The organism is Saccharococcus thermophilus (assembly GCF_011761475.1).
In the GTDB taxonomy this organism is placed as follows: Bacteria; Bacillota; Bacilli; order Bacillales; family Anoxybacillaceae; genus Saccharococcus; species Saccharococcus thermophilus.
In genome coordinates this window covers 1,497,815-1,555,485 of record NZ_JAASRS010000001.1, presented here as the reverse complement: position 1 = coordinate 1,555,485, position 57,671 = coordinate 1,497,815, and the positions used below count along the sequence as shown (strand labels likewise).

Below are 57,671 nucleotides of genomic sequence, written 5' to 3'. Positions count from 1 at the left end.
CCCCATTGTGCTTGCTTATACAACCAGCTCACCTATTCGTTCTATTAGGACTAGTGGAATAATGTTCCTGTTTATCTTAAACGAAACGATCTTACTATAAAAAAGCCTATCGAACTGAAAAGGACGATAAGAAATAGAGCTAAATCCCAAGTCCCGAAAGCTATATCGTGTCCATATGCTACTTCTATATCTTTCCAAATACTGTAAGATATATAAATTAGAAATTCATTTTTTACAACGTTAATCATGATACGTCCATTTTTATATTGCTGTTCTATATTTTCTTCCGTTAAACCGACGATATAATTATAAACGTGAGGGAATTTTTCAAGAATAGTAAGACCAATCCATAAAACAGCTCCTATAATCGGATGTAAAAAAATTATTCCTTTGCCTCCCCATTTATCTACTTCTCCGAAAAAGTTATAATGCATTGGTACTCGATTCGGCAAGGAAGGCCATTCCATCAATAAGTACAAGACACTTCCAATGAAAAGTAGTAATGAAATGATATTTAGAGCAATTTCTAATGGTGTCTTTTTTACATTCAATACTGGCCGGTTTTGAATTTCGATTTTTTTCACCCCCTATTTTTTCTCATTATAAAATACGGGGTATGACTGTTATAGTGTGAACCTCCCCGACTAAATCGAAGATTCTAGTCGGAGCATCCGTTGTCTTAAGTACAGCTATGCTCACGCTATGTAACACTTTCGATGTTTAATGCCTGACGCAAGCTAATTAATGAAGACAACGTTTGCCGAGTTCTAGCTGCAATGGAAGGAACTTTTGCCTCCCATTGCAACCTTTTCTTTTCAGAAAAGGATTTAAGGAATTCTCGTATAAAGTATCGTGCTCCTATATTGTAAGAAGCATTTAGATCTGCGTGATAGACTTTACCATTCGGAAAAGTGGCCAAGTCTTTTTTATTGTTGCGTTTCACTTCTCCTGATCCGTCAAACGCAAGTGCAGAAGTGTTTTTCGCATTCACCCGGCGAATACGCATCCCACGGTAATGAGCCATTTGCTCTACTTTATTTTGGATCCCGATTCTGCACCAATGGTGCAATTTGTGACGCAACTTTTTGGCACCATAATAGTCTTTTGGCATTTTCATTTTGCCTAAGTATTCGAATACAATCACATCTGCATTATGTTTTTCAGCGAATTTAATAATTTCACTTGCTGTGTTAAAAATGATATGTTTTTGCAATCCATTGATTCTACGCCAATAGTTTGGCGCAGAAATCCATCCGGATTGTTGCTGCGCCTTTTTCAGTTTGTTGATTTTGCTTTTCATCCGGTCTTTTTCTATCGGCTGGTTGATAAATTTCCGGCCGATGACAGTTCCATCCGAAAGCATCACCGAACAAACGGCGGAATTCGTTAACCCCAGGTCAACAGCAACAATCACTTGATTCTCTAACTTTGTATTTTTTAGTTTTATTTTTTTCGAGAAAGAAAAATGAATGAAGTACTTTTTCCCCTTCTTTACAATAGTAGGGTTGCTTTCTTTCCAACCTGTAATTCCCCGGTTTTTCAAGTTTTTCGTTTGAAACGTAATCGTCTCCCAAACCCAGTCACCGTTTTTATACACTTTGATCTGTGCCTGGTTTTCGGACAAACGCTTAAACATATTCCCTTTATAGAAAACAGGAAACGCTTTGTGATCGATTCTTAAAGCCGGAGGTTTTTTCTTAAACCTCTTGCCCTCGGCAAGTGCTTGATCACGTTCTTTTTCCCAATTTTTGAGGTTAGAACGATGGCTTTTTACGATTCCTAAAGCTTTTGATATTGCTGAACGTCTAAAATAAGACGGGAACTTATAAAACTTTAAACTAAAATCATACTTTGGATGAGGGTTCGTTTTGGTCCGATGGATCAATCTTTCTACGGCAGGAACTGCTTCTTTCGTAGAAAGATGCTCCAAAGCATCGAACTCTCGATCTACAACATCTACAATAAAAGTTAACGCATCTCGAAAGATAATAAGCGTATTCTCGAATGTCTTTTTTCCGTGAGAGATGATTTTATTTTGAATGGTTTTTATTTTTTCTGCTTTCGGAGCTTTTGCCATCAAACGAACCCTCCTTTCCAAATGTTTGTTTTATTGGTAATATTGTATTAAAGAATTTATTTAGTCGTAAAGAGGGAAGATCAATATGAGTTAATCGAGATGAATGGGAAAAGGATCACGTACATATTTTATTCGACGCACCTCCTCAAATTCAGTTGTTGAAGCTAATAAACAATTTTAAAACGATATCTTCTCGATATATTCGTAAAGAATATAAAGAAGAAATATCGAAGCATTATTGGAAACCTTATTTTTCGAGCAATAGTTATATGATTTTTTCTACCGGAGGAGTACCTTTAGAAGTGATAAAAAATACATCTAAAACCAAGAAAATAGATAATTCGCGACTAACCCCTCCCAAATGTTTCGCATTCTAGAAGGGGTTAGTCTCGTTTTTTGTTCAAAAGAAAATCAAGAAACAATCCTGCCAGTTTGGATAAGCTTATTAATGGTAAATCCTAACAATACAAGTTTTTTCATAAGTGGCATTGGTTGAGAAGAAGCAACCGCCGACAATCATCTTGTTAACCGTTATGTTACCGCTGCGATGATGAATAATGTCTAAGGAGTGAAGAAAAAGGTTATTCTTTTATTTGTTCCATTACACTTATGTAAATATGAATTAAAGATAACTTTTCTTGCTCAGATAGATCAGCGTTTATAATTCTTTTGATTGCATAATAAAATTTTATTTCAGGAGACTGGCGTGTGCGCGGATGGGTCATTTCATCTCGCAATTCCTTTTCGATCGCCTCATACAGGAGCGATTTACAGCATTCCTCAGTGAGTTCCTCGTCCTTTATGAACGAACGATTCGACCATAACGACCGGTACGCCTCAAACAGCTGAACAAATGTGTTCACGAAACAATCCTCCTTTGCTGGTCTCTTCCATGCACGCATATCATTATAAACGATATGGAAAAGGGAAGAAAACTTCAATCGTCTTGATGCCGGAATGAACAATTTTTCATCAATAATCGTAGGAGCTTGTTTTTTGGTGTAATAAAGATGAAAAATTTTTTATCTTTTTTTACCTTCTTCCTTCATGAGGATGATGTATAAAAGTTTGTGTAAAGCATTTTGCTAGAACAAAAGAAAAAAGGTAGGGTATTCTCTGATTGGACCAAAAATCTTAGAGAAAGGAGTACCCTACCTATGTCTAAAAGAAGTATACCGAATGTCGACTGGGCAAATCAACTGGAAAGTGTCATTCGTCAGTTTGTGAAGGAAAAATTAGAGCTGATTATGCGGGAAGAAATCAAACATTTCCTCGAAATCGAACAGGCTGGAACGCCGAATATGAGAAACGGCTACTATCAGCGAAATCTAGATACGCAATATGGCCGGATTGAGGGTCTTTTGGTTCCAAGAGACCGAAACGGGGAATTTCAAACACAGTTGTTTGCCCCTTATCAACGCCACACCGGCTGGCTGGAGGAAGCCATCATTAGGATGTATCAAAGTGGCATGAGTACACGGGAAATTGGCAAGTTTATCGAACGAATTCTAGGAAATGCTTATTCTCCAGCGACGATCAGCCGTATTACCGATGTCGTGAAAGAAGACATCGAGAAATGGCACCATCGTCCACTATCCAAACGTTATTCTGTCTTATATTTGGACGGCTTGTACGTGAAACTTCGCCGCGATACGGTAGAGAAAGAAGTCATTTATGTGGTGTTAGGAGTGAATGAAGAAGGGTATCGAGAAATTCTGGATTTCTTCGTGGGAGGACAAGAAAGCGCCTATGGATGGCAGGAAATTCTTCAACACCTCTACCAAAGAGGCGTCAAGGAAGTGCTTCTTGGCGTCTTCGATGGCCTTCCGGGGCTGGAGGAAGCCTTTAAGGCGGTGTATCCGAAAGCCGATGTGCAGCGCTGTGTCGTGCACAAAGTCCGCAACACCCTCAGCCGTGTTCGGAAAAAAGACCAATTCGAAGTGGCCGAGGATCTCAAGCTGATTTATCGCGCGCCGAATAAGGAGATGGCGTTACAAATGTTTCAACAGTTTGAGTCGAAATGGTCCAGCAAATATCCAAGAGAAGTTCAATCTTGGGCCAATGAGTTGGATGTCCTCCTTACATTTATGGATTATCCAAGCAGTATTCGAAGTGTGATTTACACGACGAATGTCATCGAACGAACGATCAAAGAGATTCGGAAACGTCTAAAGCCGATGAACAGTTTGAGCAGTTTAGAAGCCGCGGAAAAAGTCGTGTATTTGACCATCCAAGATTTTAATGAGAAATGGGCAGGGCGAAAGTTAAGAGGATTTGCCGAAGCGCAGGAAGCCCTTCAACGAATGTTTGAAGAACGTTATTGTTAACCAAATATTGTAAATAAACAAAATAAGGGGATTCTCCCTTTCCACACAAGAGACTGAATATTCAGTCTCCTGTGTGGAGAAAATCAGTCCCCTATCAATTCAAATCCATTTCAGAGAAACCCTACCCCATTTACATTACACAAAATTCTTGACGGTACCTTCATGAGGAGACGGTATGATAAACATAAAAAAACTTTTTTGTAACTAGCCATGGTAGCTATTTTTTATTAGTCATGTTGATAAAATGGAAAGAGTGTATAGCGAGGAGCGTTTTTCAGTTTTATACTAGCAATCGCTGCAGGATACGTATTGCATGTTTGGCAAAGGAAAAAATATAAAAAGTTATAAAAAAGTTCACCAAATAATGGCTCTATTGTTTGGTTAGATTTAGTTATTCATTTATTGATGTAAGGCAGGGGTGTGTATGTATCGCATTTTAATCATTGAGGATGAAGAAGGATTAGTGGAGTTTTTGGAACTTGAACTGCAATATGAAGGGTACGAAGTGGATGTAGCATACGATGGGAGACAAGGACTTGAGCTTGCGACGAAGCAAGACTATCATGTCATTTTGCTTGATTTGATGTTACCTGGCCTCAATGGAATCGAAGTTTGCCGGCGTTTAAGAATGGTCAAAGATACGCCGATTATTATGCTAACAGCAAGAGACAGCGTCATGGATCGGGTAATGGGATTAGATAGTGGAGCGGATGATTACGTTGTCAAACCGTTTGCGATCGAAGAGTTATTGGCGCGGATTCGTGTCATTCTTCGTAGAGAAGAAAAAAAGAAGCAAGACCGCTCGTTCTTACGTTTAAAGATCTTGAATTAGACTTAGAATCTAGAATGTTAAAACGTGGAGAGCATTTCATTGAACTTACGAATAAAGAATTCGAGCTTCTTTCTGTTTTTATGAAAAACATTAATCGTGTTTTAACTCGTGAGGTTTTATTAGATCAAGTATGGGGATACGATTCTGTTGTAGAGACAAACGTAGTGGACGTGTATGTTCGGCATTTACGGAATAAATTAAATGCGGAAGATAAAGAGCAATATATCCAGACCGTCCGAGGAGCCGGGTATGTGATGAGAGAATGAAGTGGTCATCGCTGACCAGAAAATTGCCGATCAAATGGAAGTTAACCATTTGGTCTTCCGCCCTGTTATGTATTTTGTTTGTGTCCTATAATATTTTGCAGTATGTTGTGATGGAGAAATGGAGCATCAATTATGAAAAACAAAATAGTAAGCATCAATTAATTGAACTGGAAGCATTTTTTAAAGAAAAATCAATACGTACTCCCTCCGAATTAAAAAGTTATGCCCAATATTTCGCGACAATTAATGAAAAAAACCAATTGATTCGAATTTTAGACGATAAAGGGAAACCAGTTTTAATAGTATCTCATTCGGTTCCTAGCAGTTGGGTAAAACCGAAGCGAGTGGTATCCTTACAATATGAAATAACGTATCATCAACAAGAACGGTTGTTGATTCTTCGCTCTCCGATGACAACGTTTGCGGGAACTATTGAAATTGTTCGTAACATGGAAATGTTTGATGATTTTCAGGAAGCGTTTTTTTTCGTCATGGTAGCAACCGGGATTGGAGCTATTATTTTAAGTTTTTTAGGTGGAGCGATTATTGCGAAACAACTTCTTGTCAATGTTCAAGCCATGACAAATACGGTGAAGAGAATTAAGAAAAATGGACTGAATGAACGAGTACCTGTAAACGATACGAACGATGAACTAGCACAGCTAGGGAAACTTTTTAATGACTTAATGGACGACCTAGAACAGTCGTTTTTGCAGCAAAAGCAATTTGTCGAAGATGCCTCTCATGAATTAAGAACGCCGCTAACGATTATTAAAGGACATTTAACAATGTTAAACCGATGGGGCAAAAATGACCCGAATGTTTTAAACAAGTCCCTACAGTCCAGTCTAAAGGAAGTGGAAAGATTAAATCAATTAGTACACGAACTGTTAGAATTATCACGTGCCGAGTCCGAATCGCCCGATACGACAGAATGGGAGACTGTTGATGTTAGCATGGTCATTGATCAAGTCATTCGAAATTTTGAAAACGTTTATACAGATTATAAGTTTCGTAAAATACGTAGCGAATCATTATATATAAATATGGTCGCTAGGCATTTAGAACAAGTTTTGGTTATTTTATTAGATAATGCCGTGAAATACGGTCAAGAAAACCAGAAGGAGGTTCATGTTTCAACGTATCGAATGCAAAACGTTGCAAAGATCGAAGTAAAAGATTTTGGAATAGGAATTCCTCAAGAAGAAATCCCTTATGTATTTCACCGATTTTATCGAGTGGACAAAGCTAGAAGCAGAAAACAGGGTGGAAATGGTCTAGGGCTTGCGATTGCGAAACGTTTAGTAGAAAAATACGGTGGCACTATTTCGATTGAAAGCAAAGAAGGTCAAGGAACAACCGTTATATTAACGTTTCCGGTTGTTAGATAGCCATTTTTTAGGGTGTTCTTTCATAACGAAAGAGCACCCGTTTTTTGTGGAACAAAGATTTTTAGGTGGCAGTTTAAAGTTGGTAGCTGACTCAGTATTGACAAAATGTAAGTGTGTTAATAAAATAGATTACGCTGTCTGGAAACGAAAAGCTACTTTAGTTTAGATGAACTAAAAAATTATTGCTAGAAAATTATTGACGAATAACAAAAAATAAGTATAATAAATAGATGTCACAACGATATGTTGTAATGTTGATTAAAAGTAAATGATTATTGACAATCTTGAATTTTTGACTATAATATGAATGTTAGACGGAGTAATTTTTTATCTTTATGTTCCTTGAAAACTGAACAAAACGAAGCGTCCACATAGAAAAGCTGAAGCGCCGCGATCAGCTCTCGAAGCCAAATGTTCTTCACCCGCAGAAATGCTTGCACTTCGAGGGGGAAGGTTATTTGGCAGAAGAGAGCTAGGCGCTGAAGCTAGACAGTATGAAACCGAAGGCGCAGGGCACCTTACGGTGCAGGCGCTGAAGCTTATGAAAATAAGCCAATCAACTTTCTATGGAGAGTTTGATCCTGGCTCAGGACGAACGCTGGCGGCGTGCCTAATACATGCAAGTCGAGCGGACCGAATAGGAGCTTGCTCTTGTTCGGTTAGCGGCGGACGGGTGAGTAACACGTGGGCAACCTACCCGTAAGACCGGGATAACTCCGGGAAACCGGAGCTAATACCGGATAACACCGAAGACCGCATGGTCTTCGGTTGAAAGGCGGCTTTGGCTGTCACTTACGGATGGGCCCGCGGCGCATTAGCTAGTTGGTGAGGTAACGGCTCACCAAGGCGACGATGCGTAGCCGGCCTGAGAGGGTGACCGGCCACACTGGGACTGAGACACGGCCCAGACTCCTACGGGAGGCAGCAGTAGGGAATCTTCCGCAATGGACGAAAGTCTGACGGAGCGACGCCGCGTGAGCGAAGAAGGTCTTCGGATCGTAAAGCTCTGTTGTTAGGGAAGAAGAAGTACCGTTCGAATAGGGCGGTACGGTGACGGTACCTAACGAGAAAGCCCCGGCTAACTACGTGCCAGCAGCCGCGGTAATACGTAGGGGGCGAGCGTTGTCCGGAATTATTGGGCGTAAAGCGCGCGCAGGCGGTCCCTTAAGTCTGATGTGAAAGCCCACGGCTCAACCGTGGAGGGTCATTGGAAACTGGGGGACTTGAGTGCAGAAGAGGAGAGCGGAATTCCACGTGTAGCGGTGAAATGCGTAGAGATGTGGAGGAACACCAGTGGCGAAGGCGGCTCTCTGGTCTGTAACTGACGCTGAGGCGCGAAAGCGTGGGGAGCAAACAGGATTAGATACCCTGGTAGTCCACGCCGTAAACGATGAGTGCTAAGTGTTAGAGGGGTCAAACCCTTTAGTGCTGCAGCTAACGCGTTAAGCACTCCGCCTGGGGAGTACGGCCGCAAGGCTGAAACTCAAAGGAATTGACGGGGGCCCGCACAAGCGGTGGAGCATGTGGTTTAATTCGAAGCAACGCGAAGAACCTTACCAGGTCTTGACATCCCCTGACAACCCTAGAGATAGGGCGTTCCCCCCTTCGGGGGGACAGGGTGACAGGTGGTGCATGGTTGTCGTCAGCTCGTGTCGTGAGATGTTGGGTTAAGTCCCGCAACGAGCGCAACCCTCGACCTTAGTTGCCAGCATTCAGTTGGGCACTCTAAGGTGACTGCCGGTGACAAACCGGAGGAAGGTGGGGATGACGTCAAATCATCATGCCCCTTATGACCTGGGCTACACACGTGCTACAATGGGCGGTACAAAGGGCTGCGAACCCGCGAGGGGGAGCCAATCCCAAAAAGCCGCTCTCAGTTCGGATTGCAGGCTGCAACTCGCCTGCATGAAGCCGGAATCGCTAGTAATCGCGGATCAGCATGCCGCGGTGAATACGTTCCCGGGCCTTGTACACACCGCCCGTCACACCACGAGAGCTTGCAACACCCGAAGTCGGTGAGGTAACCCTTTTGGGAGCCAGCCGCCGAAGGTGGGGCAAGTGATTGGGGTGAAGTCGTAACAAGGTAGCCGTACCGGAAGGTGCGGCTGGATCACCTCCTTTCTAAGGATGATATGTGTGTGAAATAAGAGGGACGCTTACGTTTTGTTCGGTTTTGAGGGAACATATTTATGTTCTCTTCAATTAATCCGTTTTACGTCTGCGTCTTCTAGTGAATTCAGAGAAGCTGGATTCCTCGACGCAAAGCTGCAAAGAAGCGAATGCAATGAAGCAGCTTCGTTCCTTGAAAACTAGATAACCGAAAAGAAAAGCGGAGGCGCCGCGGTTAGGCGCCGAAGCTAGACAAAGGAAGAAGCCGAGAAGCGCTGTTGGTTAAGTTAGAAAGGGCGCACGGTGGATGCCTTGGCACTAGGAGCCGATGAAGGACGGGGCAAACGCCGAAACGCTTCGGGGAGCTGTAAGCAAGCGTTGATCCGGAGATGTCCGAATGGGGGAACCCACTGTCCGTAATGGGACAGTATCCATACCTGAATCCATAGGGTATGGAGGGCACACCCGGGGAACTGAAACATCTTAGTACCCGGAGGAGAAGAAAGCAATAGCGATTCCCTGAGTAGCGGCGAGCGAAACGGGAACAGCCCAAACCAAGAGGCTTGCCTCTTGGGGTTGTAGGACCACTCATATGGGAGTGACAAAGGAACGGGGTAGACGAAGCGGTCTGGAAAGGCCCGCCAGAGAAGGTGACAGCCCTGTAGTCGAAACTTCGTTCCCTCCCGAGTGGCTCCTGAGTACGGCGGGACACGGGGAATCCCGTCGGAAGCAGGGAGGACCATCTCCCAAGGCTAAATACTCCCTAGTGACCGATAGTGAACCAGTACCGTGAGGGAAAGGTGAAAAGCACCCCGGAAGGGGAGTGAAAGAGAACCTGAAACCGTGTGCCTACAAGTAGTCAGAGCCCGTTGATGGGTGATGGCGTGCCTTTTGTAGAATGAACCGGCGAGTTACGATGACGTGCGAGGTTAAGTCGAAGAGACGGAGCCGCAGCGAAAGCGAGTCTGAATAGGGCGTTCAGTACGTCGTCGTAGACCCGAAACCAGGTGATCTACCCATGTCTAGGGTGAAGGTAGGGTAACACCTACTGGAGGCCCGAACCCACGCACGTTGAAAAGTGCGGGGATGAGGTGTGGGTAGGGGTGAAATGCCAATCGAACTTGGAGATAGCTGGTTCTCCCCGAAATAGCTTTAGGGCTAGCCTCAAGGGAAGAGTCTTGGAGGTAGAGCACTGATTGAGCTAGGGGCCCTCATCGGGTTACCGAACTCAGTCAAACTCCGAATGCCAATGACTTATCCTTGGGAGTCAGACTACGAGTGATAAGATCCGTGGTCGAGAGGGAAACAGCCCAGATCACCAGCTAAGGTCCCTAAGTGCACGTTAAGTGGAAAAGGATGTGGAGTTGCCCAGACAACCAGGATGTTGGCTTAGAAGCAGCCATCATTTAAAGAGTGCGTAATAGCTCACTGGTCGAGTGACTCTGCGCCGAAAATGTACCGGGGCTAAACGTGCCACCGAAGCTGTGGGATGACCGTTGGTCATCGGTAGGGGAGCGTTCTAAGGGCGTCGAAGCGAGACCGAAAGGACTCGTGGAGCGCTTAGAAGTGAGAATGCCGGTATGAGTAGCGAAAACAGAGGTGAGAATCCTCTGCACCGAAAGCCTAAGGGTTCCTGAGGAAGGTTCGTCCGCTCAGGGTTAGTCGGGACCTAAGCCGAGGCCGAAAGGCGTAGGTGATGGGCAACAGGTAGAGATTCCTGTACCACCTCCTCACCGTTTGAGCGATGGGGGGACGCAGGAAGGTAGGGCGAGCAGGCTGCTGGAATAGCCTGTCCAAGCGGTTAGGCTGCCAGATAGGCAAATCCGTCTGGCGCAAAGGCGGAGCCGTGATGGCGAAGGGACCATCGGTCCCGAAGTCCCCGATCCTACACTGCCAAGAAAAGCCTCTAGCGAGGTGAGAGGTGCCCGTACCGCAAACCGACACAGGTAGGCGAGGAGAGAATCCTAAGGTGCGCGGGAGAACTCTCGTTAAGGAACTCGGCAAAATGACCCCGTAACTTCGGGAGAAGGGGTGCTCTCTTGGGTGAATAGCCCGAGGGAGCCGCAGTGAAAAGGCCCAAGCGACTGTTTATCAAAAACACAGGTCTCTGCGAAGCCGAAAGGCGAAGTATAGGGGCTGACACCTGCCCGGTGCTGGAAGGTTAAGGGGAGCGCTTAGCGCAAGCGAAGGTGCGAACCGAAGCCCCAGTAAACGGCGGCCGTAACTATAACGGTCCTAAGGTAGCGAAATTCCTTGTCGGGTAAGTTCCGACCCGCACGAAAGGTGTAACGACTTGGGCACTGTCTCAACGAGAGACCCGGTGAAATTATACTACCTGTGAAGATGCAGGTTACCCGCGACAGGACGGAAAGACCCCGTGGAGCTTTACTGCAGCCTGATATGGAATTTTGGTATCGCTTGTACAGGATAGGTGGGAGCCTGGGAAGCCGGAGCGCCAGCTTCGGTGGAGGCGCCGGTGGGATACCACCCTGGCGGTATTGAAATTCTAACCCGCACCCCTGATCGGGGTGGGAGACAGTGTCAGGTGGGCAGTTTGACTGGGGCGGTCGCCTCCCAAAAGGTAACGGAGGCGCCCAAAGGTTCCCTCAGAATGGTTGGAAATCATTCGTAGAGTGCAAAGGCACAAGGGAGCTTGACTGCGAGACGGACAGGTCGAGCAGGGACGAAAGTCGGGCTTAGTGATCCGGTGGTTCCGTATGGAAGGGCCATCGCTCAACGGATAAAAGCTACCCCGGGGATAACAGGCTGATCTCCCCCAAGAGTCCACATCGACGGGGAGGTTTGGCACCTCGATGTCGGCTCATCGCATCCTGGGGCTGTAGTCGGTCCCAAGGGTTGGGCTGTTCGCCCATTAAAGCGGTACGCGAGCTGGGTTCAGAACGTCGTGAGACAGTTCGGTCCCTATCCGTCGCGGGCGCAGGAAATCTGAGAGGAGCTGTCCTTAGTACGAGAGGACCGGGATGGACGCACCGCTGGTGTACCAGTTGTCCCGCCAGGGGCACCGCTGGGTAGCTATGTGCGGAAGGGATAAGCGCTGAAAGCATCTAAGCGTGAAGCCCCCCTCAAGATGAGATTTCCCATCGCGTTAAGCGAGTAAGATCCCTCGAAGATGACGAGGTCGATAGGTCCGAGGTGGAAGCGTGGCGACACGTGCAGCTGACGGATACTAATCGATCGAGGACTTAACCAATTCGAAAAGCGGAGGCGACTGCTTAGCCCCGATGGGCGCTGGAAGACCTGCGAGGAGGCTGTCGCCGCCACAGCAGGTCTGAAGCGACCCAAGGGGCTAGGAGCCGGAGCTAGACACCACGAAAAGCGGAGGACGCCCGCCTATCGGCGACACGCGCTGGAGGGCCCGTGAGGAGGCTGTTGCCGCCGCAACGGGACCGAAGCGTCGCGAGCCGATGGCGTCCGGAGCTAGACAGCGAAGGCGCCCGGCTTCTTCCAAACAAACGGTTATCTAGTTTTGAAGGAATGAACCAAATATCACTTATGTTATCATGCGGAAGTAGTTCAGTGGTAGAACACCACCTTGCCAAGGTGGGGGTCGCGGGTTCGAGTCCCGTCTTCCGCTTCATCATATTTTGCGCTCGTAGCTCAATTGGATAGAGCATCTGACTACGGATCAGAAGGTTAGGGGTTCGAATCCTCTCGAGCGCGTTTTTGATATTTATACATAATCAATCAATATTCAAAATTTCAAATACATAGTTTAGTTTTGGCAATAGTCGCATTTCTTCTCTTTCATTACCCGATCATTTTGCGGCGGCATAGCCAAGTGGTAAGGCAGAGGTCTGCAAAACCTTCATCCCCGGTTCGAATCCGGGTGCCGCCTTCAAGTTTCAACCGTGCGGGTGTAGTTTAGTGGCAAAACCTCAGCTTCCCAAGCTGATGTCGTGGGTTCGATTCCCATCACCCGCTTTCTTGTTTCTCATTATTATATGTCCCAGTAGCTCAGCTGGATAGAGCAGCGGCCTTCTAAGCCGTCGGTCGGGAGTTCGAATCTCTCCTGGGACGCTACACTGGAAAGTGCTTTCTTTCACTTTTTTTCAACCTCTTATATCGTTTAGTGAAACGGTCAGTATACGGATCATGTAGGAAATAACACCGTATATTGACTTAATCACTAACGATATAGGAGGTTTTTTTGTTATGACCAAAAGAAAAGGGATTGTATTTATTTGAAATAATAGAGAAAATTCACGTTGTGTCCTCAAATCCATACATAGCAAAGGCTTTAAAGCAAGTTAAAAATTTTTAATGGACTTGTAGTTTGAATTTTATTAGATTTTTCGATGAATTTTATTACAGCATATTAAAGTAGGGTTTAGGTATTTTAACAATCATCAATGAATAAACGAGAAAGGAGATGAGTTCATTGGAAAAAAATCCATCTATTTCTAATTCTAATGAAGCCGCGGCAGCCCCAACACGAGGTCGGCAGATGTTGAACAAGGTTCCAGAAGTCACGATTTTTTTCTGGATCATCAAGATCATGGCAACCACGGTGGGCGAGACGGCCGCAGACTTACTGAACGAAAAGCTGAACTTAGGCTTGACTAACACGACCTTTGTCATGAGTGTCCTTTTGCTCATCACAATGTTCTACCAGTTCAAGTCGGGAAAGTACGTGCCAGGGATCTACTGGCTTGCGGTCACGCTGATTAGTGTTGTCGGCACACTGGCTTCCGACAACCTAACGGACCATTTCGGGGTTCCTTTGGAGATTACTACTACCATTTTCACCATTTTGCTGTTAGCGACTTTTGCGGCATGGTATTCGAGTGAGAAGACATTGTCCATTCACTCCATCTACACGACCAAGCGGGAAGCGTTCTACTGGTTGGCCATCCTGTTCACCTTCGCCTTGGGGACAGCAGCCGGTGACCTTATAGCAGAGCGCCTCAACATGGGTTACTTGACGTCAGCTCTTATTTTCGCCGCATTGATTGCGGTGGTTGCGATCGCTTACTACCGCTTCAACGTGAATGCAGTGTTGGCCTTCTGGATTGCTTACGTCATGACCCGTCCATTTGGCGCCTCTATTGGCGACTTCCTATCACAGCCTCGTAAAGCCGGTGGCCTTGGTCTCGGTACGGTAGGAACCAGCGCGCTCTTCCTTGTAACGATCTTGAGCTTGGTCATCTACCTGACCAAGACGAAAATAGACGCCCCGAGCTCAGTTGAGGAGTAGAGCAAGGGCCGGCGGTTTCAAGCGGGCCGCCGTGGGTTCAGCGGATGCCCGTAAGATCGTTGAGCGAGTGCACTATCTGTTTAAAAAAGCACATTATAGGATGGTGTGCATTTTAAAAATATACTGAACTCCTTTGGACTGTTCGGTTATTCATAAAGCATTTTTTATTTATGGCCTGTCTTCTAGCAATTTCTGAATAGACAGGTCTTCGCTTTCTCTACGGACTTTAGGCATTGCTAGCATCCTTTCTTACCTCCACTGTTTTTGTCTTCACAGCCTTAACAGTAGAGGGATTTTTAGGAGCTGGCAAGCCTTTTTTTATGCAATCAAGCTTTGCGCGTTTCCGCTGCAGAACTCAGTACAAGTAAGAACCAACAGACACTGCTTTTTCGCAGAGAATAACTAGCCCTTCGTAAAAATGGTAATTTTATTTTTACATCAACTAAATGGTTAATTTACTAATCTATTAAAATATTTTAACAATTATTCTGTTAAATAAAGATAGGATGTTTATTCTATCACAAGGAGGATAATTTATGAAAAAGAATGGAATTGCTGTTGCTTTAGCTCTTGGGATTATGGTGCCGGCACTGCATCCAACTCAAGCCGCGACAAAACAAAAAGAAGTAAAGATCGAATCGATCTCATTTAGCGGTTCGAGAGTGCCAACTACCGTTGAAGAAATGAGCAAACCGTTTACAACAGCTTCCGTTGTTGTAAAGTATACGGATGGAAAAACAAAAAAATTCCCGCTTACATATAAGCAGCTCTTTAAGACAACGGATAAGTTTAAAATGTCTAATGGCGAAACATTTTCTGCCGGCACGCCGACCGATTATTATGGTGACCCGATTACGGATCGATCAGTGGACGGGAAACCTGTGCATTACGTATCTGATGCGCCTGATGCGAACAGCTTGCTTCGTCCAATGAAAGATGGTTCGTTGTATCTTATTTCCCATTATGAATATATTTCGCTAGACAACGCAGGAAATCCGGCATGGCGCCGTGTGCCAGCTTCCATGACGTTAACGAAACTCCAGCAAAACATGAAAACAGGAGAGTTAAAGGTCTCCACTATGGACAAAATCGACTTTTCAGCGGTAAACGGTTTATGGGTGCCGTGCAACGGCTCGTTAACGCCTTGGAATACGCATTTAGGTTCAGAGGAATATGAGCCTGATGCCCGTTCATTTGAATTCGACACGCCAGATAAGCCCATCCAATCAACAGCTCATTTAAAAGATTTTGCAAAGCTATATTTTGATGATGAGAAAAAAGCAAACCCTTATTATTACGGCTTTATTCCTGAAGTAACGGTCAGTGCCGATGGAATGACGCGCGTTGTGAAACATTACAGCACCGGACGCCGTTCCAATGAATTGATGGTTGTAATGCCGGATGAGCGTACCGCTTACTTTGGAGACGACAGTGAATATACAACGCTGTTTATGTACGCGGCGGATAAACCGCGTGATTTGTCAGCCGGCACTTTATATGCGGCGAAATTTACGCAAACAAGCGCAGAAAATGGCGGGTCCGGCAATTTGGAGTGGATTAAACTTGGACATGCGACAGATAAAGAAATTAAACGGATCATTGATAAAGGCATTAAATTTAGCGATATTTTTGAAGTATCCGATGTGCCGAAAGAAGGTTTTATTCCTGTTAAGCAATACTCAGGCCAAAACGCCAACTATGGTAAAATAGAATACTTGAAACTGAAGCCGGGAATGGAAAAAGCCGCGGCATTCTTGGAATCGCGCCGTTACGCAGCAATGTTAGGAGCAACAAGCGAGTTTAATAAAATGGAAGGACTGGCGTTAAACGCGAAAGACAAAAAAGTATATGTAGCGATTTCTGATATTAGCAAAGGGATGGAGAAAAACGACCAAGACCCGACGGACGACATTCAATTACCGAAAGTGAAAGCTGGTGCAGTTTATGAGCTAAGCTTAAAACCAGGACAAAAGACCACAGCTGGTGAGCCGATTAACAGCGGATATGTAGCCGTTTCGATGAAGGCGCTTCTTGTCGGTGAAGATTTAGCGCAGCCGGACGCTTACGGCAATAAAGCAAACGTGAATAAAATTGCCGGGCCGGACAATTTAAGCTTCTCTGAGGATTATCGCACATTGTTTATCGGGGAAGACAGCAGCCAACATATTAACAATTTTGTATGGGCGTATAACGTCGATACGAAAAAGTTATCGCGCATTTTATCCATTCCGGCTGGTGCAGAAGCAACGGGACTTCAAGCGGCCGATAACCGAAATGGATTTAGCTACGTGATGAGCAATTTCCAACATCCAGGGGACGAATTAGACAATTTTGCGCCGACAGCGGTAAAAATCGATGATGTGAAAAAAGCTATCGACGCAACATATGGAATTGATCAGGCTGGTGCTGTTGGTTATATCCAAGGACTGCCGAACATCGAAAAACTGAAGGAAGAATTAAAGAAACAGCAAAAAGCTCCACAGAGCAAAAAGAAAAAATGAAAGATAACCAGAAGGTCTGCCTGATAAATGATGGGCAGACTTTTTTCATTTTTAATCATCATCCTTGTCATCGCAAGAAACGGGCAAAGCGAATGGTGATCCCCATATTTGGATAGTCCGGATGATTTTTGATAAAACTTGCATCCCAATTTTTAATATGACCATTCTCGATAAGAATGAATCAGGTTGATTGGTGATTAGGTTCGAATAAAGTTCTTGGCAAATCATTGACTTCATATGCCACACGTATTCCGGACTCGATTGCACCTTGGATCCAGCCGTGGGTAGTTGAGGTATGTTCGCCAGCAAAATGAACTCTTCCTTCGGGAGAGGAAATATAGGGAGATAGTTCTGTTGCCTGTTCAGGTTTAAATATCGTGAAAGCCCCAGCAGAATACGGATATCGAATCCAACTGTGGCTCACTCCTGTTTCAAACTCGCGATATACCTGTTTGCCATGGATAGTGGCCAAGTTTTTTAAAACATATTCCAAGCGATTTTGATCGCTTAAACTGTCCCAAGGTATAGCATCATCCTCCCATGTATAACTAGCCAAGATAACGCCCGGTCCTGGTGTACCAAGGTCATGGCTCGGGTACTGAGCATACGTAATAGGGAGATCCGAAGCGGTTTTCCCGCCATACATGCCTTCCTTTTCCCAGAACTTGCTTTTAAACTGGATGCCGGTCTTCGTAGAGCCCGCATAGTGGAGTTCCCGAATCGCCTTCCATTTGTTATGGGAAAAAGAGTCATATGGTTCAATATCCACAAATTGTAATACTGAAAAAGGAATGGTTACATCGTGCCCCGCTTGCTTAAGCAAAGAGGCCGCGACAAGTCCTGCCATACCCGCGCCAACAATGATGATCTTCTTTGGAATTTTGGTTTTTGAAAGTCCATTTCTGATGATTGAAATCATGTGATCAGGCGATAACTTAGGAAATACGTAATCTGACATGCTTTTCCTCCTTAGCAATGCTCATCAGGCCGTAAGCTGACAAAAAGATGCCTTATTGCCATCTTATTCGGCCAAAAAGTACAGTTATGCAAAAAAGGAGCAGCATACGTGCTGCTCCTTTGGGTTCTCGCGCAAAAAATCTATTGGACATATTGATACTCTAAAAAAGGTGTGTAATGGTATGAAAACGAAAAATTCATTTAGTGGAAGTATTATCAACCTGATATGATATGATTTTATTAACGATAAGAGAAGTTGGATGAAATTTTTGGTATTTTTTCGGGAAAAGCTGGTCATCGTACTCCTTTATGTATCACTTCACAATCATTTGGTTATAGTAAATTTATTATCATAAAGGATGAGGGAAGCATGATATCTAAAAAGTCGAAACAACCAAAGAAATCAAAGCGCTTAGCGAGTTTTTCGCTTGCTGTTATGGGTGCTGGTTTTGTCGCAACCATTCCTTTCCAAGGATCGCTTCTAGGAAACTTGCTACAAGGAGGCTTTGAAGCGGGGCTTGTAGGTGGATTAGCTGACTGGTTCGCCGTTACTGCCTTATTCCGACATCCATTGGGGTTGCCCATTCCCCATACGGCTCTTTTGCCTAAAAATCGGAAAAGAATAACCAAAGCGCTCGTCTCTACACTTGAAAATGACTGGCTTTCCAAAGAAAGTATTAGAAATAAAATCAAACAAATCAATTTTACAGAGAAAATGTTGCCTGTCCTTGAGAGAGAGCTTCATTCAGATTCAGTGAAAAAGGGCGTTGTGTCACTCGCCGTACAAATGATCCGTCAGATTAATGTTGAGGAAATTGCCCCTTTTGTGGAAAAAGAAATAAAATCTTCTTTTCGTTCCATTGAAATGAGCACTGTCCTTCAGTCTGCCATCAATCAAGTGCTCATTCGTGAATATGAAGAGAAGGCGTTAGATTATCTTCTTGACAAAGCAGAAGAATGGATACGGGAAAGGAACACAAAGAATCAACTTGGCAATCTAGCAATACGGGTACTTGACCATATAGAGTTCGACGGTTTTCTGCGGATTGCGCTAAAGTCTTTTCAGAATCTATTGAATGAAGAAAAACTCGGCAGCATACTGCAAATCCTTCTTCTTCGTGTTGTAAGCAGTTTGCGCCAGAAAGATGATATGAACAGGAAGGCTTTGCTTTTACGTATTCGTAAGGAATTGCGAAACATAAAAGACAATAAGAAGCTGTTGGAAGAAATCGAAAATTGGAAGGATCGTCTTATTGATGGCTGGGAGCTTGCTGAAAACATAACCGAAATCTTGCAGAAGACTCAGCAGAAAGCGTTGGTCTTTGTTCAAGACAGCCAGTTTATGGATGAGTATCTTCTTCCTTTTTTAACACGCTTACTGAACGATCTAAAGGAAGATCCGGCAAAAGTCCATATCATTGAAAACTGGATACACAAGCAAATCGCCAATCTTGTTGAAGAGAATCATTCCAAAATAGGCCAGCTTGTACAGGAAAATCTAGATAAGCTAGATGATGAAACGCTTATTCATATGATGGAAAATAAAATTGGAACAGACTTGCAGTGGATTCGGGTGAATGGAGCGATTTGTGGTTTTATTATCGGGATTTTTTTAGCGGGAATCAAAGCGCTGATTTAATGGTTCTAATGCAAAAAATTCAACATATAAAAACGAAATAAAATGTGGTAAATCGAAAAAATTCGTGGTTAACGCATCGGTCACAAATCGAAGCTGCACTTTTCTCAGGAGGATGGTGCAGCTTTTTTTACATTTCCATCCAATTAATAACATAATTTAGCTGAAATTTTACACGATGATAAAAATCTGTATTATAAATGAAAACAGTTTGAAACTTTATTGCAAAAATATGTTTGCTAGAATATTAAAGATGGAAACAAGAAAGTTTTAATAACTATATAGTACGGTATGTAAAATATATACTGATTAAATATATAGGTCGGGTGATAAACATGACGGTAGAGAATCAACTGATCAAAAAAACATTTTATGAAACATTGATGGAAGCGGATGAAAATAATCCTGTCCGTGTGCTCGGAGAAGCTTTTCTTGCCGGGCATAAAGATGGGACAGCTGACATTTCCACCATCCGTTTTGCCCAAGGAGAAGTATATTTTCATAACAAAGATTATGAAGCAGCTATTTTCAAATGGGAAAACGTTCATAATGACTTAGAACCATGGGCGAAGAAAAATATAGCGGATTGTTATTATGAAATCGGGCAATTATCAACAGCTGAAGAGATTTATAAATCCATTAATACGGAAAGCAGTGTCTTGCAATCAGAAGTTGCGCTGCAATTATTTTCGCTTTACATAGACCAAGGCGAGCTTGAAAAAGCGGATCAAGTGATTAAAAAAGCGGTATCCTTTAATCCAGAGTATCCGAATGTTACTGATATTGCTCGCGCCTTTTACGAAAAACACAAGGATTGGAAGAGTGCAATTGAACTGGCCGTAAATGAAGCAATCCGGACAGAGTCTCCTCAATGGTTTGATATTTTAAAAACATATGCAGAACAAGGATTAACCAAAACCTTTGAACCGCATTACTTTTCAAAATGCTTAGTCACGTTATACGGAGTGGATCAGAAAAGATTTGAACAGATGGTTCAGGCATTATGGAATAGTTACAAAAACGAGCATTCCTATTTTTCATGGCTAAGGGAATTTAACCACCTTTTCTTCAATCTGGATGCAAGACGGGAGCAGTCTTGGAAAGAGCTGTCAGCGCTTTATCTGGAAACTTATTTTGAATTGATCGATGGAAAGTATTTAATGAAAGAACTGGATGGGATTATTCCGAACATCTTAACGAACTGGCTCAAAATAGCCGATTATTCTCATGCTTTATTTGCTTCTGCAGCGGTATTGGCATGGAGCGAGAAATTTCCGTCCAGCATTAGTCCAGAGGTTGTCAATGATGCCGAACATCTTATTTTCCATTCCCGCAATGAGACAGACGGTTTGGAATACAGCCTTACATTATTCGATTCCATCGTAAAATGGGCGGAAGCGCAGCATGTTGATCCAGGTCACCGCTTCAGATGGATCATTCGGGAACTGGTTGATTTTCAAACACATCATTTATTGGTAGTTGGAACTTCCGGAAATGGGAAGTCTGCTTTTATCAATTCGGTTCTCGGAGAAAATATCCTAACTGGTCCGACATCTTCCGTCATTGCATTTAAGGGGGATGATGAAACGGAGATTAGAAAAATATCCGATGGAGAATTAACGACATTTTCAAGTTTCCATGAATTCCAGGAGGCAGTAGATAGACGGCTGAATAAGGCTTTTGACAATACGATTATTGAGTTATCTCTTCCATCGCCAATTTTGCAGGAAAACAGGCTAGTTCTTGTTGATACGCCGGGATTTAGCGACTGTAGCCCTATTGAAGGTGAGGCGTTGAAATATCTGCATTTTGCCGACAGTTTATTATTTGTTCTGGATGCGAACGATCCTTTTACCGAAAAAGAACAAGAGATCCTAATGCAGATTCGCAAATATGCGCCTAATCTTTCAATTCATTTTCTGCTCAATAAAATCGATGAAATTTATGATGAACAAGAAGCCGCCGCGATTGTTGAAGACACTCGTTCGAGGGTTCGGACATATGTTCCAGAGGCTCGGGTGTTTGCCTATTCATCACGGTTAAGAAGCAGAAAACAACAAAATGACCTAGCAGAGTTCTTGAAAAACTTGAGCCGGCAAATTGCGGAGGACGATCGAATTGAAAAAATATTAATCTCTATTCGTCAATTAATCAGTCATTTATTGGATAAACGGGCAGAAATGGAAAACAGCTTAACTGATTCGATTAAATGGAATGAAGAAATGGTCACAAAGCTAAACGGCGCAATCCATCAATTAACGGATTTGAAAGAAGAAAAAGCGCGAATTATCACAAGAACGTTCCATAAAGTCCTGGAGGAAGTCAGATCAGACCTATCGGAAAATATTCCGAAAATTTTACGTGAAACTTCTGATATGATTCAAGAAGACAGTGATTTCCGTAAAATTCACCTTGAACTAAATAATGAGATGAACCGGAGAGTACATGCTTATGTAAACGATAAGGTCTTGCCTGAGCTTTATCGTTCTCTTCAGGAATGGATTTTAACGGCAAATGATGAACTGAATCACTGTCAATCTTTCCTGGATGAAATAAGCCATGGGTTTAATGAGATGTATGGGGAAGAGCGGCTTAAGCTGAATTGCGACTTTAAAGTGCTTGACGACTGGCGCCGGGACGCAGACCGGATGACGAGCGGCGTGCAAATAGAGAAGGTGAATATTTTTCTCCGCCGCACACCGTATCAAATTTTATTGAAAGGTGCCGGAAAGCTGTTTGGAGCCTTCCAGCAAAACAATGCGATGCTATATAACAAATACAAGCAGTTTGTTGAAAATCAGGATTATTTAGACGTTACCGAATCCATTGTGAACAAGTTGCTTTTGCAATTCGAATTGTTTGAGAAATCACTGGAACGGGATATTTCGCTCTTTTTCCGAGACCCGTTTGCCGTACTGAATCAAACGGTAGAAGAAACGAAAAAAGAAATCAATGAAAAAGAAGAAGAACTGGAGAAAATGAGATCGAATCCGGAAACGTACCGCGATCCGCTAACATTGTTTGAAGTAAAACTCCGACAATACGAATGGATTACCATTTCCGCAAAAAAGGAGTTATTCAAGTATAACGAGATTTAACAAAAAATCGGCCTCATGGGCCGATTTTTTGTTGTGGAAATGTTTCGTTTCGAGGAGGGAGACTTCTCGTGAAAAAGGGTTAAATTAAATATAGACACGTCCTCCCGAGTATGCAGAAGGATGCGGCTAATAGGTTAGGCAAACTGTTTAACTCACATTTCGCACCCTCTCGACGAAAATCGGGAGGATTTTTTCGTTCCGATGTCGAATGAATCCTTGACACACAAGGAACGTAAAGGAGTTTTTCACTTATGAACGTTCAAGTCAAAAAGGTCTATCGCAATTCTTATTTGAATATAATAAGTGCCCTATTCAAGAAACTGGGTCTGCCTCAATTGATTGACCATCTCGTGCCCGTCGATCCGCAGTGCCAAACGCGAGTCAGCGATGCCGTTCAGGCCATCCTCTACAATGTGTTTGACGGCCGGCAAGCCCTTGTTCACTTGGAACATTGGGCTCAGGAGGTCGATTGTGAGAAACTCATCCGTCCCGATCTCCATCCTTCCTGGTTGAACGACGATGCGTTGGCCCGTCATCTCGATCGCCTGTATGAGGCTGGCATTCACAACGTCATCAGCACTTGCTTGATTCATATTTATCGAAAAGAAGGCCTTTCCCTCCGAGCCTTCCACGCCGATACGACGGACAAGACCGTTTACGGCGCGTATGAATCGGCCTCGTTAGAGGCCTTACAAATCACACATGGCTACAACCGCCATCATCGTTGGCAAAAACAGATCGGTTTCGGACTGGTCGGCAACGAGGACGGCATCCCGTTTTACGGCGATGTGCACGATGGCAACCTGCCCGATAAAACATGGAATCCCGAGGTGCTGTCTCGTGTCCATGAACAGCTGAAGCAGGCCAAAATCGAAGACGAATGGATTTACGTGGCCGATTCCGCCGCGATGACGAAAGAGACCCTGGCGCAAACCAAAGCGGCCAACGCCTTTTTGATCACCAGAGGCCCTTCGTCGCTCCGGATCGTGAAAACCGCGCTGGCCGAAGCGGATGCTGAGGACACGACGTGGAGCGATCCCTTTACGTTGGCGGAGAGAAACGGCGCCACGTACCGGGTATGGGAAACGGCCTCGACGTATGAAGGCCACCCCGTTCGGCTGATCGTTGTTGAATCGAGCGCGCTCGACCAGCGAAAAGGAAAGACGCTTGAAAAAGAACGAACCAAAGAAGCGGAGCTTCTTCGCGAGGAACAAGCCCGTTGGGAGCGTCACCCCTTCTCCTGCCGGGAAGATGCCGAACAAGCCTTGGCGTCCCTCAAGGCGTCCCTTCGCCCCCGGTTTCATCGGGTTGAGGCCGCGGTCGAAGAGATCGTACGCCTGAAAAAACGGCGCGGACGGCCGAAAAAAGGGGCGGAACCCGAGGTGGAGACGCTGTATTTCTTGCACCTTGACGTCGAATTCGACCAAGACGCGTGGGAACAGGCGAGACGGAAAGCGTCCCGGTTTGTCCTTGTCACGACCGTTCCGAAGGAATGGAAGGGCCAACCCATGGATGCCCAAGAGATCTTGAAGCTGTATAAAGGGCAGATCTCGGTGGAAATGAACTTCGCTTTTTTGAAAGATCCGTTTTTCACGGATGAGATTTACGTCAAAAAACCAGAACGGGTCGCAGTATTAGGCTATTTGTTTCTGTTGGCCTTGGCTATTTACCGCGTTTTTCAGCGCCGAGTGCGTCAGTTTATTACTCCAGAACACCCGTTGAAGGGTCCTGGAGGCCGCAAGCTGACCCGGCCGACGGGACAGGCGATTTTTCAGCTGTTTCAATATGTGAACGTCGTCCTGTTCAAGCTGCCGGATGGGCGCATCCAACGCTCACTGGATCGCTCCCTTACCCCTGATCAGCGAAGGATTCTGCAGGGATTGGGCATGGATGAGAGCATCTACGTGTAACGTGATACGGAACGACCAGCGATGGTAAAAAAAGGATTGCCATCGCTCGTTGTGTTGGTCAAAAAGTTATTCTGAAAAACTAAATAAAAAATCCTTTGTTTTGACCTTGTTAGGGTGCGAAATGTGAGGTTTAAATAAGCTTGACTTTGTGACCAATATGTGGCCACTAAGCATGAATAAAATTCCATTATTTCAATTCAAACGCCCAGTTTCCGTTGCGGAAAATCGGTTCGCGTTTGCCGTCTTTCGTGACACCGTCAATGTTTAATTCCGCAGAACCAATCATAAAATCTTCATGGATAAGGCTATCGTTTACACCATGTTTATCTAATTCTTCTTTGGACATCGTTGTTCCATCTTGAATGTTAGTTGGGTATGCTTTTCCAAGCGCCAGATGGCATGCGGCGTTTTCATCGAACAACGTGTTATAAAAAATTAGATTAGACATGGAAATTGGCGATTGATGCGGCACTAACGCGACTTCCCCCAAGCGGCGTGCGCCTTCATCCGTATCTAATAAATGTTTTAATGTTTCATACCCTTTTTCCGCGGTAAAGTCGACGACTTTGCCGTCTTTGAATGTCAAAGTAAATCCGTCGATCAAGTTGCCGTTATAATTAAGCGGTTTGGTATTGCTCACCTTGCCATTGACCCCGTCTTTATGCGGCATCGTAAACACTTCTTCCGTCGGGATGTTCGGGTTAAAGCGCACGCCTTTCTGGCTGACGGCCGCACCGCCATGCCATACATGGTTTTCAACCAGTTCGATCGTTAAGTTCGTTCCTGGCGCTTCATAAATGAGCTGTTTGTATTGTTTTTCGTTTAAATAATCGACGATTTTGGTGAGTCGGTCATTGTGCTGCTGCCAAGCCTGGATCGGATCGTCTTGGTCGACGCGGGTGATGCGGAATATCGCCTCCCATAGCTTGTCGATCGCTTCTTCTTCACTGACGTCCGGAAATATTTTTTTCGCCCATGCCGGCGTTGGGACGGAAATGAGCGACCAGCAGTTTTGATCGGCCATTAGCGCGCTGCGGTAGTTGCTTAACGCTTTTGATGCCGTTTTATTGGCGGTGGCGACTCGTGTTGGATCCACATCTTTCAATAAATCAGGATTTGGAGAATAAATCGATAAAAACGCTGCTCCTTCCTCGACGAGCTGTTCCATGCCTTTCGCCCGCCACATTGGATATTCCAAAAACGCTTCATCGGGAGCATATTTGAATTTAATGTATGTAAGATCTTCGTCATTCCATTCGACATAGACGTGTTTGGCGCCGGCTTCGTATGCTTTTTTCGCGATTTTCCGCACGAGCGGAGCGGCTTCAAGCGGTGCGTTTACAAACAGGGTCTGCCCTTTTTGGACGTTGACGCCGACTTGTACGGCGAGCGCGGCATATTTTTCTAAATTTTGCTCCATATTGCTCATGTTTTTCACTCCTTTTTTTAGATACTATGTAGATTTTTATTATAATATGAAAAGGTTTACAGAGTAAACCTCGCCGCCCAGATGCTCCGAATATAGAAGGGGGAACTTTTCTAATCGGAATCGCCACCATTCTCCTTATCAAGACCACCATTTCACAATTTACTACTTTTGTCATTGCTGCGTTGGCAGGAGTTTTATTTAGTCTTCTTTTCCCTGACGAACAGGAAACAGAGAAGGCAGCGGGAATGGTATAATATATGGCATAATATAAAGAATCACCTCCTTTCCTTCTGGGAAGAAGGCGAAAAAATGCTGAAGGGCATTGTATGCCATCTGTACGATTACCACTATTTATACGATAAAAATATTATGTTAACAACATCGGAAGGGGAAAACAACCATGACGCAAACGAGCAAAAAGTTGCTGCTTATTGACGGGATGGCGCTCTTATTTCGTTCGTTTTATGCGACGGCAATTCATGGGAATTTTATGTTTACAAGCGAAGGGATTCCAACAAACGCGGTTTATGGATTTGTCAAGCATTTCATCGCTGCCGTCCATCATATAGAGCCAACGCATGTTGTTTGCTGCTGGGATATGGGGAGCACGACGTTTCGAACGGAAATGTTTCCGATGTACAAGGCGAACCGAGGGGAGTCGCCATTAGAGCTTGTCCCGCAGTTTGAACTGGCCAAGCATGTTGTTTCCGCGTTTGATATTCCGAACATTGGCGTACTAGGAGCGGAGGCGGATGATTGTATTGGCACGCTCACAAAGCAATGGAAAGACGAAATGGACATTGCCATTTTGACAGGGGATCAAGATTTGCTGCAGCTTCTTTCCAAAACGGTAACGGTATATTTGCTGGACAAAGGGATTGGCAATTATCATATTTATACGCTCGAGCGGTTTCGAAAGGAGATGGAAATCCTGCCATCACAATGGGTCGATGTCAAAGCGTTAATGGGCGACGCAAGCGACAACTATCCAGGAGTGCGCGGCATCGGCGAAAAAACAGCGCTAAAATTAGTGCGTCAGTACGGTTCGATTGAAGGGATTCTCGAACATCTACCCTTTTTGACAAAGTCGCAGCGGCAAAAACTGCAAGAACATGAAGAGATGCTGCATCTTTCTAGAAAACTAGCAAAAATTTATTGCGATCTTCCGATAGCGCTGCGACTCGAGGAGGCGGAGTGGAACGTAGACAAAGAAAAAGTGAAGCAGGCTTTCCTCGCTTTAGAATTTAAAGGGTTGGATCGCTTGTTGACATATAAGTAAAAGCCAGTTTCAGACTGGCTTTTACTTATGTGCCATCTTATGCAATCGCTATCTTTCAGCATCAATCCACATTGCATCCACGGCTCCATTGCTTCCATTACCGTTTGCAGAACACGCCCTTTTTCGGTCAACGTATATCAATCCGCAATACTTCCCGCAATTCCATCTTTCTATATAATATTATTTCTATCTTTTTTGTATATAGAAAAAGTAGTTGTCAATAGGCGAAAAGCCGTTATAGAAAATGTTGCGAATGTTGCAATAAATTTATTAACAAATTGTGAAATAGTGAGCAAATTCATTTCAATTCCTACAAAAAGTAGTACGATAAAAGTGTAAGGAATAATGAAAGGGGAGAGTGGATATGGTTAAATGGCTTCGCGAACATGCCAGCGCTTCTGTCATCATGGTGTTGTTCCGTTTGTATCTCGGCTACGCTTGGATCACCGCAGGATGGCATAAGTTAACGGAAGGGTTTGATGCATCGGGATTTTTGAAAGGAGCGCTTGCTAATGCAACTGGGGAACATCCAGCGGTGCAAGGCTGGTGGGCTGCGTTTATCGAGCATTTCGCCCTGCCGAACGTCGGATTGTTTAACGTGCTTGTGCCTTGGGGAGAATTTCTAGTCGGCATCGCACTTATTCTCGGCATTTTTACAACGTTTGCCGCACTAATGGGTGCTGTCATGAATTTTGCGTTTATGTTCTCGGGAGCGACGAGCACAAACCCGCAAATGGTATTGTTAACGGTGTTCATCCTTGTAGCGGGCGCCAATGCTGGCAGATATGGCCTTGACCATTGGGTGCTCCCTTATATTCATAAGTTTACACATAAAATGCACCGTCCGCATCGTCCAGCAATGTTGCATAAATGACCATCATGAACCTAACTTTAACCAACGGCCGTGCACTTCTCTTTTCGGAAGTGTGCGGCCGTTTTCACTTATTAGAGGCGTTTTTGTCCTTATAGATAATGATTTTTTTCGGTTGCCTCGTTGATTATGGAACATATTTCCGCCGCGAAGACGCGACGAACGAAACGTTAAGAGACGGATGGGGGTATAACGGAGATATTGGCTGCTTGGATGAAGACGGTTATTTGTTTTTCCAAGGGCGCCTTAAAGAAATGATCAAAGTTTCCGGCTATAGCGTCTTTCCGGAAGACGTAGAAGTACTGCTGAACGAACACCTTGCCATTAAGCAGTGCGCGGTCATCAGCGTGCCGGACCCGGTCAAAGGGGAAGTGCCGAAAGCGTTTGTCGTTGTATGGGAACGGAAGGAAACGTGCATATCCACAAGTCAAGGAAAATGCATGAGCTTGCTGTAAGCAACGGACTGTCAATTCCGTATCGTTTTTTGCTAGTTTAAGAGCGGGAATTACTCGCTCTTTTTTTCCTTTTATGGTACCATAAGGATAAATAAGTAGATATCAACAATTTGGAACCAGGAATCTAAAAGGCTAGGAGAACGAATGCATGAAAGTGCAAGGATTTAGCCATGTAACCATCAATGTGAAGGATTTGGTTCGTTCGCTTCGTTTTTATGTGGATGTATTAGGAATGAAGCTTGTTCATCGTGGACGGAAGGATGCGTACTTAGAATGGGGAAGTGCGTGGATTTGCCTGCAGGAGCGTCCGGACATGGCAGAGCAGCGTCCGCAGATCGGCGTGGACCATGTGGCGTTTTTTATCGATGAACAAGATTTTGTAGAAGCGGTAAAACAACTAAAAGCGAACGATGTGACGATTGTCTGGGAACCGATCCGCCGCGGCCGCGGTCTTTCGGTCAACTTTCTTGATTCAGACGGTACGCAATTGGAATTGCATACGTCGACGCTGGCCGAGCGGATGAAAGTATGGAAATAAATAGGAGAGGGTAGACGCAAATGATAAGTACATTAAGCATTGCCGGGATGGTTACACAGCTAGTCATGTCACTCTTCGTGCCGCTTGGTTTGCTCATTTACTTTCATAAGAGAAAATGGCTGTCATGGAAGCCACTCGGCATCGGTGTTCTTCTTTTTTACTATTTTCGCAGGTACTCGAAAAAGCGCTGCATGTGGTGATGATTGACCCGAGCAGAACCTCGCTAAAATGGACGGACAACGTAGCGCTGTTTGTCCTGTATGCGGCGCTTTCGGCTGGGATCTTTGAAGAAATCGGCCGCTATGTCGGCTTTCGCTGGATGCTGAAACAACACCGCGAATATAAAGACGGATTATCGTACGGACTCGGGCATGGCGGCATCGAAGCGATTTTGATTGGCGTGTTTGGTGCGGTGAACGCACTGGTGCTTGCAAGCTTGATTCAATCCGGAACGTTTGACAAAACGGTCGCAGCGGCGCTTTCGCAAGAACAAGCGGAATTGATTAAAAATCAAATTTTGCATACGCCATTTGCTATGTATATATTGGGCGGATTGGAACGGGCGATGGCGCTCGTGTTTCATATCGCGATGTCACTTCTCGTTTTGTTCGGCGTGCGCGAGCGGAAGTTTCGCTATGTCATCTACGCGATTTTGCTGCATGCGCTCATGGATACGGCGCCGGCGTTGTACCAGGCGCGCGTGATCACGAACGTATGGCTGATTGAGGCAGTGCTTTTTGTCTTTGCCATTGCCGCGCTTTTCTTTATACGGCAAATAAAAGGTAAATTCGAGAATGGGGGAGAAACATGGACATTCGCGTCAAACGATTAGACCATGTACAAATTTGCATCCCTTTCGGCGCCGAAGATGAGGCGCGCGCCTTTTACACCGATTTGCTCGGCTTTACGGAAATCGAAAAGCCGGACTCCCTAAAAGCGAACGGCGGCCTTTGGTACCGAATCGGCGATATCGAGCTTCATATCGGCGTTGAAGACCGAAGCGGCTACAACAGCAAAAGCCACCCTGCATTTGAAGTCGAAAACATCGATGAAGTGCGCCGTTACCTAGAAGAAAATGGCGTTCCGACCAAAGACGAAAAACCGATTCCAGGGGTGAAGCGGTTTTCGTTTCGCGATCCGTTCCACAATCGGATTGAGTTTTTGTCGAAAAGATAAACATGGAAGGAAGTGTTGCCGCTGAAAAATAAGCTTAATCACGCAAGACGTTGAAGCATTGACTTCCTTCCTGGCTGAAGTGGGGATCTTTTTGATCGGTTATGATAAAACGGTTCATCATTTTAGCGCAGGAGCTCCCACTTCAAAAGCCTCTAGGCTTTAAGTGGCGGGTAGTTGACCATTCGTACATATGGTCGCTCATACTCACACAAAAATAACTTCCCTCCTGTACATAAAGATTTTAGTGTTGCAGAGAGAGGGAAGTTAATTTTATTAAGGAAGATGAACCGTTTTTACGTGCATGATTTTCCAAAATACGGATTCTCCGCTAGCGGTTACAAGTTCAATGATGTCGTTTTGTACTTGCTTAAGCAATCCGATTTTCATCGGATGGTCGCCTAAATCAAATACGACTAATTTTCCCGCCAATTTTTTAAGTTGTTCTTCTAGCGACCTTTGTAGTGGAGTGTTGGTTGGTTGCACTGGCAGCACTTCATTGCCTAGCGTGTATGGAGTAATGTTTGTTTGATAGGGGGTTAGCCATTTTAAATGGTTTAGAGAAATAAGCATCGTCTTATACACAGGTGAGTAGAAAACGAAGTAATCATTTAAAATAGCTGTAACATAGCCATGGATTGATTTATTTCCTGTCACATAAATTTCGACAAACCGGCCTTTCGCGTTGGTTAATGTTTTCCGATAGGAAATCGAGTCATCTCCATCAAAAGGCAATTCGGGGGTCACATTCGATAATTCCTCAAGTGGGTTCGTAGATAATCTGATGTTGTGAATGTGCAAATGAGGAATATATAAATATTCTTTTCCGTTGTAAATCACAAGGATATCTAATCCTACATCGACAAGTATTCCTTGCAACATTACTTTTCCTGAGACTTCTAGTTGTACTTGCTTTCCGACTAAAGAATGTAAATTATTCATTTTTTTCCTCCTTTCAACAATGTAAAACAAGCATTAGATGCACAAAATTAGTTTACACTTGTGCATCTACTAGAAAAATGATCTTTGTATCAGCATTACAACGACAATATTTATATATGCTATACAAGGCGTTAAAAGAAGAGACATAGAACTATTTCCAATCTCTTACGAATAAATGATGGAGAAGCGATTCAAAGGGAGCTGATATGGCGTGAAATGATGATTTTTTATTCATGAACGTCGACCGTTTTAAAGTAAGGGAATAGGAAACGATTTATCGTTTCGGATCCCAAATATAATCAATTGTTTTAACGATTCTTTCCCGTGAATCGCTTTTTCCGCTTGAACGATGGTCTCTGTCGCGATAGTCTCTGTCGTGATGATCTCTGTCACGATATTCTCTGTCGCGATGGTCCCTGTCGCGATAGTCTCTGTCACGATATTCTCTGTCGCGATGATCTCTGTCACGATATTCTATGTCATGATATTCTCTGTCACGATGGTCTTTGTCCGATGTTCTATCATCTTCCACTTTATTTGTCATATCCTCATCTTTGTCGCTCTCATTCTCCGCATCTTCATTATTTTGTTGTTGCTGCTGTTGTTTAAGAAAGCCTTTTGAACCAATACTAATGCTTTTAATGTGATAAGGGTAAATCCGGATAACTTCATCTTTGTTCACTAACGTATAATGTTCTCCCTCTTCTTGCACAAGAATTCCTTCTGACGCTTCAGGACCGCCGCGGTTAATAGAGACCCATTTATATGCCAAATAATCAAATAACTCATAGAAATTTTGTGCATGGATGTCATTAAGGATAGGGGAATCGCTGAGAGGCGTACTTTGATCGATATTTTGATCGAAATCTTGGTTTATGTTTTGCACACTTACACTTTTGATGTGAGTTGTATTATAAAATACAATGCCATCGTCTTCCGTTAAGAGACCCATATAATCACCAGCAACAACGACCACTATTCCTGTTTTAGATTCAGGACCACCTTGATTCACCTTGACCATGCTGCCGGTCAATTTTTTTAATAATTCTGTAAAATCGTCCGCTGACACCAATTCCGTAGGGCCATTAAAATCGAACGACCATTCCACAGAGTTAGCATTTGCATTTTCACTAATGCCTAGGACCTGTTTTAAGTTAGATTCAACAGAGTTATTTGAATTTTTACTGATGCTTTGGACATGTTTTAAGTTAGCTATTAAATTTTCACTAATGTTTAGGACCTGTTTTAAGTTACTATAAATATTTTCATTGATGCTTTGGACAATGCTTTGGACATGTCTAAAGTTAGATTCAACAGAGTTAGATTTTAAATTTTCACTAATGCTTTGGACATGTCTTAAGTTATAATAAATAATTGCGTTATCGTTTTTCGAGTTATCATCGTTTGCGTTGTTGTTTGAGTTGTCGTTTGATTTCTCTGGCATTAGTGCAATATAATCAGACTGAACATCTAAAAGCCTGCCTTCGCAAGATTCTGGCCCTCCTCTGTATACTTTTATTCTATTGCCTACTAACGATTTTAGATAAGCATTTGACTCCACTGATTGACTATCCTTTTGTTTTCTTATCATTTATTTGTTCCTCCTTGTTATTTATCCATAATGGTTATTCGTAATGCATATATACGTATCCCTATAACTAAAAGTTATCCATCAATCGCCTAACATGAAAAAATTCCAGATGATGTATAAAATTTTGTGTAAAGCATTTTACTAGATCAAAATAAAAAAGGTAGGGTATTCTCTGATTGAACCCAAACATTCCAGAGAAAGGAGAACCCTACCTATGTCTAAAAGTATACCGAATGTCGACTGGGCAAATCAACTGGAAAGTGTCATTCGTCAGTTTGTAAAGGAAAAATTAGAACTGATCATGCGGGAAGAAATCAAGAATTTCCTCGAAATAGAACAGGCCGGAACATCAAATATGAGAAACGGCTACTATCAACGAAATCTAGATACGCAATATGGCCGGATTGAAGGTCTTTTGGTCCCTAGAGACCGAAACGGAGAATTTCAAACACAGTTGTTTGCCCCTTACCAACGGCACACCGGCTGGCTGGAGGAAGCAATCATTAGGATGTACCAAAGTGGCATGAGTACACGGGAAATTGGCAAGTTTATCGAACGAATTCTAGGAAGCACCTATTCTCCTGCGACGATCAGCCGTATTACCGATGTCGTGAAGGAAGACATCGAGAAATGGCACACTCGTCCACTGCACAAGCGTTATTCCGTCTTATATTTGGATGGTTTATACGTAAAACTTCGTCGCGAAACCGTGGAGAAAGAAGTCATTTATGTGGTGTTAGGGGTGAACGAAGAAGGATATCGCGAAATTCTTGATTTCTTTGTGGGAGGACAAGAAAGCGCCTATGTATGGCAGGAAATTCTTCAACACCTCTACCAAAGAGGCGCCAAGGAAGTGCTTCTGGGCATATTCGATGGACTACCAGGGTTGGAGGAAGCCTTTAAGGCGGTTTATCCGAAAGCCGATGTGCAGCGTTGTGTCGTTCACAAAGTCCGTAACACGCTCCATCGTGTTCGGAAAAAAGACCAATTTGAAGTGGCCGAGGATCTCAGGCTGATTTATCGCGCGCCGAATAAGGAGATGGCGTTACAGATGTTTCAACAGTTTGAGTCGAAATGGTCAAGCAAGTATCCGAGAGAAGTTCAATCTTGGGCCAATGAGTTGGATGTCCTCCTTACATTTATGGATTATCCAAGCAGTATTCGAAGTGTGATTTACACGACGAATGCCATTGAACGAACGATCAAGGAGATTCGGAAACGTCTAAAGCCGATGAACAGTTTGAATAGTTTAGAAGCCGCTGAAAAAATCGTATATTTGACCATTCAAGATTTTAATGAGAAATGGGCAGGGCGAAAGTTGCGAGGATTTGCCGAAGCACAGGAAGCCCTCGAGCGAATGTTTGAAGAACGTTATCATTAACCAAATACTGTAAATAAACAAAATAGGGGGATTCTCCCTTTCCACACAGGAGACTGAATATTCAGTCTCCTGTGTGGAGGAAACTAGTTCCCTATTCATTCCAAATCCATTTCAGAGAAACCCTACCCCCATTATATTACACAAAATTCTTGACGGTACCAAATTCCACTTCAGCCTATCTTATAATAGGGTAGATAACTGGCTTTTTAAATAAGCGTTTCGTTTTTCGATGAACTCGCAAATCTGCTCGGGCTCATCGTCAAACTGTTCAATATGGTCTTTTATATACGGATCATTGAAGACATGTGGCCGCAATTGCTGATAAAGTTCCTCCACTTTTGGCTTCATAAACTCCACGGTGAATTCATGATCTAATGTATGTTTCATGATGTCATAATACATTTTGCGAAAGCGCTCGATATCTAATAATCGAGCAGTTAACGTATTAAATCCTTCGATACGTACATAATCATAATCCATTTGTTTTCCATTAATATCCCTTCCCCAAGTAGCGTCAAAATCCCACGGAATGATTTCAAATAAGCCGGAATCTGGATTACGATATAGCGCGTAATTGTGAACAAAGCCATCGAAATTTTGCGTGCAAACAACTCCTGCAAGCCAGCGCAAATATTTATTTACGTCCAAAATATTGGACATGACAGATTCGTATTCATATTTTGGCGTTGTATTTAATTTGAAAATGAATTCCTCAAGATATCGATGATCCTCTCGAGTTCCCAGCTTTCTTTCATAGCCCATATCTAAAGATGTTTTAGGGACATTCTCAAACGAACCAATCAGCGAAAAATTAGCGTCATCATCAATCGCGTAAAAAATAGGTCCTATTGGCAATTGGCGCTTTTTTAAGAAAAATTCATCCACCGATTCTAATTGAAGATAAATTCCCTCGTGCCTTCCATTGATCGATAAAAGAACGTGTTGAGAGGAAGGCGAAAGGACGCCAAGATCCGAGAAAAAATCGAGGGAAAGTTTATTTCTCATGAGAGAAGGGTCTTTATATTCCGCGTTCAAGTGAAGTTCATGGGCTCCATGAAAGAAATAAGGTTTATAAAACGAGATAAAATAGGATTTTTTCTTAAATTTTCGAATGTGTGAGCCGCGATAGCTTATATCGATATGAAATTTTTTTTTATGAAATGTAAGCGTAGCAGGAACAGGTTCATCGTTCCAAATGTCGCGGCGCAGCTCCCGCAAATCATTGGGATGGATATAAATGGAAAATAGAAGTAACTGACTAGTTGCCATCTATGCTCTCTTCCTTTCTGATTATGTTCAATAAATCCTATGTGCATGGTAAGGCTCTTGTTACTCTAGGCATTTGTGTATTTTATAAAACCATAGACATGTGTCTAAATCAACGTTGGGGCAAATAACGTACATTATTATCAGGTAAAGATAGATGAACATTAACTCCTCTTTTTCTATCTTTCCAATAATGAACATTATATTAGGAGGTTAAAAAATGAGAGCATATACTCATGATGACATTCAAACTGCTGTAAAGGAACTTGAAACGGAGGGTCTAGGAGAGTATTTGTATCAAGAGCCAGTAGGCCAACGTTCGCGCAGCAGAAGCCGTTCGCGCCGTAGAAGCCGTTCAGACCGAAGCAGAAGCGGTTGGAGCAGCAGAAGCCGTACAGGCCGCAGCAGAAGCCGTTCGGGTCGGAGCAGAAGCCGTACAGGCCGCAGCAGAAGCCGTACAGGCCGAAGCGGACGTAGTGGCCGCAGTGGACGTAGCGGGCGTAGTGGACGTACGGGCCGCAGCGGACGTTCGGGCCGCAGTGGACGTTCGGGCCGCAGTGGACGTTCGGGCCGCAACGGACGTACGGGTCGCAGCGGACGTTCGCGCCGCAGCAGAAGCCGTTCGCGCCGTACAAGTCGCACAGGCTGGACAGGTGACACAGGCTGGACGGGTGACACAGGCCGTTCGCGCCGCACAGGCCGTACAGGTCGGAGCGGAAGCCGTTCGCGCCGTACAAGTCGCACAGGCTGGACAGGTGATACAGGCTGGACGGGTGGCACAGGCCGTTCGCGCAACAGAAGCCGTTCGCGCCGCACGGGCCGCTCGCGCCGTACAAGAAGATATTGGGACAACGGAAATATGAGAATGTTGTGGATGGAATAACTCATTCACCTTAAGCCAAGCACGAGGCGATGTTTTCTGCAAACGTCGTCTCGTGTTATTTTGTTCATTTAATTTTTTAATAAAATATTGTTCTAAATAAACACTTAAAGAAAAATAACGTAGCTTCTAACGAGAAGAAGTAATTGTGCACATTGACATTGTATCGTTATAATGTAAACAAAAATATTTTATAAGTTAACAATTGGAGGATGAGGATGAAAAATCATATTCAATCCGTACTTCATCAATTAGAACAAAAAGCACAAAAGCGGATGTTAAAGAATGTATCCTCTTCGGATAGCGCATGGATTGTCATGAACGGAAAGAAGATGTTAAATTTAGCATCAAACAATTACCTAGGGCTAGCGAATGATAAACGATTAATCGAAGCGGGATGTCAAGCGATGCGTACATATGGAGCGGGAGCCACTGCTTCGCGTCTTATTGTCGGCAATTATGAACTATATACGAGAGCCGAAGAAGCGTTAAAAAAATGGAAAAAGGCAGAAGCAGCGCTCATTTTCAATAGCGGATATACGGCTAATCTCGGAATCATTGCGTCTCTGATCGGCCGCGATGATATTGTATTTAGCGACTGGCTCAATCACGCGAGCATTATTGATGGCATCAGACTAAGCAAGGCAGAACGTTATCGTTATTATCATAACGATCTCGATCATTTAGAGTCATTGTTGAAGCAAGCATCTCCGCATAAGCGGAAGTTGATTGTCACCGATTCGATTTTCAGCATGGATGGAGACATGGCGCTTTTAGAAGGATTAGTGACGTTAAAAAAACGTTACAATGCCATACTGATGGTCGATGAAGCGCATAGCAGCGGCATTTATGGAGAAAGAGGAGAAGGTCTTGTTCACCATCTTCATTTGCAAGATGAGGTCGATATCCAGATGGGCACCTTCAGCAAGGCGTTAGGCAGCTTTGGCGCTTATGTTGTGGGAGAACAATGGCTCATTGATTATTTGATGAATACGATGCGCAGCTTTATTTTTACGACCGCTTTACCTCCAGCTGTTCTTGGTGTCATTGAAAAATCGATTGAGATTGTTCAAGAAGAACATGTAAGAAGACAAACGTTGCAAGTTCACAGCCATTATTTCCGCACTGAGCTCCAAAAATTAGGGTTTAACATTGGAAAAAGCACGACACACATCGTTCCGATCATCATCGGCTCGAACGAGCAAACGGTTCAAATGAGCGAGCGGCTTCAAGAACACGGCATCGCCGCGGTAGCGATCCGGCCGCCAACTGTTCCCGAAGGCACGTCCCGCATCCGCTTTTCTCTTTCTTCCTCTTTGACGAAGGAAGAATTAGATTGGGCGCTCGAACGGATTGCGAAAGTAGGAAGAGAAATGGGATTGATAGCGTAATGATGAAATTTTGCAACTTTTGACCGATAGGATGGTCATACGAATAGCCGATTAAAGTTACACCCGCGCTCCGATGTCGCATGTTGTTTGATTTTCTATAATCAATACAAATAAGACAGAGGAGCGTGAGAGGATGTTGCTCATCAATGATGTCATTCATAAAATGATTTATGATTTGGAAAAAAGGCCAGATGTACTAAACCACGATCAAAAAAACCGCTGAATTTTGCACGTTCAGCGGTTTTTTTACATATCAGCCATCTAGCCGGTCATACTAACAACAGGTGATGGCGAATGTATACAAAATCGGAATTAGAGCGGTTTGTCGAACAGGCAAAGAAATACGCCCGCTACGGCAAAGTTGCTGACTATATCCCCGCTCTTGGCAAAGCGGATCCAAACGATTTGTCGATCGCTATTTGTACGCCCGACGGCAATGTCATCGATGCGGGGGATACGACCCATAAAGTGACGTTGCAGAGCATTTCGAAAATTATCGCACTGGCGCTTGTCTTAATGGAACGTGGGGAGCAAGAAGTGTTTCGAAAGGTAGGCATGGAACCAACGGGAGACCCATTTAATTCAATCGCCAAACTGGAAGAAGTGCAGCCGGCAAAGCCGCTCAATCCAATGATCAACGCCGGTGCGCTCGCGGTGACGCATATGATTGCCGGTGCTTCGGTCGAGGAGCGGTTTCAGCGGCTTTTGCAGTTTGTCCGGAAACTGGCGGGAAATCCGACGATTACCTATTCGCCCGAAGTGGCCCAGTCCGAATTTGAAACGGCGTTTTTAAACCGCTCGCTCTGTTATTTTCTCAAGCAGCATGGTATTATCAATGAAGATGTCGAAGAGCTGATGGACCTTTACACGAAACAATGCGCGATCGAAATGACATGCGACGACTTGGCGCGCATCGGTCTTATCTTTGCGATGGATGGACGCAATCCGCTCACTGGGGAGCAAATCATGCCGCTTGATGTCGCCCGCATTTGCAAAACGTTTATGGTCACGTGCGGCATGTACAACGCCTCCGGCGAATTTGCAATTAAAATCGGCATCCCGGCAAAAAGCGGAGTCTCGGGCGGCATCCTCGCCGCCGTCCCAGGGCGCTGCGGCATTGGCATTTTCGGTCCGGCATTGGACGAGAAAGGAAACAGCCTCACCGGCATGAAGCTGCTAGAGCTGCTTTCGAAAACGTATTCGTTAAGCATTTTCTAAAAACAAGGAGGAATTAATCATGAAAACTTTTACGGTCCAATTTCACCGCGAAGATGAAGTAGAAGCGATGAAAGTGCAAAAGCTAAACCAACAAGACTTTGACAAAGCAACCGAAGGCGGAACAAGACATTTATTTGACTTAGATACGAATATTGGTTATTTCGTCTTTTTTGACGCCGCGGACGCAGAGGGAAACGTATCGTATCTCGTCTTGCAATATGAAGAAGACAACGAAGACCCGAGCGCGTGCTACGGATTTGAGCTAAAAGATTTTTACGAATTCATCGCACTTTACTTAAATGATCTTGAATTCGGAGATGAGGAAAGCGAGGAAGAAGAGCAATACGGTCCAATTCACCATTTGGCACATCTTCTTTATCATATTGTGGAAGAAGGAAATTCGATCGAAGTTTGACGCTCCACACGACTCTAATCGTGTGAAGTGTCAAGCAATATATTAGAACGCTCTTGGGTGTTCCGCACCGTCGGATATGGACAAAGCGAAAAAATATGGCGGGATATCGTCAGTACGCTTCGCGCGGTAGGATATGATTATGTGCTTTCGATGAAACCCTCAATTAGCTTACATCAGGCGTTTCACACGGAAGGTGTTCCATTAGCTTGAGTACAGCTGTATTTCAGACAATGGATGCCCCGACCAGAATCTTTGATTTAGTCAGGGAGGTTCACGAAGGATTATCGAAGGCGCTTGACTTGCTAAAAAAGCTGCTTTTCAAAGAGGAATTGCCAAATATGTGGTAGGCGTAAAGCAAAAAAGGAAGGTGGTGAGGAGGTCTCCGTCCCTCTTCGCCACCTTATCATTTGATATCATATCGCTTGTTTCTCATATTTTTCCACATTTCCTTTCAATAGTTTCAACTCCTGCCCATCGATGCTTAAATCAATCAGCACCCCATTGAAAATATCTTCATTCGTCTTTTTATCGTTCGACTGCAAATATCGTACGCGATACCACTTGCGGCCGTATTGAAAATACATATATAGCCCTTTTGCAAAGTCAAACCAAAACTTAACCCGTTCCCCGTTCACCGTTTTCCAGACGTAGCCCCATGAACGTCCTTGGCGGAAATTGGTCATTTTCGGCCTGCTGGAATTGATCGCTTTGTAATACAGTCTATTTTTTACGTCGTACAGTACCATCGTTTACCGCGCCTCCATTTTGGTAGTTCTAGTATATGTATAGCAAAAGAAAGAAAAGTTAGACTTGTTTTCGATGATTGGCCATGAAAAATTGAAAACAGCGGATTGATTCATGATAAAAAGCTGAATCGAAAGGAAGAGGTCAATGGGTTGATATATATGGAGAAAGGTTCCGAAATATGGACACATTAAGGTAAAGGCATACGAGGCAAGCGGAACAGAGCTAGTTCTTAAATGGAAAGCGGTAACCTAACGTTTGGCTCTTTTTAGCAGTGAATCCTTAGAATAAAAGGACTCCTTTCTGGTGGGGGGTACCATCTTCGTTAGAAAGGAGTCCTTTATGTGTTGAGTGGTGCTAGGCAGAAATCGGTTTAAGTGATGCAGCCGCCATTAAAGAAGCGGTCATGAACACTAGCCTGATGACTGTTCCCTTTTGTTGATTAGCGACATCAGCATACGAACGGAAAACGATAGAAGAAAGATCGTTATAAACGAATACATCCCCGTCCATCCATGGTACTCAACTAAATTCGTATACTTTTCACAAAGAACCTCAAGGAACGTTAAAGCGGTGGTATATAATGCGCATTGCACAATAATGCCCAGAAGGCGGGAATGATAAGAGGTTTGATAAAAATAAACACACATGATAGGATACAGAAAGTATTCAAAAAGAATGCTCGTGTCGAAATATTGGCCTAAAAACCTTACAGGGTATTCAACCAATTTTTTTTCTGCAACAATAACGCCAAAAAATGAGGAAAAATAGGCTTTCAATAAGAACACTAAAACCGTGTCTTTGATTAGCGGTTTTCTCAGACTAAAACAAAGTAAGACAATGCCAATCATCAGCAATGCCCACAAAATGATTCTGTCCATGGCTTCATCTGTCCTCTAATTGTTTATTTGTTTATCATTTAGTATGCTCAATTGAAAACGGAATATTTTTTAATACATAAAAATGTTGATCAAGTACTGATTTGGTTGTTCCACTAACTGGAAGCAAAAGCAGGCGAAAGATGCGCTTATTGATCTCTAAATACAATCATGCCGCAAATCATTGGAATGATCATTAACATTGCGATGGTTAGAGTAGGTATCGGTAACCGGTTTCCAAATATTGCGCCAATCTCTCCTAGAAAACCGCCTGTAATAAAAGGAATGGCGGTTTTTGTCTTGTCCGCATTTGGTTTTGCGTTATACCATGCGTCCCATACGCAATAAGCGTAAAATCCAGGATAAAGTAGCAAATACCCAAAATTAGTTGTTTCAACCGCTTGTTGATGTAATCCGTTAAAATCAAGATGAATGGCTTGGTTGATTCGTCCGAATATATTGTGAAAGTGTTCCACAATGATAAAGAGGGTCCCTTTCATGAGTTGGCCATTATATATTTGCCCAAATCCAGGCATCAGTATTGAAAATAAAGCGGCAATGTTTCTCATTGTATCCCCTTTCGTTTCTGTCAGCGGAAATAATCATCGTTTGTTACTTATATTTCCTTATAAGCATGTTCAGTATGTATAGGATGTTTCGGTTTGGATACGAATTTTTTCCTTCATGGAGACCGCGTTGTCCAAAGTGCTCAAGCATAGAACATCTCGCGTATCTCATTAGAGGATTACATAAACTTTGATCGGTGGACACGAAAGAAAAATCGCTATGTTCAGGAATTTGATGAGATTCTGTTCTTCGAACGAATACCGCCAGAAAATGTAGAGCTAATCGGACAATGGGATCAGGGGATTTTTAGGCCGAACGCTTCCTTTATAAAGTATGTAAAGGATGAGTATAAAGAGGAATATATGAAGATATTCGGGACGAATTCATTATGAGCTCGTTTCAGCTTGTCGACAAAGTCGATAAGCTGTTTTTTTTCTTTCTTGATGATGAATGTATTTTTTGGTTTTCGATTTTCATGGTGAAAAACGAGTTCGCCTCAAACGGCATAATCAACTGTAGCTTCGCCATTACGGCATACACTTTATGGTATACGTTCCATGAGAAGATTCAACTTCCGCGATCAGATCACCTTTTGGAAGCTGGCTCGTGTCAAAAAACGCCCAGTATGCTCCATATCTCACTAATACTATGAGCAATGCAAACATTATCGGAAATTTCCTTATCAACGTAAATCCTCCTAGCATAGATTCTTTTTTTCGATAGAGGGCAGAAAAAGTGTACGTTTCAAACAAGAGAAAAATCTTGTAGAATATGTAAAGAAAAAATAAAAAATAGGGGAGGATATCATGCCGGTATACAACAAACTTGTCCGTGATAAAATTCCGCAAATTATTGAACAAGCGGGAAAAACATTTACAACGAGAATATTGGAAGATGACGAATATCGCAAAGAGTTGCGAAAAAAAGCATTTGAAGAATTAGAAGAGTATATGAGTGCCAGTGATGACGAAACCGCGCTGGAAGAATTGGCGGATGTGCTGGAAATTATTCATGCTCTTGCTGAATGCCATGGGGGAACGTTCGAGCGTGTCGAGCAAATTCGAGCAGAAAAAGCAGAAAAGCGAGGAGGGTTTAAAGAAAAAATTTTTTTAGTAGAGGTACACGATGAGTAAGGTCGAATTCATTCAACGCAATCTTATCGAAAAGATACAGAAATATATTGAAACATCGTCGACCATATACATATTGACTTCGTTCGTCATGAAATCGGGTGTTCGCCTGCTGAAGGAAACATTGAAAAAAGCGGCGGAACGAGGGGCGGATATTAAAATTTGCGCTGGCGATTATCTCTTTGTCACCCAGCCGGAAGCGCTTCGCGAGATGGTCTCTATTCATCCGGACATCGAAGTACGCTTATGGCGAAGCAGGGGAGTATCTTTTCACCCAAAAGCATATTTATTTGAAAATACAACGAGCGGCTATTTTATTATCGGTTCCTCCAACTTGTCGAAATCGGCGTTGACAGAAGGAATCGAATGGAACATCGGGCTGGACAAAAGCGTCGATGAAAACGTATTTGCAGAAGCGATGGAAGAGTTTTTAAAGCTGTTTTACGCTGATGAAACAGTACAAGTGAACGAAGAGACGTTAAAGGACTATGAAAACCAGTATCATGACTATCACCAACGGCATCCGAATCTCGCACGAACATGGGCGGAAGCGGAAGAAGTTGAATTAATGCTTCCATTGGATAAAGCGGAGACGGAAATCAATGAATCTGATTATGACGTAATTTACGATCCAGCAACGGTCACATACGAAACGATTCAACCGCGCTTTGCCCAAGTGGAAGCGCTCGAACGGCTGGAAGCGACTTATGAAGAAGGTTACGACAAGGCGATGGTCGTCATGGCGACAGGGCTTGGGAAAACGTATTTGGCCGCGTTTTTTGCCCGTCGCTTTCAAAAAGTGCTGTTTATTGCGCATCGTGAAGAAATTCTTCGTCAGGCAAAACGTTCGTTTCAGCGGGTTATTTCGAATAAAACGTTTGGCATTTATGATAGAAATGAGAAAGAAAAGGACGCCGACATTATTTTTGCTTCCATTTTTACGTTAAGCATGAAAAAACATTTAAAAGCCTTTTCTGAATACGCGTTTGATTTAATTATCATCGATGAATTTCATCACGCTGCAGCGCGTTCTTACCAGCGGGTGCTTGACTATTTCGAACCAAAATTTCTGCTTGGCATTACCGCAACTCCAGATCGAAATGATAACAAAGACGTATATGCGATTTGTGACGGAAATGTCGCCTACAAAATTGATTTTATTGAAGCGGTTCAGCGCGGATGGCTTGCCCCATTCCGTTATTACGGAGTTTACGATGATACGGATTATTCAAAAATCAAATGGCTCGGCAACCGCTATGATGAGGCAGAGCTGCTTCAAGTGCAGCTAAGGGAAGAAATGGCGGACAAGATTTTAAAGGCATGGGAGAAATATAAGAAAACAAGAACGCTTGTATTTTGTTCATCGATCAAGCAAGCCGACTTTTTATCGGAATATTTTCGGAAACGAAATTATCGAACCGTCAGCCTTCATTCCAAACAGACAGACATTCCGCGCGACAGGGCAATTGCAATGCTGGAAAAAGGAGAATTAGACGCTATTTTCACGGTGGACTTATTTAATGAAGGCGTCGATATTCCATCGGTGGATACATTGCTGTTTGTCCGGCCGACGGAGTCGCTTACCGTGTTTACCCAGCAAGTGGGCCGCGGACTTCGGCTGTATGAAGGAAAGGATTATTGTGTCATTATCGATTTAATCGGGAATTATCGCAATGCCGATGTGAAGCTGAAATTGTTTGATACAGAGCGCAATGCTGATAAAAATGGAAAAAGAGAAAAAGTAATTCCAACTGTTCCAGCTAATTGCTCAATTCAACTAGATATACGGGCCATTAACTTATTAGAAGAAATGCGGAAAAAACGCCAGCCGCGTAAGGAAAAGCTGCTGTGGGACTATAAGCAGCTGAAACAGGAATTAGGTTATCGTCCTACGTATCTGCAGCTTCATTTGCGTGGAAGAAGCGATGCGGCGGAATACAAGTCCGAATTTAAATCATATGTAGGCTTTTTATACTGGGCGGACGAATTATCGGAGAAAGAGAAGGAAGTTTTCTTAAAGTACGAATCGTGGCTAGTTGAGGCAGAGCGAACACCTATGGCTAAGAGCTATAAAATGGTCGTATTGCACGCAATGTTAAACCGCGGTCCTTCACGTTGGCACCTGCCGATTACTCCAAAAGAAGCAGCGCCGTTTTTTCATCAATATTTAATGGAAAAAGAATATCGGAAACGAATCGACTTTTCAGACAATAAAACAAAGCAGCTATGGATTTATGATGAAGAAAAAGTAAGCAAGCTTATTGCCGAAATGCCGATGACGAAATGGAGCGGAAGCTCGAACGGTCTCCTTTCTTTTGAAAATGGCGTCTTTTCTTTTAACTTTTCCATTGCAAAAGAAGATGAAGAGATTCTGTATCAATGGACGAAAGAGATTTGTGAGTATCGGTTGCATGTGTATTTTGAGAGAAAAAATAAGTAATTGTTTATGAGAACAGAAGCATTCTATTTAAAACAGAAGAGTAATATGACGCTACACCTTGTAGATGTAATGTAGTTATTTGGATTATACAAAAAGTAGAGTGGCTTCTCTTATCCACTCTACTTTTCATTTATAACTCCTAACATTTATACGCGACGACTAGTTCTTCGGTAATCATGTTATTTTCGAGCACTGTTTCAAGCAGAAGCACCGTTTCAAGCGTTGCTTTGTAGTCGAGCGTTTCGAATTCAGTATGTTCGTGCTCGTAGCCGACCGAAAGATTAACAGTCGGAATGCCGAATTCGGCGAAGACTTTGGCGTCGCTGAGGCCGCCTGTGGTGATTTTCCAGTCGGGCATGCCGGCGAGCGCTCCTGCTGTTTCAAAAATGCGGCCGTAATTGCCGCCGCAAAATGGCACGATGCTAGCGTAAGAAGTGACGATGTCGCGCGTTCCGCGGCGGTCAACAACAATTGCGGCATCGACGTCTTGCAAAAATGTTGGGTCGATATGGCGTGAGCCGCGGCAGCCGACTTCTTCTTCGACGGTAAAGGCGATTTTAAGCGTTCCTTGGAAACGGGAGTGGCGAATGAAATCAAGTATTTCCAAGATAACCGCGATTCCTGCGCGGTCGTCGGCGCCTAAGATGCCGCGCGAGCTGCTTAATATGGTGCCGTTTTCGATAATCGTACGTTTCGGTGAAAATGGGCGAACTGTATCCATATGGGCGGAAAGCAAAATCGTCGGACCGTTTCCGCAGTGGACTGTAGCCAGCAAGTTTCCGTAATCGTCGATTTCGCGCCAATCTGTTTTTTGTTCGAGCTTTCGATAGAGCATTTGCCGAATCATCGCTTCCCTGCCGCTTTTTCCGTTGATGGAAAGAAGGGAGTATAGGCGGTGTTTGAATGTTTCTAAGCGATATGTCATTAGCAGTTCCGGATTTCGCCAGACGTTGTATAACCGTTCGGCCATCGTCAGAAGGTCACCGATGCGTCCTCGTTGGTAGAATAATTTTACTTTCCTTTTTTCCGCTTTGATTCGAACTTGCAGCGGGGTGCAAGCCCGAATGATCGCGAGCTGCTGGGCGGATAAGTCGTCGAGAAAATAAATCGTTGCCGGGCGAACTCTCTCTCCGTCGCAGCTGTCAACAGTATAAATGTGCATCATGTTCAGCCAGCGGACGATGCCGCGGACGTACGGATCGATTTGGATGAGAGGAAGTTCGTTTTTCGTTGGGTCGACAAGCGTTTCTCTTCCTGGAATGTCATGATTACGAGAAACGATCTGTTTGGCGGTTTGTTGGAGCGCTTCTATCCAGTCCGTTTCGGAAATGGTGTCAAGGTTCTGGTGCCGTTGGATGAGCGTTGCGAATGTTTGCGCAAGCCATTGTGATGTAATTCCTGTTTCCGTATTTTCCGGATGAAATCCGTGCCGAATCATGAGTTTTGTCCATTTTTCCATACTATCCATCTCCTTTTCAAATTCGTTACAATATAACTATACAAATCGGTGTGTGACAGCCTGTCACAAAGAAGGGAGTACGGAGATGGAAGAATACGGGTTTTTTCCGCATCAGGAAGAACGCCGCTTGCTTGCGGAGTGGAAAAAAGAAAAAGATCGAACACGGCGGGAAGAAATCGAAAACGAATTGATTCATCTGTACGTTCGTTTTGGCGAGTATTTCAAAATGTCGAGCAACCCTGATCCGAAGCAGGCGAAAATGTATTTGCAAAAGGCGTTAAAACGGAGGCCAAACCATCCCGTTGCGAATTATCGGTTGGCGCATATTTACTATAACGAAGGAAGATATGCCGAAGCGGCGTATCATTTTCATCAGGCGCTTTCGGGATCGATGGAGGCGTCTCTCAATGACACGCAGGAGATGTTAAGCCATATGTTTCTTGTCAATTGCGGCATTTTTCTCGCATCGAACGCATTAAAGCAGATAGAAAAGATGGAAACAAGGCCATACGATGAAACGGTCGATCGCTATCGTCGAGCGATTTTTCTCCATCGCATTGAAGATTTCCACCGCGCGCTTTATCGTATCATTACACCAGAAAGTGACGAAATCGTAACAGAGGAAACATATTTTTCCGAGCAGGAGCAGCTTTCGCCACATGAGGTGATGCTTGGCATCAGCGAACAAGACGGCTTTGTCGTTTGTTACGCAAGTGAGTTTATAAAACTAGAATACCAGTCGTTTTATTTGCTTGCGACGATTCTTCATAGCGAACGGCCAATAACTGGGGAAGATGTCCGAAAAACGTTGTTTCAAACGTTTTTTGGCAGAGACGTTACGGATGCTGCGATTCGAAAGATGTTTGAGCGGCTGCGTGCGCGCATTCCGTTTTGGGATGATATCATTGAAACGACGAGAATCGGGAACAAAGCGGCACGGAGACGCAAACAAGGCGTTTCGTATCGGATTTTTTGCCGCGCGAGCGATATGTTTCCTTGGGAGTAGGGGGATCGGAATGAACATCCGAAAAAGATTAGAAAATAGAGGAATCATGGTCGAAGAATGGACGGGAAAAGGAGAAGACTTCCGCAGGCGTTGGGAACGAGCGTTTACGGATGCCATTAGTCCGGAGGAGAAACAGTCGATTTATTTCGACCAGTTTTTGTGGCATGTATTCAGCTACGAAAAATTACCTTGTCTTGAAGGAAAAGCAGCGATGCGCGCGTTTCATAAAGAGAACCGATTCGTTTGTTATTTGTTTTATCAAGAAAGAGAAGAAGCGTATATGCTGGTAAACGCCGAAAATTTGTGGGCGGAAGATTTGCGGCAAGAGCGTGATGTGTATGTCGTCGATCCGCAGTTTACGTGGACATACGTACAGACGCATGAATACTATTATGGACCGTATTTTTATCGAAAAATATAGCCAAGAAGACTTCTGCTTCAACGAATAAATCGAGCAAGTGGCAGATAATAGAAATGGCAGGGCAGAAATCTTCCATTGCTAAGTGTAGCGCGGACAGGGAAATTCAAGATGAGTGTTTTTAATAGGAGATTGGTAAGAGAGTAATAACAGGATTATAGTAAATCGCAGATTTATCGCTCATGTCGGGCGATTTTGCCAGAATGGAGTTTCCATTAGTTCGATGCGCAAGCCGTCTAGTTTTGTATCCAGCCGGTTAAACCGTTCGTTCACTCGTTTAGTTTTGCAATTTGGGTGCGAATTGTGTGGCGAAAAGATCTATTGCGTTAATCATTTCTTGCAATCGTATTTTGTACCATTTTGCCATCTTCTTAACAATAGTGATAAATAAATGGTAGAATGAAAAAAGGAAAATTTTTTGATGATATGGAGGAAAATCGTGTGATCTATCAACTAAAAGTGCAGTTAAAAGATATTCGCCCGCCGGTATGGCGGCGGTTATTGGTGCCAGGCGAGATGACGTTTGCCGATCTTCATCGTGTGCTGCAAAAAGCATTTGACTGGGAAGACCGGCACTTGCATACGTTTTACATCACCAAGACGCGCGGAACGGCGAAATTGCGCATCGAAATCGGCAATGATGTCGGTGATGGATGGGACGATGCGGACTATAAGGAGCATAAGGAGCGGCTTTTCGATTGGCTTGTGCAGGAGGGAGACCGCTGCTTGTATATTTATGACTTCGGCGACTATTGGGAACATGAGATCGTGCTTGAAAAAATAGTGAAGCCGCAGCCAGATCTCGTCTATCCTATTTGCCTCAAGGCGGTGCGTGTTGCGCCTGAAGAAGACAGCATGGGCGAGGGGTGGAATCCAGAAGAGATCGAGACAAAAGAATTGACAGCGATGGTCAATGCAAAATTGGCTCCGCTGTGCAAAAAATTGGGCAAGGAAATCCAAAAGAAAGCGCGCAAAGAGAAAGAGATGGGGAAGAAGGCGCAGGCAACACAAGGCAATGTATGGCGGGTGCTGCTGGAAAAAGCGGTGGCGTTTAACCGATTAGCGCCGTGGCAATGGATGAATGAGGATGAAATTTTCCTTGTCGTCGATCCAGAAACGAACGAGCGCTTATATTGTTCTGTCATTGGCGCGCTTGGCCAAGAACATGGCATGGTCGTATATATCGGTGAGCAAGGATACAAAAGCCTGCAATATTTATTAAAACGGCCGTATCCCGAACAAGATCCCGTGTATACACAACGGGCGGTGCTCATTTCCTTTGCCGACCGAAATGAGTTAAGCAAGGAAGACTATGAGCTCCTCCGCTCCCAAGGCATGACGTTCCGCGGCAAAAAGCAGTGGCCGCAGTTTCGCAGCTTTGTCCCAGGGTACTATCCGTGGACGATTTCCGAAGAAGAGGCAAAATTGGTGACGGCGGCGCTTGATCAGGCGTTTGATGTCGCGCGGCGCGTCAGGGAAGGGGAGCTTTCGCTTCCAGTGTTTCCGCAGGATGAAAAGATGTTTGCCCGCATCGGTGAAAAGAAGGATGGGAATGTCGTTTGGCGCGATGACCACGTTCCGCTTGCCGAGCTGGAAGCCGAGGAAAAAGCGCCAACGTATGAACTGCTTGTCGATCCGAAATTGATTAAAATGGTGAAAAATATTGGGCAAGTATACTATGGCAGCATCGAATTTGACGCGGGATATATCAACAGACCGGTCCAAGACAAGCGCGGAGAGCGCCCGTATTTTCCGACATTTGTACTGGCGGTGGACGTGAACACTGGATTCATCATCCATAACGATTTGCTTCCGATCGAGAATGTGGCGATGCGCGTGCAAAAAAGCTTTTTAGATATGCTGCTGCGGCTTGGGAAAATACCGCAGGAAATCCGCATGAAAAAAGAAACGAAGCAAATGCTCGCTCCTGTGCTGCGCAAACTGCCGATCCGGACGATGGAAGTGCTGAGGACTCCTGCGGCCGAACATGTACGCAGGACTTTTGAAATGTTTTAGGATGAGATGCAAGGAGTGCTGTCCGATTTTGGATGATCCATATTCTGTTGACTTACGCACGCATAATTAAGAAAGAGGGATGCAATAGTGTTAATCGCATTAGATATGGACGGGACGCTGCTCAATTCGAATGGACAGGTAAGTAGAAGAAATAAAGAGGCCATTGTGACAGCGCAAAAGCATGGCCATATCGTGGCGATCGTGACGGGCAGGGCATATAAAGACGCGCGTGTGCCGCTTCGGGATGCCGGGCTTGTTTGCCCGGTTATGAGTTTAAACGGCGCGGTGATGACATTAGAAGATGGAACGGTGCTTGGCGATGTGCCGCTTGATAAAGAAAAGTTGATTCCAGCGCTCGAATGGGTGCGCGCGCAGCCCGATTTATACTGCGAAATTTATACGGGCGATGCTGTCTACGTCGGGCTCCATAACCGCGCCCACCTCGAGGCGATGGCCGAGCGGGCAAGCGATATCGCTCCCGAATTAAAGCGCATTGTCGAAAAGCAGTTCCAGCAGGCGCGCGTGACGTATGTCGATGACATCCGCATCGTGTGGGAAAAACAAGATATTGTGTTTTATAAAGTGCTCATTTTTTCTCTCAATCAAGAACGTTTACAAGAAGCAGCCGCCCAGTTTGCCGATATCTCCGGTATAACCGTCACCTCATCGCACCCAAACAATATCGAAATTAACCATGAACAGGCGACGAAAGGACAGGCGCTTGTAAAACTGGCCGCTCACTACGGCATTGATCTGAAAGATACGGTTGTTTTCGGTGACAGCCATAACGATTTATCGATGTTCGCTGTCGCCGGCTGCCGCGTGGCGATGGGAAACGCCGCTCCAGAATTAAAAGAAGTCAGCGACATCGTCACCGCCGCACACGAGGAAGACGGCGTGGCGGTCGCATTGGAAGAACTGATCGCCAAACGAAAACAATGACGATGGGCATCACTCTTCCCCCGTCCCATTGACGATGCACGGTCCAAAAATGGGGGAGGTGTACATGAGAATTTTGCTTTCATGTACTAAAGTGCGGAGTTGATATATCAACGGTTTGGACGTTTGACGATTTTGGTCAAACAGTCTGGTTTACATAACAACAATTTATTTTTTGAGGGGGGGCGCGGGGGTGTGCAAAAGCGCCCCTTGCCGCCCTAGAGAATCAATGGTAAAAGGAAGATACTTTTTTAGTAGAAGGTCTCGTTTAGAGGATAGAGACTTTGAAATCTTTTGCTAAAGCGAAATCTCATTCATCGTCGTTGTGGCTTGCTTAGGAGGGAAACGGATTTTTGCTGCTTTGAACATGATGATGATGCGGCGCGCAATATAGAAATGGAAAAAGCCAGGCTTTTCATTACAAGCTTGGCTTTTTTGATACATATAGTTTTGTTGCTTCATAGGAAAAGCAGGTTTATGCTTGGATCAATCTATATAAATGCGGATTGATTTCCCGACATATGAAACATATATGATGAAGCGCTTCGACCACGCTTTTTTCTAGCTTAAATCTCTTATTTGTTGTCGGCTTTTTAATCTGATCTTATATAAGAAAAATTTAAGTATTCGGTTTTTTATGGAACTCAGTTAAAATAAGAAAATAAAAACGTTGCAGCAAGCAAGGCGATCGAATGGCCGAAAGATCCTGTTTGGCGCTGCAGTAAGCGGCGGAGCATGCGGACGTGTTGCGGGAAACGATTTCGCCTGTCGTGCGGGAATCGGGATAAGGATGAACGATATGCTAGGAGAGTGGAAGAATATGAAAGGAAATGCGGAAGTTCTTAATCACGGCAAAAATATTGTACTCATCGGATTTATGGGAGTGGGAAAAACGACAATCGGACAGTTGGTAGCGGAAAAATTAGATTGGGAGTTTATCGATACCGACCAAGAAATTGAACGGCGCCATCACATGTCCATTCCCGCTATATTTGAACAGAAGGGGGAAGCTTATTTTCGCAAAGTCGAAAGAGAACTGATCGTTGACGTATGTACAAAAGAGCGGCAAAAAGTGCTTTCGCTTGGCGGAGGGGCATATTTGCAGGAAGAAGTAAGAAACGCCTGCTTATCCCACGGCATTGTTGTTTTCCTCGATTTGTCATGGGAAAACTGGAAAAAACGTCTTCCGTCCATTGTCCATGACCGTCCTTTACTGAAAAATAAGACGCTGGAGGAAATCAAACAATTATTTGAACAGCGGAAACAAGCCTATTCCCAGTATCATTATCGCGTGGTGACGGATGGGCTTGATCCGGAAACAGTGGCAACTCGTATGATGGAATTGATTCGCGGACGGAATGCGAAATAATCACGGAAAAAACACCCTTTGTTTTGTACAAGGGTGTTTTCTGTTGAAATTGATGATACATCGCTGAATCGAGGTAAGGAGATTTATTGCCGAAGGAAATACTTAAGGAGCAGCAGGAAGAAAATAAGAGAGGAGACGGTCATTGCTGCCGATACAACTCGCGAATTTTCCGTTCATGCTGGAGCGTTTTGCTGGAGAGGAAATCGACCGTTTCCTGTGTTTCTGACAGTTCGATGCGCAGGCTGTCTACTTTTGTTTCTAAACGATTAAATCGTTCATCTATTTTTTCTTCTAGCTTTCCGACCATCTCTTTCATTTCTGTTCTCAATTGGCTACCCATTTCTTTCATTTCTGTTCTCAGTTGGTTGCCCATCTCTTGCATTTCCGCTTTAAGCTGGCTGCTCATTTTTTGCATTTCTGCATGAATATGGTCAGAATGCAGTTCCAATGCCTTCAAAATTTCTTTTAGCATGGTTTCCTGTTCCATTTTCTCACCTCCTCCATCCCCATTATAAAAAAAGAAAAGAAAGCAGAAAAGGAAAATCTATTTTATTTGATGCTAGCATGTAACTCGAATCAACGTATGTAACAGATGGACTTTTTCACTTAATTTTCACCCTCCTATTGTATGTTGAAAACATGCCCAAAAGAGGTGACGAATCAAGAAAGGGAGTTGGAAGGAAGATGAAATGGGTCAGAAGGGTGGATGGATGGCTGCTTGCCATTGTCCTTATCTCTATTTTTCTCTGTTTCTATCATATCGGCAATGCGGGGTCAAACGTATATTATACCGCGGCGGCGAAAAGCATGACGGAGAACTGGAAGGCGTTTTTCTTCGCGGCGCTAGACCCGGAAGGTTTTATCACCGTTGATAAGCCACCGGTGGCATTATGGTTTCAAGCGTTAAGCGTGGCCATCTTTGGTTTGAGCGACTGGAGCGTCTTGCTTCCGGAAGCGCTCGCTGGCGTTGGTTCGACGCTGTTGATTTATTTTATTGTCAAGCCGTTTGCCGGCAAGGTGGCCGCCAGATGGTCGAGTTTGATTTTCGCTTGTACCCCTGTTTTTGTGGCGGTGGCGCGTACAAACAATATGGACGCGATTTTAATTTTCACCTTGTTGGCGGCAACATGGGCGCTGATGAGAGCCGTACGGGAACAGCGGGTTTCGTGGCTGTTCGTTAGCTTTGCGCTTGTGGGCGTGGGGTTTAACATAAAAATGCTGCAGGCGTACCTGGTGCTGCCGGCGTTTTATTTGTTCTATTGGCTGGCAGGAAAAGGGTCTTGGAAACAGCGGGTCTGGCATTTAGCGGCCGCTACTGTTGTCGTCTTGGCTGTTTCGCTTTCCTATGCGGCCATCGTTGATGCGATTCCGAAAGACAAGCGACCGTATATCGGCAGCAGTCAAACGAATTCGGTGCTTAATCTGGCGATTGGCTATAATGGGATCGACCGTTTACTTGGCTATAACGCGATCAATCGTTTATTTGTCCATCACGAGATGGAACATTTAGCAGGAGCGACGGGGCCGGATGGAGAGCAGGCCATGCACGGCGATATCGAATTCCAAGGCGGAAATGGACAAATGGATCATTCCGACAACCAATATTCGCTTTCATCGCTTTCTGCTCATCATCACGGTCCATTACATGTTTCAACAAATCTAAACGGAGAACGGACGATAGGCTCGTTTCATCCAAATGGTGGGCATTATCCGGGCGGAAAGGGGAAAGTTGGAAGAGGAGAAACAGGAAAGCCTGGTGTGTTCCGACTGTTTCATCAGCAATTAGCCGGACAAATCAGCTGGCTTCTGCCGTTTGTGCTGTTTGTCGCGATTGGGCTGTTTGCGTCCATCCGCCGGCAACGGGCGATCACGCCGCTTCACCGATTTGTGCTGTTTTGGTTCGCCTGGCTCATTCCGATGGCCGTATTTTTTAGTGTCGCTCTGTTTTTTCACCGTTACTATTTAAGCATGATGGCTCCGGCGATCGCGGTGTTGGTCGCTGTTGGAAGCGAGCTGCTGTGGCAGTTTTACAAGAAACAGAACGGTATTTGGCAATGGCTGCTTCCTAGCGCGCTATTGATGACGTTTTTGTTCGAATCACATGTTGCATTTCGATACCGTTCTTCATTATCAAGCATTTGGCCGCTGTCGCTTGTGTACTATGCATTGGCCATCATTTGTTTTCTTTTTGCGTTTCGTCATCACGGGAAAGCAGTGCGCTATTTGAAAATAGCGAGCTTGTTTGGTCTTCTTGCCATGCCGTTTTATTGGTCGCTCACTCCGCTTTTGTATGGCGGCAATAGCGAGTCTCCGTACGCCGGACCGGATTTAAAGCGTCTGAACGAATACGGGCAGCACGCTGTTAGAAACTGGGGAGAAAGAGAAGTTACTTCTGATTTGCTTGCTTATTTGGAAAAGCATTATAACGGGGAGAAATATTTAGCGGCAACGATGCGTGCCACTCCGGCGGCTGAGTTGATGTTAAAAACGGATAAAGCGGTCATGACGATGGGCGGATTTTCAGGGAAGGACCCAGTGTTGACGCCGGAACAATTAGCGAAAATGGCGAGAAATGGCGAAGTGAAATATTTTCTTATCTATGGATTTGACGGTGGCAGCGAAGGAAGAAACAGCAGGCTGATTCAGTGGATTGAAACGCATTGTCAAGAAGTACCGCAAACGGAGTGGAAAACGAATGCGGCGACAACGAAGCGCCAGAGCGGACAGAATGGAATGCCATCGCCGATGGAGCGAGGTGTGAAGCTTTACAAATATGAAGGATAGGAGGGGATGAGGTATGGTAAAATATTCGGTGGTGATTCCGGTATATAATGAGGCGCTTGTCATTCGTGAAACATACCGCCGGCTAAAGCGCGTGATGGAACAAACCGATGGGCCGTATGAACTGTTGTTTGTTAATGATGGCAGCGAAGATGAAACGATTGAGATCTTAAAAGAGCTTGCCGTGAAAGATGAAACGGTCAAATATGTGGATTTTTCCCGCAACTTTGGCCACCAAATCGCGATTACCGCTGGAATGGATTATGCGTCTGGAAAAGCGATCGTCATTATTGATGCCGATTTACAAGATCCGCCCGAATTAATTTTAGACATGATTGACAAATGGAAAGAAGGCTATGACGTTGTTTATGCGAAGCGCGTGAAACGAAAGGGAGAAACCATGTTTAAAAAGGTCACCGCCTATCTGTTTTACCGGGTGCTGCGGGCGGCGACCGAAATCGACATTCCTGTCGATACCGGCGATTTTCGCCTTATTGATCGAAAAGTGCGCGATCAGTTAGTCTATATGAGAGAGCGAAGCCGTTTTGTCCGCGGGCTCGTAAGCTGGGTTGGATTCAAGCAGACGGCGGTGGAATATGAGCGGGAGAAGCGGTTTGCCGGCGAAACGAAGTATCCGCTCAAGAAAATGATTCGCTTTTCGCTCGACGGAATCACTTCGTTTTCATACAAACCGTTGAAGCTCGCCAGTTTGTTGGGTTTTTTCCTTTCGGCATCAAGCGTGCTTGGCATCATCATCACTTTATATTTAAAGCTGTTTACGCATTCGACGGTGGCGGGATGGGCGTCGCTTTTCATGGTGACCTTATTATGCAACGGCATTATGTTTATGATGCTTGGCGTGATGGGGGAATACATCGGCCGCATTTATGATGAAGTAAAACAGCGTCCGTTATATATCGTAAAAGAAACATGGGGAGTCGGAACACAGTATGAAAAAGTACCGTTTTATATGGAATAAGCTAGGAAGCATGCGAACGTTATGGCGCTTTTGCCTTGTCGGGGTCGGAAATACGTTTGTGGACTTTATTGTCTTTTTTCTTCTTACCTCGTTTGGCGTTTCCGCGTTATTGGCGCAAGTATGCTCTTATACCGCCGGTGTGGTCAACAGCTACGTGTGGAACCGGATGTGGACGTTTCAAGTAAAACAAAAAGCGAACATCGGAGAGTTTTTGCGTTTTATCGTGGTGAATGTGCTGTCGCTGTCCGTGACGCTCCTTCTGCTCTTTCTCTGCCGGGATGTTGGGCATTGGCCGCTGTTTGCTGGAAAACTCGTAGCGACCTTAGGAGGCATTGCCGTCAATTTTATCGGAAGCCGCTTTTGGGTGTTTGTCTCGAAACCGTCCCATTCCTGACATGCTTGCGGCTTACGCGAACGTAAAAATGGTAGAGTAAAAGCCGAATCCATCGCGCTGGATTCGGCTTTTTTCTTATTAAGAGCGGATTTGTCCTGTGCCGTAGACGAGCGATTTCGTCGTGGTGATCGCGCGCAATCCCATTGGACCGCGGGCGTGCAGTTTTTGCGTGCTAATGCCGATTTCCGCCCCGTAGCCAAACTGTTCGCCGTCGGTGAAGCGAGTTGAGGCGTTATGATAAAGCACGGCGGCGTCAATTGCTTGGAAAAAGAAGCGGACGTTGTCGTTTTGCTCGGAAATAATCGCTTCGGAATGTTTCGTGCCGTAGCGGTTAATATGGTCGACCGCTTCTTTGACGTCTTGTACGAGTTTAATAGCTAAAATCGGCGCCAAATATTCGGTGCTCCAATCGGTTTCGGTGGCCTGCTGGATAAAGGAATACGATGAAGCAAGCTGCGAATCGCCGCGCAGCTCGACGCCGCGGTCGTGAAGCGTTTCGATAAGTTCACTGATATATGGCCAGTTTTGATGGATTAATACCGTTTCTACCGCATTACAAACGGATGGGCGTTGCAATTTCGCGTTTAGGACGATATCGATGGCCATTTGTTTTTGCGCCGATTCATCGATGAAAATATGGCAGTTGCCAACGCCAGTCTCCAGCACGGGAACGGTGGCGTTTTCGATAACGGAGCGGATGAGCCCGGCGCCGCCGCGCGGAATTAATACGTCTAAGTAGCGGTTTAAACGAAACATTTGCTGGGCCGCTTCCCGGCTTGTGTCTTCAAGAAGCTGAATGGCATCGGCAGGGACGGCGATATCGCGAAGCGCTTCCTTCATGACATGGACGAGCGCTTTGTTCGAATGAAGCGCGGACGAGCTGCCGCGCAATAAGACGGCGTTTCCCGTTTTTAAGCAAAGGCTGGCGGCATCGACGGTGACGTTCGGGCGCGCTTCATACACCATGCCGATGACGCCAAGCGGCACGCGAACCGTTTGAATGCGCAGACCATTTGGCCGCGTCCATTCATCGATGATCTCGCCGATTGGGTCAGGGAGCCCCGCAACTTGACGGACGCCGTCGACGATTTGTTCGATTCGCTCGTCGGTGAGTTGCAATCGGTCGATTAAGGCAGGCGAAAGGCCTTGTTCTTTTCCAAGCGCAACGTCTTTTTCGTTTTCTTGCAAAATCCATTCTTTTTGTTTCATCAGCGCTTCGGCGATACGCGTTAACGCTTCATTTTTTTCTTCCGTGGACAGAAGGGCTAACGTTTTCGCTGCTTGTTGCAGCCGTTCTGCTTTGGTAAGCAATTCATTCATTTTACGATACTCTCCTTTCGCAATGATACCCAATTGTTACGGTGGATCACTTCAGGACGATGGTTAATCGAATATTTTCTTGC

Annotated in this window: 43 protein-coding genes, 5 tRNA genes, 2 rRNA genes and 7 pseudogenes (1 of these 57 cut by a window edge); 40 read left to right on the top strand and 17 right to left on the bottom strand. The window is 44.4% G+C overall.

Annotated features, from left to right (window positions below; translation table 11 throughout):
• Window positions 1–71: 71 nt before the first annotated feature.
• Both BDD39_RS07995 and BDD39_RS07990 read right to left on the bottom strand, forming a co-directional pair.
• On the bottom strand, window positions 72–584 hold the full coding sequence (locus BDD39_RS07995; RefSeq protein WP_166909632.1) for a DUF1648 domain-containing protein: 513 nt from the start codon (window positions 582–584) through the stop codon (window positions 72–74).
• 116 nt (window positions 585–700) lie between these two features.
• The gene (locus BDD39_RS07990; protein WP_166909630.1) at window positions 701–2,077 is read right to left on the bottom strand and encodes a transposase; all 1,377 of its coding nucleotides are present in this window, start codon (window positions 2,075–2,077) and stop codon (window positions 701–703) included.
• Window positions 2,078–2,232: 155 nt separating this feature from the next.
• Between BDD39_RS07990 and BDD39_RS07985 the strand changes: the two genes are divergently transcribed.
• On the top strand, window positions 2,233–2,454 hold the full coding sequence (locus BDD39_RS07985; RefSeq protein WP_380741323.1) for a transposase: 222 nt from the start codon (window positions 2,233–2,235) through the stop codon (window positions 2,452–2,454).
• 204 nt (window positions 2,455–2,658) lie between these two features.
• On the opposite strand, the gene BDD39_RS07980 is transcribed toward BDD39_RS07985, so the two are convergent.
• Complete coding sequence (locus BDD39_RS07980; RefSeq protein ID WP_341801459.1) at window positions 2,659–2,940, bottom strand: hypothetical protein; 282 nt, start codon at window positions 2,938–2,940, stop codon at window positions 2,659–2,661.
• A gap of 294 nt (window positions 2,941–3,234) precedes the next feature.
• Here BDD39_RS07980 and BDD39_RS07975 point away from each other — a divergent pair, with 294 nt between their 5' ends.
• From BDD39_RS07975 to BDD39_RS07920, 12 genes and pseudogenes are all read left to right on the top strand, one after another.
• Complete coding sequence (locus tag BDD39_RS07975) at window positions 3,235–4,404, top strand: IS256 family transposase (RefSeq protein WP_166907073.1); 1,170 nt, start codon at window positions 3,235–3,237, stop codon at window positions 4,402–4,404.
• Window positions 4,405–4,828: 424 nt separating this feature from the next.
• Window positions 4,829–5,502, top strand: a pseudogene (locus tag BDD39_RS07970) (response regulator transcription factor).
• A complete protein-coding gene (locus tag BDD39_RS07965) occupies window positions 5,499–6,893 on the top strand; it encodes a HAMP domain-containing sensor histidine kinase (RefSeq protein ID WP_166909626.1) in 1,395 nt (464 codons plus the stop codon). Before BDD39_RS07970 ends, BDD39_RS07965 begins: the two are co-directional and overlap by 4 nt.
• Window positions 6,894–7,456: 563 nt before the next feature.
• Window positions 7,457–9,014 (top strand): 16S ribosomal RNA (locus tag BDD39_RS07960).
• A 268-nt stretch (window positions 9,015–9,282) separates the two neighbouring features.
• Window positions 9,283–12,213 (top strand): 23S ribosomal RNA (locus tag BDD39_RS07955).
• The 16S and 23S rRNA genes sit together here with 5 tRNA genes alongside, the layout of an rRNA operon.
• A 312-nt stretch (window positions 12,214–12,525) precedes the next feature.
• Window positions 12,526–12,597 (top strand) — tRNA-Gly (locus tag BDD39_RS07950).
• Window positions 12,598–12,609: 12 nt separating this feature from the next.
• A tRNA-Arg gene (locus BDD39_RS07945) sits at window positions 12,610–12,683 on the top strand.
• A gap of 104 nt (window positions 12,684–12,787) precedes the next feature.
• A tRNA-Cys gene (locus BDD39_RS07940) sits at window positions 12,788–12,858 on the top strand.
• Between the two features lie 15 nt (window positions 12,859–12,873).
• Window positions 12,874–12,944 (top strand) — tRNA-Gly (locus tag BDD39_RS07935).
• 22 nt (window positions 12,945–12,966) lie between these two features.
• Window positions 12,967–13,040: transfer RNA gene (locus BDD39_RS07930), tRNA-Arg, on the top strand.
• A gap of 427 nt (window positions 13,041–13,467) precedes the next feature.
• Entirely contained in the window at window positions 13,468–14,217 is a 750-nt protein-coding gene (locus BDD39_RS07925) for a COG4705 family protein (protein WP_380630319.1), read from the top strand.
• Window positions 14,218–14,753: 536 nt separating this feature from the next.
• On the top strand, window positions 14,754–16,718 hold the full coding sequence (locus BDD39_RS07920; protein ID WP_166909622.1) for a PhoX family protein: 1,965 nt from the start codon (window positions 14,754–14,756) through the stop codon (window positions 16,716–16,718).
• A 181-nt stretch (window positions 16,719–16,899) separates the two neighbouring features.
• Here BDD39_RS07920 and BDD39_RS07915 read toward each other — a convergent pair.
• Together BDD39_RS07915 and BDD39_RS16595 are read right to left on the bottom strand one after the other, a co-directional pair.
• Window positions 16,900–17,517 (bottom strand): annotated as a pseudogene (locus tag BDD39_RS07915) (flavin monoamine oxidase family protein); the annotation flags it as partial.
• Window positions 17,518–17,637: pseudogene (locus tag BDD39_RS16595) on the bottom strand (NAD(P)-binding protein); the annotation flags it as partial.
• A gap of 408 nt (window positions 17,638–18,045) precedes the next feature.
• Between BDD39_RS16595 and BDD39_RS07910 the strand changes: the two are divergent.
• From BDD39_RS07910 to BDD39_RS07900, 3 genes are all read left to right on the top strand, one after another.
• Window positions 18,046–19,314 carry a DUF445 domain-containing protein gene (locus tag BDD39_RS07910; protein ID WP_166912334.1) on the top strand — a complete coding sequence of 423 codons (1,269 nt, stop codon included), beginning with the start codon at window positions 18,046–18,048 and terminating at the stop codon, window positions 19,312–19,314.
• A 332-nt stretch (window positions 19,315–19,646) separates the two neighbouring features.
• Window positions 19,647–22,409: a dynamin family protein gene (locus BDD39_RS07905; protein ID WP_166909618.1), complete on the top strand. Its 2,763-nt coding sequence runs from the start codon at window positions 19,647–19,649 to the stop codon at window positions 22,407–22,409.
• A gap of 251 nt (window positions 22,410–22,660) precedes the next feature.
• On the top strand, window positions 22,661–24,319 hold the full coding sequence (locus BDD39_RS07900) for an IS1634 family transposase (RefSeq protein ID WP_015863777.1): 1,659 nt from the start codon (window positions 22,661–22,663) through the stop codon (window positions 24,317–24,319).
• 187 nt (window positions 24,320–24,506) lie between these two features.
• Here the strand turns inward: BDD39_RS07900 and BDD39_RS07895 are convergent, their stop codons facing one another.
• Window positions 24,507–25,748, bottom strand: a complete 1,242-nt coding sequence (locus tag BDD39_RS07895) for an aminopeptidase (RefSeq protein ID WP_166909616.1) — start codon at window positions 25,746–25,748, stop codon at window positions 24,507–24,509.
• A gap of 309 nt (window positions 25,749–26,057) precedes the next feature.
• On the opposite strand from BDD39_RS07895, the gene BDD39_RS16590 reads away from it, so the two are divergent.
• From BDD39_RS16590 to BDD39_RS07865, 7 genes and pseudogenes are all read left to right on the top strand, one after another.
• Window positions 26,058–26,183, top strand: coding sequence for a hypothetical protein (locus BDD39_RS16590; protein WP_279587938.1), 126 nt, complete (start codon window positions 26,058–26,060; stop codon window positions 26,181–26,183).
• Entirely contained in the window at window positions 26,149–27,027 is an 879-nt protein-coding gene (locus BDD39_RS07890; RefSeq protein WP_166909614.1) for a 5'-3' exonuclease, read from the top strand. Before BDD39_RS16590 ends, BDD39_RS07890 begins: the two co-directional genes overlap by 35 nt.
• Window positions 27,028–27,391: 364 nt before the next feature.
• Entirely contained in the window at window positions 27,392–27,901 is a 510-nt protein-coding gene (locus BDD39_RS07885; protein ID WP_166909611.1) for a DoxX family protein, read from the top strand.
• 134 nt (window positions 27,902–28,035) lie between these two features.
• Window positions 28,036–28,293, top strand: a pseudogene (locus BDD39_RS07880) (AMP-binding enzyme); the annotation flags it as partial.
• 208 nt (window positions 28,294–28,501) lie between these two features.
• Window positions 28,502–28,891: a VOC family protein gene (locus BDD39_RS07875; RefSeq protein ID WP_166909609.1), complete on the top strand. Its 390-nt coding sequence runs from the start codon at window positions 28,502–28,504 to the stop codon at window positions 28,889–28,891.
• A 20-nt stretch (window positions 28,892–28,911) separates the two neighbouring features.
• Window positions 28,912–29,723, top strand: a pseudogene (locus BDD39_RS07870) (YhfC family intramembrane metalloprotease).
• Complete coding sequence (locus tag BDD39_RS07865; protein WP_166909608.1) at window positions 29,699–30,067, top strand: VOC family protein; 369 nt, start codon at window positions 29,699–29,701, stop codon at window positions 30,065–30,067. Before BDD39_RS07870 ends, BDD39_RS07865 begins: the two are co-directional and overlap by 25 nt.
• A gap of 273 nt (window positions 30,068–30,340) precedes the next feature.
• Here BDD39_RS07865 and BDD39_RS07860 read toward each other — a convergent pair whose 3' ends face one another.
• Both BDD39_RS07860 and BDD39_RS07855 read right to left on the bottom strand, forming a co-directional pair.
• Window positions 30,341–31,006, bottom strand: coding sequence for a DUF2642 domain-containing protein (locus BDD39_RS07860; RefSeq protein ID WP_166909606.1), 666 nt, complete (start codon window positions 31,004–31,006; stop codon window positions 30,341–30,343).
• A gap of 274 nt (window positions 31,007–31,280) precedes the next feature.
• Window positions 31,281–32,597 carry a hypothetical protein gene (locus BDD39_RS07855; protein ID WP_166909603.1) on the bottom strand — a complete coding sequence of 439 codons (1,317 nt, stop codon included), beginning with the start codon at window positions 32,595–32,597 and terminating at the stop codon, window positions 31,281–31,283.
• Between the two features lie 214 nt (window positions 32,598–32,811).
• Here BDD39_RS07855 and BDD39_RS07850 point away from each other — a divergent pair, with 214 nt between their 5' ends.
• A complete protein-coding gene (locus tag BDD39_RS07850) occupies window positions 32,812–33,978 on the top strand; it encodes an IS256 family transposase (RefSeq protein WP_166907797.1) in 1,167 nt (388 codons plus the stop codon).
• 180 nt (window positions 33,979–34,158) lie between these two features.
• Here the strand turns inward: BDD39_RS07850 and BDD39_RS07845 are convergent, their stop codons facing one another.
• Window positions 34,159–35,247, bottom strand: coding sequence for a CotH kinase family protein (locus tag BDD39_RS07845; protein ID WP_166909601.1), 1,089 nt, complete (start codon window positions 35,245–35,247; stop codon window positions 34,159–34,161).
• A 217-nt stretch (window positions 35,248–35,464) separates the two neighbouring features.
• On the opposite strand from BDD39_RS07845, the pseudogene BDD39_RS16770 reads away from it, so the two are divergent.
• The 6 genes and pseudogenes from BDD39_RS16770 to BDD39_RS16765 form a co-directional block, all read left to right on the top strand.
• Window positions 35,465–35,539 (top strand): annotated as a pseudogene (locus BDD39_RS16770) (CotG/ExsB N-terminal domain-containing protein); the annotation flags it as partial.
• A 190-nt stretch (window positions 35,540–35,729) separates the two neighbouring features.
• A complete protein-coding gene (locus BDD39_RS16415) occupies window positions 35,730–36,107 on the top strand; it encodes a hypothetical protein (protein WP_243846015.1) in 378 nt (125 codons plus the stop codon).
• A 235-nt stretch (window positions 36,108–36,342) separates the two neighbouring features.
• A complete protein-coding gene (gene bioF, locus BDD39_RS07835) occupies window positions 36,343–37,515 on the top strand; it encodes an 8-amino-7-oxononanoate synthase (protein WP_166909597.1) in 1,173 nt (390 codons plus the stop codon).
• Window positions 37,516–37,809: 294 nt separating this feature from the next.
• Complete coding sequence (glsA, locus tag BDD39_RS07830) at window positions 37,810–38,733, top strand: glutaminase A (RefSeq protein WP_166909595.1); 924 nt, start codon at window positions 37,810–37,812, stop codon at window positions 38,731–38,733.
• A 19-nt stretch (window positions 38,734–38,752) separates the two neighbouring features.
• Window positions 38,753–39,148: a cytosolic protein gene (locus BDD39_RS07825; protein WP_166909593.1), complete on the top strand. Its 396-nt coding sequence runs from the start codon at window positions 38,753–38,755 to the stop codon at window positions 39,146–39,148.
• 33 nt (window positions 39,149–39,181) lie between these two features.
• A pseudogene (locus tag BDD39_RS16765) lies at window positions 39,182–39,302 on the top strand (sugar phosphate isomerase/epimerase); the annotation flags it as partial.
• A gap of 259 nt (window positions 39,303–39,561) precedes the next feature.
• Here the strand turns inward: BDD39_RS16765 and BDD39_RS07815 are convergent.
• From BDD39_RS07815 to BDD39_RS16760, 4 genes are all read right to left on the bottom strand, one after another.
• Window positions 39,562–39,894, bottom strand: coding sequence for a hypothetical protein (locus tag BDD39_RS07815; protein WP_043905177.1), 333 nt, complete (start codon window positions 39,892–39,894; stop codon window positions 39,562–39,564).
• Between the two features lie 411 nt (window positions 39,895–40,305).
• Window positions 40,306–40,773 (bottom strand): CBO0543 family protein, encoded by a 468-nt coding sequence (locus tag BDD39_RS16405; protein ID WP_166909588.1) that lies wholly within the window; start codon window positions 40,771–40,773, stop codon window positions 40,306–40,308.
• A 146-nt stretch (window positions 40,774–40,919) separates the two neighbouring features.
• On the bottom strand, window positions 40,920–41,339 hold the full coding sequence (locus tag BDD39_RS07805) for a hypothetical protein (protein ID WP_166909585.1): 420 nt from the start codon (window positions 41,337–41,339) through the stop codon (window positions 40,920–40,922).
• Between the two features lie 525 nt (window positions 41,340–41,864).
• A complete protein-coding gene (locus BDD39_RS16760; protein ID WP_208404352.1) occupies window positions 41,865–42,002 on the bottom strand; it encodes a DUF5412 family protein in 138 nt (45 codons plus the stop codon).
• 141 nt (window positions 42,003–42,143) lie between these two features.
• On the opposite strand from BDD39_RS16760, the gene BDD39_RS07795 reads away from it, so the two are divergent.
• Complete coding sequence (locus BDD39_RS07795) at window positions 42,144–42,470, top strand: nucleoside triphosphate pyrophosphohydrolase (protein ID WP_166909581.1); 327 nt, start codon at window positions 42,144–42,146, stop codon at window positions 42,468–42,470.
• Complete coding sequence (locus BDD39_RS07790) at window positions 42,463–44,907, top strand: DEAD/DEAH box helicase family protein (protein ID WP_166909579.1); 2,445 nt, start codon at window positions 42,463–42,465, stop codon at window positions 44,905–44,907. The genes BDD39_RS07795 and BDD39_RS07790 overlap by 8 nt, the downstream gene beginning before the upstream one ends.
• 139 nt (window positions 44,908–45,046) lie before the next feature.
• Here BDD39_RS07790 and BDD39_RS07785 read toward each other — a convergent pair whose 3' ends face one another.
• Window positions 45,047–46,366, bottom strand: a complete 1,320-nt coding sequence (locus BDD39_RS07785) for a M20/M25/M40 family metallo-hydrolase (protein ID WP_166909577.1) — start codon at window positions 46,364–46,366, stop codon at window positions 45,047–45,049.
• A gap of 85 nt (window positions 46,367–46,451) precedes the next feature.
• Between BDD39_RS07785 and BDD39_RS07780 the strand changes: the two genes are divergently transcribed.
• The 5 genes from BDD39_RS07780 to BDD39_RS07760 all read left to right on the top strand — a co-directional run bounded on the left by BDD39_RS07780 (window position 46,452) and on the right by BDD39_RS07760 (window position 52,114).
• Complete coding sequence (locus tag BDD39_RS07780; RefSeq protein WP_166909575.1) at window positions 46,452–47,372, top strand: tetratricopeptide repeat protein; 921 nt, start codon at window positions 46,452–46,454, stop codon at window positions 47,370–47,372.
• Between the two features lie 10 nt (window positions 47,373–47,382).
• Window positions 47,383–47,793, top strand: a complete 411-nt coding sequence (locus BDD39_RS07775; RefSeq protein ID WP_166909573.1) for a DUF4275 family protein — start codon at window positions 47,383–47,385, stop codon at window positions 47,791–47,793.
• A gap of 438 nt (window positions 47,794–48,231) precedes the next feature.
• On the top strand, window positions 48,232–49,806 hold the full coding sequence (locus BDD39_RS07770; RefSeq protein ID WP_166909570.1) for a DUF7309 domain-containing protein: 1,575 nt from the start codon (window positions 48,232–48,234) through the stop codon (window positions 49,804–49,806).
• Between the two features lie 87 nt (window positions 49,807–49,893).
• Window positions 49,894–50,748 carry a Cof-type HAD-IIB family hydrolase gene (locus tag BDD39_RS07765; RefSeq protein WP_166909568.1) on the top strand — a complete coding sequence of 285 codons (855 nt, stop codon included), beginning with the start codon at window positions 49,894–49,896 and terminating at the stop codon, window positions 50,746–50,748.
• 817 nt (window positions 50,749–51,565) lie between these two features.
• Complete coding sequence (locus BDD39_RS07760) at window positions 51,566–52,114, top strand: shikimate kinase (RefSeq protein WP_166909566.1); 549 nt, start codon at window positions 51,566–51,568, stop codon at window positions 52,112–52,114.
• Window positions 52,115–52,253: 139 nt separating this feature from the next.
• Here BDD39_RS07760 and BDD39_RS07755 read toward each other — a convergent pair whose 3' ends face one another.
• Window positions 52,254–52,601 carry a hypothetical protein gene (locus BDD39_RS07755; protein ID WP_166909564.1) on the bottom strand — a complete coding sequence of 116 codons (348 nt, stop codon included), beginning with the start codon at window positions 52,599–52,601 and terminating at the stop codon, window positions 52,254–52,256.
• Between the two features lie 197 nt (window positions 52,602–52,798).
• Here BDD39_RS07755 and BDD39_RS07750 point away from each other — a divergent pair, with 197 nt between their 5' ends.
• Genes BDD39_RS07750 through BDD39_RS07740 form a run of 3 tightly spaced genes read left to right on the top strand, consistent with a single transcriptional unit; the run spans window position 52,799 to window position 56,268 of the window.
• Window positions 52,799–54,898: a glycosyltransferase family 39 protein gene (locus tag BDD39_RS07750; protein WP_166909562.1), complete on the top strand. Its 2,100-nt coding sequence runs from the start codon at window positions 52,799–52,801 to the stop codon at window positions 54,896–54,898.
• A 13-nt stretch (window positions 54,899–54,911) separates the two neighbouring features.
• Window positions 54,912–55,874 (top strand): glycosyltransferase family 2 protein, encoded by a 963-nt coding sequence (locus BDD39_RS07745; RefSeq protein ID WP_166909560.1) that lies wholly within the window; start codon window positions 54,912–54,914, stop codon window positions 55,872–55,874.
• Window positions 55,846–56,268, top strand: a complete 423-nt coding sequence (locus tag BDD39_RS07740) for a GtrA family protein (RefSeq protein WP_166909558.1) — start codon at window positions 55,846–55,848, stop codon at window positions 56,266–56,268. Before BDD39_RS07745 ends, BDD39_RS07740 begins: the two co-directional genes overlap by 29 nt.
• Before the next feature lie 78 nt (window positions 56,269–56,346).
• Here the strand turns inward: BDD39_RS07740 and BDD39_RS07735 are convergent, their stop codons facing one another.
• Both BDD39_RS07735 and proB read right to left on the bottom strand, forming a co-directional pair.
• On the bottom strand, window positions 56,347–57,588 hold the full coding sequence (locus tag BDD39_RS07735; protein ID WP_166909556.1) for a glutamate-5-semialdehyde dehydrogenase: 1,242 nt from the start codon (window positions 57,586–57,588) through the stop codon (window positions 56,347–56,349).
• On the bottom strand, window positions 57,585–57,671 hold the 3' end of the coding sequence (gene proB, locus BDD39_RS07730; protein ID WP_166909553.1) for a glutamate 5-kinase. Its footprint extends 1,038 nt past the window's final position; the window shows 87 of its 1,125 coding nt (coding positions 1,039–1,125); its start codon lies off the right edge, out of view; its stop codon occupies window positions 57,585–57,587. Before proB ends, BDD39_RS07735 begins: the two co-directional genes overlap by 4 nt.

Coding starts and splice junctions, on each gene's coding strand:
- BDD39_RS07965 (WP_166909626.1), top strand. CDS start 5,499: ATGAAGTGGTCATCGCTGACCAGAAAATTGCCGATCAAATGGAAGTTA.
- BDD39_RS07885 (WP_166909611.1), top strand. CDS start 27,392: ATGGTTAAATGGCTTCGCGAACATGCCAGCGCTTCTGTCATCATGGTG.
- BDD39_RS07745 (WP_166909560.1), top strand. CDS start 54,912: ATGGTAAAATATTCGGTGGTGATTCCGGTATATAATGAGGCGCTTGTC.
- BDD39_RS07815 (WP_043905177.1), bottom strand. CDS start 39,894: ATGGTACTGTACGACGTAAAAAATAGACTGTATTACAAAGCGATCAAT.
- BDD39_RS07920 (WP_166909622.1), top strand. CDS start 14,754: ATGAAAAAGAATGGAATTGCTGTTGCTTTAGCTCTTGGGATTATGGTG.
- BDD39_RS07775 (WP_166909573.1), top strand. CDS start 47,383: ATGAACATCCGAAAAAGATTAGAAAATAGAGGAATCATGGTCGAAGAA.
- BDD39_RS16405 (WP_166909588.1), bottom strand. CDS start 40,773: ATGGACAGAATCATTTTGTGGGCATTGCTGATGATTGGCATTGTCTTA.
- BDD39_RS07740 (WP_166909558.1), top strand. CDS start 55,846: ATGAAAAAGTACCGTTTTATATGGAATAAGCTAGGAAGCATGCGAACG.
- BDD39_RS07900 (WP_015863777.1), top strand. CDS start 22,661: ATGAACGTTCAAGTCAAAAAGGTCTATCGCAATTCTTATTTGAATATA.
- BDD39_RS07855 (WP_166909603.1), bottom strand. CDS start 32,597: ATGATAAGAAAACAAAAGGATAGTCAATCAGTGGAGTCAAATGCTTAT.
- BDD39_RS07760 (WP_166909566.1), top strand. CDS start 51,566: ATGAAAGGAAATGCGGAAGTTCTTAATCACGGCAAAAATATTGTACTC.
- BDD39_RS07865 (WP_166909608.1), top strand. CDS start 29,699: ATGGACATTCGCGTCAAACGATTAGACCATGTACAAATTTGCATCCCT.
- BDD39_RS07805 (WP_166909585.1), bottom strand. CDS start 41,339: ATGAGAAACATTGCCGCTTTATTTTCAATACTGATGCCTGGATTTGGG.
- glsA (WP_166909595.1), top strand. CDS start 37,810: ATGTATACAAAATCGGAATTAGAGCGGTTTGTCGAACAGGCAAAGAAA.
- BDD39_RS07860 (WP_166909606.1), bottom strand. CDS start 31,006: ATGAATAATTTACATTCTTTAGTCGGAAAGCAAGTACAACTAGAAGTC.
- BDD39_RS07735 (WP_166909556.1), bottom strand. CDS start 57,588: ATGAATGAATTGCTTACCAAAGCAGAACGGCTGCAACAAGCAGCGAAA.
- BDD39_RS16590 (WP_279587938.1), top strand. CDS start 26,058: ATGCTGAAGGGCATTGTATGCCATCTGTACGATTACCACTATTTATAC.
- BDD39_RS07925 (WP_380630319.1), top strand. CDS start 13,468: ATGTTGAACAAGGTTCCAGAAGTCACGATTTTTTTCTGGATCATCAAG.
- BDD39_RS07755 (WP_166909564.1), bottom strand. CDS start 52,601: ATGGAACAGGAAACCATGCTAAAAGAAATTTTGAAGGCATTGGAACTG.
- BDD39_RS07785 (WP_166909577.1), bottom strand. CDS start 46,366: ATGGAAAAATGGACAAAACTCATGATTCGGCACGGATTTCATCCGGAA.
- BDD39_RS07890 (WP_166909614.1), top strand. CDS start 26,149: ATGACGCAAACGAGCAAAAAGTTGCTGCTTATTGACGGGATGGCGCTC.
- BDD39_RS07895 (WP_166909616.1), bottom strand. CDS start 25,748: ATGAGCAATATGGAGCAAAATTTAGAAAAATATGCCGCGCTCGCCGTA.
- BDD39_RS07790 (WP_166909579.1), top strand. CDS start 42,463: ATGAGTAAGGTCGAATTCATTCAACGCAATCTTATCGAAAAGATACAG.
- BDD39_RS07910 (WP_166912334.1), top strand. CDS start 18,046: ATGATATCTAAAAAGTCGAAACAACCAAAGAAATCAAAGCGCTTAGCG.
- BDD39_RS07975 (WP_166907073.1), top strand. CDS start 3,235: ATGTCTAAAAGAAGTATACCGAATGTCGACTGGGCAAATCAACTGGAA.
- BDD39_RS07795 (WP_166909581.1), top strand. CDS start 42,144: ATGCCGGTATACAACAAACTTGTCCGTGATAAAATTCCGCAAATTATT.
- BDD39_RS07875 (WP_166909609.1), top strand. CDS start 28,502: ATGAAAGTGCAAGGATTTAGCCATGTAACCATCAATGTGAAGGATTTG.
- BDD39_RS07990 (WP_166909630.1), bottom strand. CDS start 2,077: ATGGCAAAAGCTCCGAAAGCAGAAAAAATAAAAACCATTCAAAATAAA.
- BDD39_RS07905 (WP_166909618.1), top strand. CDS start 19,647: ATGACGGTAGAGAATCAACTGATCAAAAAAACATTTTATGAAACATTG.
- BDD39_RS07750 (WP_166909562.1), top strand. CDS start 52,799: ATGAAATGGGTCAGAAGGGTGGATGGATGGCTGCTTGCCATTGTCCTT.
- BDD39_RS07780 (WP_166909575.1), top strand. CDS start 46,452: ATGGAAGAATACGGGTTTTTTCCGCATCAGGAAGAACGCCGCTTGCTT.
- BDD39_RS07850 (WP_166907797.1), top strand. CDS start 32,812: ATGTCTAAAAGTATACCGAATGTCGACTGGGCAAATCAACTGGAAAGT.
- BDD39_RS16760 (WP_208404352.1), bottom strand. CDS start 42,002: ATGTTTGCATTGCTCATAGTATTAGTGAGATATGGAGCATACTGGGCG.
- BDD39_RS07845 (WP_166909601.1), bottom strand. CDS start 35,247: ATGGCAACTAGTCAGTTACTTCTATTTTCCATTTATATCCATCCCAAT.
- bioF (WP_166909597.1), top strand. CDS start 36,343: ATGAAAAATCATATTCAATCCGTACTTCATCAATTAGAACAAAAAGCA.
- BDD39_RS07825 (WP_166909593.1), top strand. CDS start 38,753: ATGAAAACTTTTACGGTCCAATTTCACCGCGAAGATGAAGTAGAAGCG.